At 59.3% G+C, this 57,129-nt stretch carries 54 protein-coding genes (2 of these 54 only partly in view); 30 read left to right on the plus strand and 24 right to left on the minus strand.

All coding sequences use genetic code 11. From position 1 onward, the window contains the following. On the minus strand, positions 1–1,341 hold the beginning of the coding sequence (uvrA, locus tag NB311A_RS05560) for an excinuclease ABC subunit UvrA (RefSeq protein WP_040674073.1). The gene continues 1,758 nt to the left of window position 1, outside the view; only the first 1,341 of its 3,099 coding nucleotides appear in the window; it begins with the start codon at positions 1,339–1,341; its stop codon lies off the left edge, out of view. A 288-nt stretch (positions 1,342–1,629) separates the two neighbouring features. Further along, a complete protein-coding gene (locus NB311A_RS05565) occupies positions 1,630–2,403 on the minus strand; it encodes an outer membrane protein (RefSeq protein ID WP_009797487.1) in 774 nt (257 codons plus the stop codon). A gap of 388 nt (positions 2,404–2,791) precedes the next feature. Here NB311A_RS05565 and NB311A_RS05570 point away from each other — a divergent pair, with 388 nt between their 5' ends. The 3 genes from NB311A_RS05570 (at position 2,792) to NB311A_RS05580 (ending at position 4,122) form a co-directional block, all read left to right on the plus strand. Next, positions 2,792–3,283 carry a single-stranded DNA-binding protein gene (locus NB311A_RS05570; RefSeq protein ID WP_009797488.1) on the plus strand — a complete coding sequence of 164 codons (492 nt, stop codon included), beginning with the start codon at positions 2,792–2,794 and terminating at the stop codon, positions 3,281–3,283. A 182-nt stretch (positions 3,284–3,465) separates the two neighbouring features. Next, positions 3,466–3,669 (plus strand): cold-shock protein, encoded by a 204-nt coding sequence (locus NB311A_RS05575; RefSeq protein ID WP_040674074.1) that lies wholly within the window; start codon positions 3,466–3,468, stop codon positions 3,667–3,669. A 120-nt stretch (positions 3,670–3,789) separates the two neighbouring features. Next, a complete protein-coding gene (locus tag NB311A_RS05580; RefSeq protein ID WP_009797490.1) occupies positions 3,790–4,122 on the plus strand; it encodes an antibiotic biosynthesis monooxygenase in 333 nt (110 codons plus the stop codon). Between the two features lie 300 nt (positions 4,123–4,422). Here the strand turns inward: NB311A_RS05580 and rpmG are convergent, their stop codons facing one another. Further along, positions 4,423–4,590: a 50S ribosomal protein L33 gene (rpmG, locus tag NB311A_RS05585; RefSeq protein ID WP_007603295.1), complete on the minus strand. Its 168-nt coding sequence runs from the start codon at positions 4,588–4,590 to the stop codon at positions 4,423–4,425. 487 nt (positions 4,591–5,077) lie between these two features. Between rpmG and NB311A_RS05590 the strand changes: the two genes are divergently transcribed. From NB311A_RS05590 to NB311A_RS05610, 4 genes are all read left to right on the plus strand, one after another. Then, positions 5,078–6,496 (plus strand): TolC family outer membrane protein, encoded by a 1,419-nt coding sequence (locus NB311A_RS05590; protein ID WP_040674049.1) that lies wholly within the window; start codon positions 5,078–5,080, stop codon positions 6,494–6,496. Between the two features lie 266 nt (positions 6,497–6,762). Beyond that, positions 6,763–7,422: a PopZ family protein gene (locus tag NB311A_RS05595; RefSeq protein ID WP_040674050.1), complete on the plus strand. Its 660-nt coding sequence runs from the start codon at positions 6,763–6,765 to the stop codon at positions 7,420–7,422. Between the two features lie 526 nt (positions 7,423–7,948). Further along, complete coding sequence (locus NB311A_RS05605) at positions 7,949–10,807, plus strand: valine--tRNA ligase (RefSeq protein WP_040674053.1); 2,859 nt, start codon at positions 7,949–7,951, stop codon at positions 10,805–10,807. After that, a complete protein-coding gene (locus NB311A_RS05610; protein WP_040674054.1) occupies positions 10,804–11,970 on the plus strand; it encodes a CynX/NimT family MFS transporter in 1,167 nt (388 codons plus the stop codon). Before NB311A_RS05605 ends, NB311A_RS05610 begins: the two co-directional genes overlap by 4 nt. Here the strand turns inward: NB311A_RS05610 and NB311A_RS05615 are convergent. Next, positions 11,951–12,577, minus strand: a complete 627-nt coding sequence (locus NB311A_RS05615; protein WP_009797495.1) for a DNA-3-methyladenine glycosylase — start codon at positions 12,575–12,577, stop codon at positions 11,951–11,953. The genes NB311A_RS05610 and NB311A_RS05615 overlap by 20 nt on opposite strands. A gap of 123 nt (positions 12,578–12,700) precedes the next feature. Between NB311A_RS05615 and lipA the strand changes: the two genes are divergently transcribed. The 3 genes from lipA (at position 12,701) to NB311A_RS05630 (ending at position 14,666) form a co-directional block, all read left to right on the plus strand. After that, positions 12,701–13,660 carry a lipoyl synthase gene (gene lipA / locus NB311A_RS05620; protein ID WP_009797496.1) on the plus strand — a complete coding sequence of 320 codons (960 nt, stop codon included), beginning with the start codon at positions 12,701–12,703 and terminating at the stop codon, positions 13,658–13,660. Positions 13,661–13,755: 95 nt separating this feature from the next. After that, the gene (locus tag NB311A_RS05625) at positions 13,756–14,199 is read left to right on the plus strand and encodes a DNA topology modulation protein (RefSeq protein ID WP_245256932.1); all 444 of its coding nucleotides are present in this window, start codon (positions 13,756–13,758) and stop codon (positions 14,197–14,199) included. After that, complete coding sequence (locus NB311A_RS05630) at positions 14,199–14,666, plus strand: type II toxin-antitoxin system RatA family toxin (protein ID WP_009797498.1); 468 nt, start codon at positions 14,199–14,201, stop codon at positions 14,664–14,666. The genes NB311A_RS05625 and NB311A_RS05630 overlap by 1 nt, the downstream gene beginning before the upstream one ends. A 113-nt stretch (positions 14,667–14,779) precedes the next feature. Here the strand turns inward: NB311A_RS05630 and NB311A_RS05635 are convergent, their stop codons facing one another. Further along, positions 14,780–15,406, minus strand: coding sequence for a CinA family protein (locus NB311A_RS05635; RefSeq protein ID WP_009797499.1), 627 nt, complete (start codon positions 15,404–15,406; stop codon positions 14,780–14,782). A 1-nt stretch (position 15,407) separates the two neighbouring features. Further along, the gene (locus NB311A_RS05640; protein WP_009797500.1) at positions 15,408–16,604 is read right to left on the minus strand and encodes a bifunctional 2-C-methyl-D-erythritol 4-phosphate cytidylyltransferase/2-C-methyl-D-erythritol 2,4-cyclodiphosphate synthase; all 1,197 of its coding nucleotides are present in this window, start codon (positions 16,602–16,604) and stop codon (positions 15,408–15,410) included. A gap of 218 nt (positions 16,605–16,822) precedes the next feature. Here NB311A_RS05640 and dusB point away from each other — a divergent pair, with 218 nt between their 5' ends. The 9 genes from dusB (at position 16,823) to NB311A_RS05685 (ending at position 28,699) form a co-directional block, all read left to right on the plus strand. Continuing rightward, the gene (gene dusB, locus NB311A_RS05645; RefSeq protein WP_040674056.1) at positions 16,823–17,872 is read left to right on the plus strand and encodes a tRNA dihydrouridine synthase DusB; all 1,050 of its coding nucleotides are present in this window, start codon (positions 16,823–16,825) and stop codon (positions 17,870–17,872) included. Continuing rightward, positions 17,869–19,038, plus strand: a complete 1,170-nt coding sequence (locus NB311A_RS05650; RefSeq protein WP_009797502.1) for a nitrogen regulation protein NR(II) — start codon at positions 17,869–17,871, stop codon at positions 19,036–19,038. Before dusB ends, NB311A_RS05650 begins: the two co-directional genes overlap by 4 nt. Positions 19,039–19,045: 7 nt before the next feature. Further along, positions 19,046–20,485: a nitrogen regulation protein NR(I) gene (ntrC, locus tag NB311A_RS05655; RefSeq protein ID WP_040674078.1), complete on the plus strand. Its 1,440-nt coding sequence runs from the start codon at positions 19,046–19,048 to the stop codon at positions 20,483–20,485. Positions 20,486–20,646: 161 nt separating this feature from the next. Beyond that, on the plus strand, positions 20,647–22,947 hold the full coding sequence (locus tag NB311A_RS05660) for a PAS domain-containing sensor histidine kinase (protein ID WP_040674058.1): 2,301 nt from the start codon (positions 20,647–20,649) through the stop codon (positions 22,945–22,947). A 17-nt stretch (positions 22,948–22,964) separates the two neighbouring features. After that, the gene (locus tag NB311A_RS05665) at positions 22,965–24,335 is read left to right on the plus strand and encodes a sigma-54 dependent transcriptional regulator (RefSeq protein ID WP_009797506.1); all 1,371 of its coding nucleotides are present in this window, start codon (positions 22,965–22,967) and stop codon (positions 24,333–24,335) included. A gap of 22 nt (positions 24,336–24,357) precedes the next feature. Beyond that, the gene (locus NB311A_RS05670) at positions 24,358–25,215 is read left to right on the plus strand and encodes a D-amino-acid transaminase (protein WP_009797507.1); all 858 of its coding nucleotides are present in this window, start codon (positions 24,358–24,360) and stop codon (positions 25,213–25,215) included. Positions 25,216–25,395: 180 nt separating this feature from the next. Continuing rightward, positions 25,396–25,644, plus strand: coding sequence for an RNA chaperone Hfq (gene hfq / locus NB311A_RS05675; protein ID WP_009797508.1), 249 nt, complete (start codon positions 25,396–25,398; stop codon positions 25,642–25,644). Positions 25,645–25,667: 23 nt separating this feature from the next. Then, positions 25,668–27,041, plus strand: a complete 1,374-nt coding sequence (gene hflX / locus NB311A_RS05680) for a GTPase HflX (protein WP_009797509.1) — start codon at positions 25,668–25,670, stop codon at positions 27,039–27,041. Between the two features lie 221 nt (positions 27,042–27,262). Beyond that, entirely contained in the window at positions 27,263–28,699 is a 1,437-nt protein-coding gene (locus NB311A_RS05685) for an NAD-dependent succinate-semialdehyde dehydrogenase (RefSeq protein WP_040674081.1), read from the plus strand. 77 nt (positions 28,700–28,776) lie between these two features. Here the strand turns inward: NB311A_RS05685 and mazG are convergent, their stop codons facing one another. Continuing rightward, a complete protein-coding gene (mazG, locus tag NB311A_RS05690) occupies positions 28,777–29,625 on the minus strand; it encodes a nucleoside triphosphate pyrophosphohydrolase (RefSeq protein ID WP_009797511.1) in 849 nt (282 codons plus the stop codon). Positions 29,626–29,862: 237 nt separating this feature from the next. Between mazG and queC the strand changes: the two genes are divergently transcribed. The 4 genes from queC to NB311A_RS05715 all read left to right on the plus strand — a co-directional run bounded on the left by queC (position 29,863) and on the right by NB311A_RS05715 (position 36,589). Next, complete coding sequence (queC, locus tag NB311A_RS05695; RefSeq protein WP_040674059.1) at positions 29,863–30,579, plus strand: 7-cyano-7-deazaguanine synthase QueC; 717 nt, start codon at positions 29,863–29,865, stop codon at positions 30,577–30,579. Between the two features lie 577 nt (positions 30,580–31,156). Next, positions 31,157–32,428, plus strand: a complete 1,272-nt coding sequence (ihpA, locus tag NB311A_RS05705; RefSeq protein ID WP_009797514.1) for a divalent metal ion exporter subunit IhpA — start codon at positions 31,157–31,159, stop codon at positions 32,426–32,428. Beyond that, positions 32,425–33,417 (plus strand): divalent metal ion exporter adaptor subunit IhpB, encoded by a 993-nt coding sequence (gene ihpB, locus NB311A_RS05710; RefSeq protein ID WP_009797515.1) that lies wholly within the window; start codon positions 32,425–32,427, stop codon positions 33,415–33,417. The genes ihpA and ihpB overlap by 4 nt, the downstream gene beginning before the upstream one ends. Beyond that, entirely contained in the window at positions 33,407–36,589 is a 3,183-nt protein-coding gene (locus NB311A_RS05715) for an efflux RND transporter permease subunit (protein ID WP_009797516.1), read from the plus strand. The genes ihpB and NB311A_RS05715 overlap by 11 nt, the downstream gene beginning before the upstream one ends. Before the next feature lie 131 nt (positions 36,590–36,720). Here NB311A_RS05715 and NB311A_RS05720 read toward each other — a convergent pair whose 3' ends face one another. Beyond that, positions 36,721–37,062 (minus strand): carboxymuconolactone decarboxylase family protein, encoded by a 342-nt coding sequence (locus tag NB311A_RS05720; protein ID WP_040674060.1) that lies wholly within the window; start codon positions 37,060–37,062, stop codon positions 36,721–36,723. A gap of 203 nt (positions 37,063–37,265) precedes the next feature. On the opposite strand from NB311A_RS05720, the gene NB311A_RS05725 reads away from it, so the two are divergent. Beyond that, complete coding sequence (locus NB311A_RS05725; protein ID WP_207382345.1) at positions 37,266–37,946, plus strand: TetR/AcrR family transcriptional regulator; 681 nt, start codon at positions 37,266–37,268, stop codon at positions 37,944–37,946. Positions 37,947–38,367: 421 nt separating this feature from the next. Here the strand turns inward: NB311A_RS05725 and NB311A_RS05730 are convergent, their stop codons facing one another. The 4 genes from NB311A_RS05730 to metG are packed head-to-tail and all read right to left on the minus strand — an operon-like array spanning position 38,368 to position 42,055. Continuing rightward, positions 38,368–38,691 (minus strand): YnfA family protein, encoded by a 324-nt coding sequence (locus NB311A_RS05730; protein WP_009797519.1) that lies wholly within the window; start codon positions 38,689–38,691, stop codon positions 38,368–38,370. Positions 38,692–38,751: 60 nt separating this feature from the next. Further along, a complete protein-coding gene (locus NB311A_RS05735) occupies positions 38,752–39,555 on the minus strand; it encodes an MBL fold metallo-hydrolase (RefSeq protein ID WP_009797520.1) in 804 nt (267 codons plus the stop codon). Further along, entirely contained in the window at positions 39,552–40,343 is a 792-nt protein-coding gene (locus NB311A_RS05740) for a TatD family hydrolase (protein WP_009797521.1), read from the minus strand. The genes NB311A_RS05735 and NB311A_RS05740 overlap by 4 nt, the downstream gene beginning before the upstream one ends. Before the next feature lie 14 nt (positions 40,344–40,357). After that, the gene (gene metG, locus NB311A_RS05745) at positions 40,358–42,055 is read right to left on the minus strand and encodes a methionine--tRNA ligase (protein WP_245256933.1); all 1,698 of its coding nucleotides are present in this window, start codon (positions 42,053–42,055) and stop codon (positions 40,358–40,360) included. Here metG and NB311A_RS22435 point away from each other — a divergent pair. Then, a complete protein-coding gene (locus NB311A_RS22435; RefSeq protein WP_245256934.1) occupies positions 42,015–42,422 on the plus strand; it encodes a hypothetical protein in 408 nt (135 codons plus the stop codon). The two genes, metG and NB311A_RS22435, sit on opposite strands and share 41 nt — an antisense overlap. A gap of 39 nt (positions 42,423–42,461) precedes the next feature. On the opposite strand, the gene NB311A_RS05750 is transcribed toward NB311A_RS22435, so the two are convergent. The 7 genes from NB311A_RS05750 to NB311A_RS05780 form a co-directional block, all read right to left on the minus strand. Continuing rightward, positions 42,462–43,502, minus strand: coding sequence for a DNA polymerase III subunit delta' (locus NB311A_RS05750; RefSeq protein ID WP_009797523.1), 1,041 nt, complete (start codon positions 43,500–43,502; stop codon positions 42,462–42,464). Beyond that, complete coding sequence (gene tmk / locus NB311A_RS05755; protein WP_009797524.1) at positions 43,499–44,191, minus strand: dTMP kinase; 693 nt, start codon at positions 44,189–44,191, stop codon at positions 43,499–43,501. The genes NB311A_RS05750 and tmk overlap by 4 nt, the downstream gene beginning before the upstream one ends. Next, a complete protein-coding gene (locus NB311A_RS05760; protein WP_009797525.1) occupies positions 44,191–45,432 on the minus strand; it encodes a D-alanyl-D-alanine carboxypeptidase family protein in 1,242 nt (413 codons plus the stop codon). Before NB311A_RS05760 ends, tmk begins: the two co-directional genes overlap by 1 nt. A 122-nt stretch (positions 45,433–45,554) precedes the next feature. Further along, positions 45,555–46,487, minus strand: coding sequence for a septal ring lytic transglycosylase RlpA family protein (locus tag NB311A_RS05765; protein ID WP_050752066.1), 933 nt, complete (start codon positions 46,485–46,487; stop codon positions 45,555–45,557). Between the two features lie 152 nt (positions 46,488–46,639). Further along, positions 46,640–46,957 carry a PilZ domain-containing protein gene (locus NB311A_RS05770; protein WP_009797527.1) on the minus strand — a complete coding sequence of 106 codons (318 nt, stop codon included), beginning with the start codon at positions 46,955–46,957 and terminating at the stop codon, positions 46,640–46,642. Between the two features lie 998 nt (positions 46,958–47,955). Next, positions 47,956–48,144 (minus strand): hypothetical protein, encoded by a 189-nt coding sequence (locus NB311A_RS05775; RefSeq protein WP_009797528.1) that lies wholly within the window; start codon positions 48,142–48,144, stop codon positions 47,956–47,958. Further along, a complete protein-coding gene (locus NB311A_RS05780; RefSeq protein ID WP_009797529.1) occupies positions 48,141–48,401 on the minus strand; it encodes a hypothetical protein in 261 nt (86 codons plus the stop codon). The genes NB311A_RS05775 and NB311A_RS05780 overlap by 4 nt, the downstream gene beginning before the upstream one ends. Positions 48,402–48,992: 591 nt before the next feature. Between NB311A_RS05780 and NB311A_RS21515 the strand changes: the two genes are divergently transcribed. The 3 genes from NB311A_RS21515 to NB311A_RS21790 all read left to right on the plus strand — a co-directional run bounded on the left by NB311A_RS21515 (position 48,993) and on the right by NB311A_RS21790 (position 50,807). Then, the gene (locus NB311A_RS21515; protein WP_131522880.1) at positions 48,993–49,781 is read left to right on the plus strand and encodes a WYL domain-containing protein; all 789 of its coding nucleotides are present in this window, start codon (positions 48,993–48,995) and stop codon (positions 49,779–49,781) included. An 88-nt stretch (positions 49,782–49,869) separates the two neighbouring features. Beyond that, entirely contained in the window at positions 49,870–50,274 is a 405-nt protein-coding gene (locus tag NB311A_RS22215) for a hypothetical protein (protein WP_009797533.1), read from the plus strand. Continuing rightward, positions 50,238–50,807, plus strand: a complete 570-nt coding sequence (locus NB311A_RS21790) for a hypothetical protein (protein ID WP_207382346.1) — start codon at positions 50,238–50,240, stop codon at positions 50,805–50,807. The genes NB311A_RS22215 and NB311A_RS21790 overlap by 37 nt, the downstream gene beginning before the upstream one ends. Positions 50,808–51,298: 491 nt before the next feature. On the opposite strand, the gene NB311A_RS05810 is transcribed toward NB311A_RS21790, so the two are convergent. From NB311A_RS05810 to NB311A_RS05835, 5 genes are all read right to left on the minus strand, one after another. Then, the gene (locus NB311A_RS05810) at positions 51,299–52,471 is read right to left on the minus strand and encodes a phage major capsid protein (RefSeq protein ID WP_009797535.1); all 1,173 of its coding nucleotides are present in this window, start codon (positions 52,469–52,471) and stop codon (positions 51,299–51,301) included. Between the two features lie 347 nt (positions 52,472–52,818). After that, the gene (locus NB311A_RS05820) at positions 52,819–53,064 is read right to left on the minus strand and encodes a hypothetical protein (protein ID WP_009797537.1); all 246 of its coding nucleotides are present in this window, start codon (positions 53,062–53,064) and stop codon (positions 52,819–52,821) included. A 239-nt stretch (positions 53,065–53,303) separates the two neighbouring features. Further along, positions 53,304–54,692 (minus strand): phage/plasmid primase, P4 family, encoded by a 1,389-nt coding sequence (locus NB311A_RS05825; RefSeq protein WP_009797538.1) that lies wholly within the window; start codon positions 54,690–54,692, stop codon positions 53,304–53,306. Then, entirely contained in the window at positions 54,689–55,576 is an 888-nt protein-coding gene (locus tag NB311A_RS05830; RefSeq protein ID WP_009797539.1) for a toprim domain-containing protein, read from the minus strand. Before NB311A_RS05830 ends, NB311A_RS05825 begins: the two co-directional genes overlap by 4 nt. Continuing rightward, positions 55,576–55,794, minus strand: coding sequence for a helix-turn-helix domain-containing protein (locus NB311A_RS05835; RefSeq protein WP_207382347.1), 219 nt, complete (start codon positions 55,792–55,794; stop codon positions 55,576–55,578). Before NB311A_RS05835 ends, NB311A_RS05830 begins: the two co-directional genes overlap by 1 nt. Before the next feature lie 153 nt (positions 55,795–55,947). Between NB311A_RS05835 and NB311A_RS05840 the strand changes: the two genes are divergently transcribed. Continuing rightward, positions 55,948–56,355: an Arc family DNA-binding protein gene (locus NB311A_RS05840; RefSeq protein ID WP_165475225.1), complete on the plus strand. Its 408-nt coding sequence runs from the start codon at positions 55,948–55,950 to the stop codon at positions 56,353–56,355. Positions 56,356–56,563: 208 nt separating this feature from the next. After that, on the plus strand, positions 56,564–57,129 hold the 5' portion of the coding sequence (locus NB311A_RS22220) for a site-specific integrase (protein WP_245256935.1). Its footprint extends 382 nt past the window's final position; only the first 566 of its 948 coding nucleotides appear in the window; its start codon is at positions 56,564–56,566; its stop codon lies beyond the right edge, outside the window.

Raw genomic sequence — 57,129 nt, forward strand, 5'->3', positions numbered from 1 at the left:
CCTGGTTTCGTAGCAACGTACGCCGTCTTCATAGGAAAACTTGATCTCGTTGTCGCCCGAACCATGCAAAAGCGCGGCCTGCGTCTTCTTCGGCAGGTCTTTCCATTTGGTATCCAGCGTGAACTTGTAGAATTTTCCGAGCGCGGTCAGGGTCTGCAGGTAATAGGGCGACGACGATTTCGTCCAGGGTGCGATCGCGCCTTTGCGCAGTGTCAATTCCCTGTTCGGTATGACGAGATCTTCATCGACATGCTGCTCGATACCGAGGCCACCGCATTTTGGGCAGGCGCCGTAGGGATTATTAAATGAAAACAGCCGAGGCTCGATCTCCGGGAGCGTAAAGCCGGACACGGGACACGCGAACTTTTCCGAGAAAAGGATGCGTTCGGGGCCGGCGAGTTGAGAGTGAATCTTTGCGGCCTTCTTTATCCCGGATTCTGCCTGCTCCTTCCCCCCTTGAGGAGAAGGGTTGGGGCGGGAGGCGTCCTCAGGCGCCGGCGCCCGTAGCTTACTCCCCTCCCGGCGCTTGGCGCCGACCTTCTCCTCAAGAGGGGAGGTGACAGAAAGAGAAGCGGCGGGAGCATCCGCATATTCGATCACCGCCAAGCCTTCTGCGAGTTTCAAGGCAGTCTCGAACGACTCAGCCAGCCGCTGGCCCAGGTCCGGCCGCACGACGATACGGTCGACCACCACGTCGATGTCGTGCGGAGTCTTCTTATCCAGCGCAGGAACATCGGCGAGTTCATAGAATGCACCGTCGATCTTGACGCGCTGAAAACCCTTCTTGAGATACTCCGCCAGCTCTTTTCGATATTCGCCCTTTCGGCCGCGAATGACCGGCGCCAGCAGATAGAGTCGCGTGCCATCGGGCAGCGCCAATACCCGGTCGACCATCTGCGATACTGTCTGGCTTTCGATCGGCAGGCCGGTCGCGGGCGAATAAGGCACGCCAACGCGCGCCCACAGCAGCCGCATGTAGTCGTAGATCTCGGTGACGGTCCCCACTGTCGAGCGCGGATTCTTCGAAGTGGTTTTCTGTTCAATGGAAATCGCCGGCGACAGCCCGTCGATCTGATCGACATCGGGCTTCTGCATCATCTCCAGAAACTGACGCGCGTAAGCCGACAGGGATTCGACATAGCGGCGTTGACCCTCGGCATAGATGGTGTCGAACGCCAGCGAGGATTTGCCGGAGCCGGAGAGGCCGGTGAACACCACAAGCTTATCACGCGGGATCTCGAGATCGACGTTCTTCAGGTTGTGCTCGCGAGCCCCACGAATCGTGATGGCGCGACTCGCGGGACTCAATTGTTGCCGCTTCGCCTTGATGACTTCGTCCATGACAGGGCTTTTCCGGGGCGCAAAAGCCGCGCCGCGTTTGAACGCGCCACACGGACGAAATCCCGGAGTGACGTCGTTTGTGGCAGTCTGTGGGAACGTAGATAGAACGGCGCACGATTTCCAGAGGGCGTCAGCGATCATCCCCGGTTTCATCAGGAGAGACAGCCCGGCCAGGATCGGCATGTTGCCTGCTGGCGCGTTTTTCTGCTTGCGACACCGGCGCTCAAACAAAAAGGCCGGCAAAAGCCGGCCTTTCAAAGTTTTTCAGGAAAGTCGGATCAGATGCGATCAATACCGCGCAATGGCCGGGCCACCCCAGCGGTAGTTGATGCGCGCGGTGACGAGGTCCACGTCCTGGCTGATATTGTCGGTTCCAAATAGCGTACCGGCTGCTCCGGCTACGCCATTGTTGATGAAGGTCGTTCTGCTGTTGCCCATGAAGATGTGATCGTACTCGAATGCAAGCGACCAGTTTGGCGCGAAACCATACTCCAGGCCGACACCGACCGTAGCACCCCAGCGGGAATTATTGACGTCGTTGGTCACCTGAGCACCGGTCAGGGTAGCAAGGCTCCGGTATCGGTTGGACGTCACGGCGGCGCCGCCCTTCACGTAAAGCAATGTGGCATCCCAGGCGTAACCGATCTGGCCGGTGAATAGGCCGAAGGCGCCGAGATGGCTGTCGTTGGTGAAGGCTGGGAAGGCGAGGCTGGCACGGCGACCGCTCAGATCGGCCCAGTTGCCCTGCGCTTCAAGGCCGAACACCCAGTTGGTGGACTGCCAGCGATAGCCGATCTGGCCACCAGCCGTGCCTCCGGTCGCATCATGGCAACCCTCATTCGCTACGAAGGCACCCGCGGGCGTGGTGAAGTTCCAGCAATTCCTGCTCGATCCCCAACCACCGTTCGCACCGATATAGAAACCGCTCCAGTCGTAAATCGCGGCCATCATCGGAGGAGGAGCCTTCGTATAAGTACGCGGGGCAAGGTCGGCCGCGGTGGCGGGCGCCGCGCCAAGGCCAATAGCAAGAGCACCGACGGCCCCGATCAGTAACTTGTTCATTTCAAATCCCCGGATTTGGCTTTATTTTCAACAACTAAGGCGCGAACGCTGGTCGTTACCCCGAATTCATGAATCACTATACGCTTTGGTGTGGCAAAATGCCGTCTCTCAAATGCAACACTCCAAATCAAATCAGTCTGTTCCGCACGCGGTGCGCCTCTTTAGAGATGCGTCCCGATTTTGCTCTTGTTTCCCGTTGAGAACAAATAACGAACACTGTACTGATACGCCGTCGGTGGATAACCTGGCGAATAGCCTCTCGGCGCAACGACGGGAGTGTAGGTTGTTCGGATGCCGTCACGGCTTGACTTGAGGGGATTTGAGCGGCAACGGGGCTAGCGTCGGCTTTGGGCTAGCAATATCGGGACGGGGACATTGGAGAGCGGCGATGGCGGGTAGCGTGAACAAGGTTATTCTGATCGGCAATCTTGGCGCCGACCCGGAAATCAAGCGGACCCAGGATGGACGGCCGATCGCCAATCTGCGGATCGCCACCTCTGAAACCTGGCGCGACAGGACCAGCGGCGAGCGCAAGGAGAAGACTGAGTGGCACCGCGTCGTGATTTTCAACGAAGGCCTCTGCAAGGTTGTTGAGCAGTATCTGAAAAAGGGCTCGAAGGTCTACATCGAGGGGCAGTTGCAGACCCGTAAATGGACCGACCAGAACGGCGTCGAAAAATACTCGACCGAAGTTGTGCTACAGAATTTCAATTCGACTCTGACAATGCTCGATGGCCGCAACAGCGGTGGTGGCGGCAATTTCGGATCTGACGATTCCGGCGGCGACTTTGGGTCCGGGCGTCCGTCCGGCGGTGCGCCGCGCCGCGCCGTGGCCACGGGCAGTCACAACGCCGACATGGACGACGATATTCCGTTTTGAGGGAAGTCCCCCGCCTACGAAAATATTGAAAATGTCGCTGGCGCATTCGATGCTGGCCCGCCCACCCGAAACGAACACGTTGAAAGCACTGCCCCGCCGGTGATGAGCCGGCGGGTTTCTCTTGCATTCAGTCATTGGTTGGCATGTGATCAACGTCCTTAAATGTTTTGGAGATGACCAACGTGGCGACTGGTACTGTGAAGTGGTTCAACGGGCAAAAAGGCTATGGTTTCATTCAGCCCGACAGCGGCGGCAAGGACGTCTTTGTCCATATTTCGGCGGTGGAGAGGGCCGGCCTTAACTCGCTCAATGAAGGCGACAAGATATCCTACGAGGTCGTCGCCAACCGTGGCAAGGAGTCGGCTGAAAACCTTAGGGTAGGTTGACCTTTCTACCCGCCGGTCACGACCGGCGGGTTTTACGTCGGACGCAAATGCGTTCCGCGCTCCCGCTTTCTTCAAGGGCGCTTATGTTAGAGCGGATACACACCAGGAGATTTTTGTCGGATGTTCATCGCCATGAATCGGTTCCGCGTCATCAAGGGAAATGAAGCGGCTTTTGAACAGGTCTGGCTCTCGCGTGACAGTTATCTAGCGGACGTACCTGGATTCGTTGAGTTTCATCTGTTGCGTGGACCTGAAGCGGAAGATCACACGCTATATGCCTCTCACACGATCTGGCAGAACCGCGGCTCCTTCGAGGCATGGACGAAATCAGAGGCGTTTCGAGCCGCTCACGCCAGCGCGGGAGGCAATAAGCCTCTCTATCTAGGTCACCCTCAATTGGAAAAATTCGAGACGCTTCAGACTGTGACCAGTTCTGCAACCCAGCGCGGGTAACCGCAGAACAACGACATGTCGCGCTCGTGCTGACGCAGCCCAGCCACTTTTAAGCGGCCGATTCCGCCAGTGAGGACTGGCGGATTTTGCGTGAAGAAAACCCGTCAGATCAAAATCATAGAGAGCCCCGCTTCTGATTCGATCAAAGCGGGAAGGCTTCAGAGCATGATCCCGAGATGTGGGAACTGGTTTTCGGAAAAGATCATGCTCAAACAAATAGATAAACGACGAGTCTAATCCAACGCAGTTGAATTCAGACTCCAGAGCCCGGAAGCTGCGCTCCGATCCCGGGAATCGATCCTACTTGATCTTAGCTTCGCGAAATTCGACGTGTTTGCGCGCGACCGGATCGTATTTTTTCTTGACCAGCTTGTCGGTCATGGTGCGCGAATTCTTTTTAGCTACGTAGTAAAAGCCTGTGTCAGCACTGGAAACGAGCTTGACCTTGATGGTGACCGCCTTGGCCATGTGCAAACCCTTGATGTCGGGAAAATGGAAAGCTGGCCCGCATCAGGCCTGCATTTAGCGGGCAAACTAGCCCCGAAACATCGAAAGTCAAGGATTTCGAAGTTCACGACGCTAAAATCGGTCCCACCCGGCGTTGGCTCGCCGGCGCCCGGTGTTTCGGGCGCACTCCACATCTGATTCTTGAATCGATTGTCATCGTATTGTCCGCTTTTGTATATTTTTCGGATCTTGTTCGTTTAATTTGTATGGAAGGCGACAGGATTGAAAGAGATGTGCTTCGACTGGGGCTGGTTGGCCATTTAAGTATGAGCGGAGCGCCAAGTGTGGCTCCAACGCCCCAGCCACAGAGTTTCCGCTGAGTCTGCCCCAAAGGGGTTTCCTTATTACCCCGACGATGAATATGTTTCGCGCGGGGGACTCGAGGGGGATCCGGCGTAGAGTTCCGCCTCGTGTGCATCTGGTTAAGATGAAGAATGGAACTTCGCGGATGGGTGGTGTGAGACTGGTGGCCGGGGCCGCCGTGTTGGCTCTTGCGACGGCGTCACCGGGGGCGGCGACACGGGGCGTTGCCGACACCATCGAGTCGGCACTTGTGCGATCGTACCAGAGCAACCCTCAACTCAACGCGCAGCGCGCCGCGGTTCGTGTCACCGATGAAAGTGTGCCCCAAGCCCTGTCGGGCTATCGGCCCAGAGTCGCCATAACCGCGAGTGGCGGCTATCAGCATAGCGACCTCACTGTTAGCCAGGGTCTGCCGAACCAGGGTTTGGTGGGCAACTTGCAGGCGAGGCTCAAGGGTGATCGGCTACCTGTGTCTGTCGGCGCCACGGTTTCACAGACGCTCTTTGACGGTTTCCAGGCTGCTAACAGGACCCGTGCGGCGGAAGGACAGGTTTCGGCCGCGCGCGAGGGATTAAGAGTTCTCGAGCAGACCGTTCTCCTCTCTGCGGCAACCATCTACATGGATTATCTGCGGGATTCCGCCATTGTGGAAGTTCAGCGCAGCAATGTCCGCGTGCTCGAGGAGACGCTGAAGCAGACGCGTGATCGTTTCAATGTCGGCGAGGTGACCCGAACCGACGTGGCGCAATCGGAGGCGCAACTCGCCGCCGGCCGTACGCAGCTTATGGCTGCTGAATCCACCCTCACGACCACGCGCGCGAATTTTCGGCGCATAGTTGGCAACGAACCCGGGCAATTGGCGCCGGGGTCGCCGGTCGATCGCTACCTGCCGGCAACGCTCGCAGGCGCCGTGGATCTTGCCCTTACCCAAAATCCCAACGTAACCGCGGCGATGTATGGCATCGACATCAGTCACTTGCAGATCAAGGTTGCAGAGGGTGCGCTGTTCCCGAGTCTGACGCTCCAGGCCAGCGTGCAACAAGGCTATGATCAGCAGCTCACGATACCGAAACAGCTTTTCGCATCTGCGATCGCACAGGTGACGGTGCCGATCTATCAGGGCGGCGCTGAATATTCGCTGATCCGCCAGTCCAAGGAAACGCTGGCCCAACAACGTCTCACTCTCGAACAGGTTCGCAATCAGGCGCGCGCCAGCGTGGTGCAGGCGTGGGGCCAGCTCGTCGCGACCAAGTTGCAGGTGAAGTCGGCCCAGGCTCAGGTTGAGGCGTCCGAGATTGCGGTCAACGGCATCCGCGAAGAAGCCAAGGCCGGGCAACGGACCACGTTCGACGTGTTGGTCGCGCAACAGACGCTCGTCAGCGCCCGCGTAGCGCTGGTGACAGCTCAACATGATCGCGTGGTCGCTTCCTATGCGGTTTTGAATGCCGTTGGTCGACTGTCGCCGCAGGTGCTGAAGCTAAACACCACGGTGTACGATCCGAGTGTCCACTACCATCAGGTTCGCGACAGTTGGGCTGGTATGCGTACGCCGGACGGACAGTGATCGCGTCGACTGTGGCCGCGTCCACAGTCCCGTTGCTTGCAATCAATTGTTGCCATGCCGTACCCTTCCACAGGATCGGGAAGCGATTCGGACCACAGTCGGCGTTTATCGGATCTTGCTGCGGAAGTTCGGGCGAAGAATTGGGGTCGCCACCGGTTCGCAACGCTTTCTTGGGGAATAAATCCGGTTGCGATCGAAATCGACGCCGCACCTCGGAAAGTCCTTCATCGCTTGAGGCCAGGGCCGCGACAGATGTGGAGTTGGACATGACGCAACCTGCAAAGGTCCCGGAGCCCTCTATGGAGGAGATTCTGGCGTCGATCCGTCGCATCATCGCGGATGATGAAAAGCCCGCGGCGGCTGGAGGCTTAGCCGTCGCTGAGACAGCTGTAGCAAAACCTCAATCCACCCCTTCCGTCGCTAAGCCGGCCACTCCCGCGAATGCTGACGGCGCCAATAGCCAGGACGATATTGACGCGATGCTTGCGAACCTCGACGCCGCAACCACCGAGGAGGAAGTCCGGCCTGCCCAGGCTGACGAGGTTTTCGAACTAACGGATGAAATGGCCGTGCCGAATGCTCCGCAGGCGGCTTTTCAGAAAATCGAGCCTCAGGACGATTTGGAATTCGCCGAGGCTGCACAGGCCGCGACTGCCCCGCCGGATCCTCCTGCTGTCGCTCGTCCGCCCAATCCAGATGCCGCACCGGCAGCGCAAATTCTGTCGCATTCGACAGTGTCTGCGGTCGAAACCGCTTTCAACTCACTTGCCAGCACCGTGTTGACCAACAACGCTCGCACACTAGAGGATCTGGTCAAGGAGATGCTGCGTCCGATGCTGAAGTCCTGGCTCGATGACAACCTGCCGGGGTTGGTGGAGCGCATCGTCAAGGCTGAAATCGAGCGGGTCTCGCGCGGGCGCCCGTAATCTCCGTCTACGGAGCCGGAACAGCCCGGCAGCCCTCGAAGCGGAAGGTCGAACCGGCCCCTGATGCCTGGAACCTACCTCTGCGTTCCGGAGCATTTTCCGGCGAGAGCATGATCCCGAAAAGTGAAAACCGGTTTTCGGAAAAGATCGCGCTCAAACAAAAAGATAAGCGACGATTCTGATTCAACGTGGTTGAAACAGACTCTAACGTGGTTGAAACAGACTCTAAAGCATTTTCCGACGAAGTGGATAGCGGTTTGCGTGAAGAAACCGCGTCAAATCAAAATCATAGAGCCTCGCTTCCGATTCAATGAGAAGCAGAAAGCTTTAAGTGAAGTCTCGTAAGAAAATGCTCTCGATCAAATAACTGGCGCGTATTTTGATCGCAAAGCCGGTATCAACTTTCGCGGAATACGCCAAGGCCGGTTTATTCGGTGGTCTTGTTGACTTGATGCGCCCTGAAAGGCTTTTAGAGTCAATGGATTTATTCCCTGCATCGACCTGAACCGCCCTGACTGTGATTGCCATGATCGAAAAAACTTACCAGCCATCTGAAATTGAATGTCGAATGTCCCGCGCTTGGGAAGAGGCCGGCGCGTTCGAAGCTGGCCGGCCCGAACGCCGCGAGGCTGAGCCGTTCACGATCGTCATTCCACCGCCGAATGTCACAGGCTCGTTGCACATGGGGCACGCGCTGAACAACACCTTACAGGACGTGCTGTGTCGCTTCGAGCGGATGCGCGGCCGCGACGTTCTATGGCAGCCAGGCACCGATCACGCCGGCATCGCGACCCAGATGGTGGTGGAGCGGCAGTTGGCGGAACGGCAGGAGCCCGGCCGCCGCGACATGGGCCGGGCCAGGTTTCTCGAGCGAGTTTGGCAGTGGAAGGCCGAGAGCGGCGGCGTAATTGTCAACCAGTTGAAACGGTTAGGAGCGTCCTGCGATTGGTCGCGCGAACGTTTCACCATGGACGAAGGGCTGTCACGCGCGGTCGCCAAGGTTTTTGTCGAGCTGCATCGCGCCGGCTTGATCTACAAGGACAAGCGGCTGGTCAATTGGGACCCGAAACTGCTCACCGCGATCTCCGATCTCGAGGTGAAACAGGTCGAGGTCAAGGGCAGCCTGTGGCATCTGCGCTATCCGATCGAAGGCAAGGCTTTCGATCCGAGCGATTCGTCGACCTTTATCGTCGTCGCCACTACACGGCCGGAGACGATGCTGGGCGATACTGCCGTCGCCGTGCACCCTGACAACGAGAAGCTCGAACACTTGATCGGCAGCAATGTCGTGCTGCCCCTGGTCGGCCGCATCATTCCGATAGTTGGCGACGACTATGCCGATCCGGAGAAGGGCACAGGCGCAGTCAAAATTACTCCGGCTCACGATTTTAACGACTTCGAGGTCGGAAAGCGCCACCACCTGGCGCAGATCAGTGTGCTCGATCGTGAAGGCCGGCTCATGCTGTCCGGCAACGAGGACTTTCTGCGCGACCTGCCCGAAGGGGCGTTGATGCTGGCTGACGCGTTCGACGGCATGGATCGCTTCGCCGCGCGCAAGGCGATCGTGGCGCGCCTTGAAGAGTCAGGTTTTCTCGACAAGATCGAGCCTTATGCGCACATGGTGCCACACGGCGACCGCTCCAACGCCGTCATCGAACCATACCTGACTGACCAATGGTACGTTGACGCCAAGGAACTGGCTCGGCCAGCGATGGCCGCGGTGCGTTCGGGCGAAACAACCTTCGTGCCGAAAAACTGGGAGAAGACCTACTTCGAGTGGATGGAGAACATCCAGCCCTGGTGTATCTCGCGGCAGCTCTGGTGGGGTCATCAGATTCCGGCCTGGTATGGTCCGGACGGCAAGGTGTTCGTCGCGGAGACGGAGGCCGAGGCGATCGGTCATGCGCTTGGCTATTACGTCGAGCAGGGTGTGATTACAGCGGAGCAGGGCGCCGAGATGGCGCGCGATCCAGCGAAGCGTGATGGCTTCATCACGCGAGACGAAGACGTGCTCGACACCTGGTTTTCTTCGGCGCTGTGGCCGTTCTCGACGCTCGGCTGGCCGGATAAGACGCCGGAGCTGAACCGTTATTATCCGACCAACGTGCTCGTCACCGGTTTCGACATCATCTTCTTCTGGGTTGCCCGAATGATGATGATGGGCATCCACTTCATGCAGCAAGCCCCGTTCTCGACGGTCTATATCCACGCGCTCGTTCGCGACGAGAAGGGCGCCAAGATGTCGAAGTCGAAGGGTAACGTCATTGATCCCCTGCATCTGGTCGACAAATACGGTGCGGATGCCCTGCGCTTCACGCTCGCCGCGATGGCGGTGCAGGGCCGCGATATCAAGCTGTCTCCGCAAAGGGTCGAAGGCTATCGCAACTTCGCGACCAAGCTGTGGAACGCTTGCCGCTTCGCCGAGATGAACGAGTGCGTACTGCCGCCGGACTTCGATGCGACGGCTGCAAAGGAAACGCTCAATCGGTGGATCGTCCACGAGACCGCGCGCGCGACGTGCGAGGTCACCGAGGCCATCGAATCCTCTCGTTTCAATGACGCCGCCGGCGCACTCTACCGCTTTGTCTGGAATGTCTACTGCGACTGGTATCTTGAACTCGCAAAGCCTGTCATTTCGGGCGAGGACGGCCCCGCCAAGTCCGAGACTCGCGCGATGGTCGCCTGGGCGCGCGATGAAATTCTGAAGCTTTTACATCCGTTCATGCCGTTCATCACAGAGGAGCTATGGGCGGTGACGTCGGCGCGGACTCAACTGCTGACCCTGACAGAGTGGCCAAACAAGGCTGATCTCACCCGCAAGCGGCGGACGTTGATCGCGGCTGCCGATCCCTTCAGCGGGTCAGAACCAGTAACCGATCTGCTGGAACCCTACTTCCGTGACGACGCCGCCGAAGCCGAGATCGGCTGGGTGGTCGATCTTGTCACAGCCATTCGCTCCGTCCGCGCCGAGATGAATATTCCACCTGCAACTCTGGCGCCGCTGGTGCTCGCAGGCGCATCCGACGAGAGCAGGGCGCGGGCACAGCGCTGGAGCGACGTCATCAAGCGGATGGCCCGGCTTGCGGATATTTCATTCGCAGACAAGGCACCGGCAGGCGCCGTGCAACTGCTGATCCGCGGTGAAATTATCGCGCTCCCGTTGAAAGGTATCGTCGACGTCGGCGCTCAGCGCACGCGTTTGGGGAAAGAAATCGCCAAGGCTGACGCCGATATCAATCGCGTCGATTTCAAGCTTGCAGATCAGAATTTCGTTGCCAACGCGCCCGAAGACATCGTCGAGGACGAGAAGGAAAAGCGGGAAGCCGCAGCCGCGCGCAAGGCGAAGTTCGTCGAGGCGCTGGAGCGATTGAAGGCCGCTGAGTGAGTGTTGCGCGGTCGTCATCACTGCGCCCCTTGACTCTTTTATGGCTTGGGGGCGTAGGGCTGCGGCTGACGATCCTTGCGGTGCCGCCGGTACTGGCGCTTATCATTTCCGATCTCGCGTTGTCGGGAACCGAGGTCGGGATTCTCAATGCGATTCCGGTCAGCCTGTTCGCGCTTGTCGCGGTGCCAGGATCGCTGCTGATCGCGCGCGTCGGCGCTGTCAGGGCGCTCGTAGTCGGCCTCCTGATCGCAGCAGTCGGCTCGGCGCTACGCGGTTTCGCCATCGACGCAATGACGCTGTTCGCTGCGACCGCGCTGATGGCGGCGGGCGTCGCCCTGATGCAGCCGGCGTTTCCGCCGCTGGTGCGGCAGTGGGTTCCTCGCCGGATTGGTTTCGCCACGGCCGTCTACACCAACGGATTGCTGTGCGGCGAGATCTTTCCGGTCGTGCTCGCCGCGGGGACCGTGCTCCTGCTGGGAGGCGGGTGGCGCGGAAGTCTCGAACTTTGGTCGATCGCGGCGGCAGCGATCGCACTGATCATCTTTGTCGCGCGGCCGGACGGGAGCCATGCATCCGCTCAGCTGAGCCGCTGGATGCCGGACTGGCGCGATCCGCTGCTCTGGAAAGTCGGCCTCGTCGCCAGCGCGAACAACCAGCTTTACTTCTGCACGAATGCGTTTCTGCCGGGCCTGTTGCTGCAAAACGGCCAGACGGAGCTGATCGGGCCTTCGCTATCGGCACTCAATCTGGGGCAGTTACCGGGTTCGGCCCTCCTTATGCTGATGGCGAGTCGTCTGGAGCGGAGGAGGTGGCCGCTCGTTCTTTGCGGCGTGCTCGGCCTGCTTGCTGTCGTTGGCGTCATGACGACGACAAATCTCTGGATAATCATCGGCTCAGCGGCGTTGGTGGGCTTCACCTGCGCCGTGGGCCTGACTCTTGTGCTGACGTTACCGGCCCTGCTGGTCGCTCCCGATGACGTTCCTCACAACTCAGCCGGAATGTTCACCATCGGTTACGGGATCGCCATGCTGATTTCCATCATTGGCGGGGTGGTCTGGGATTTTACCGGCAATGCTGTCTTTGCGTTCGTGCCGATCGGTCTTGCCGTCGTACCGATGGTCGTACTGCCGCTGGGGATCGATTTCAGGACCCAGCGCTCTTGAAGGGCCTGCTGAGGAATTTCGATCCCTTCAATCCGTATCGCCAGGGCAAGTCTGCCGCCTTGGTAATGCCGATGCGCACGCCGGCGACGACTTCAACCTCGTTTGTGCGTTGGAAGAGCGCGATGGGGGACGCATCGAGCGGCAGCGCATTATGCGCGATCGATATGCCGAGCGCCTGGCATAATCTGCCTGGCCCCGAACACAGGAAACGCTCCTCATGCAGTCCGCGCCGTCGCCGCATCGCCGCAATGCCGTGGGTCGGCTGCACCGCGCGGATCAGAACCGCGGCAGCGGAGCCATCCATTTCGCAGACAAAGTTTACACACCAGTGGATGCCATAAGAGCGATAGACATAGGCGAATCCGGGCGGGCCGAACATCACCATGTTCCGAGGGGTCGGTCCTCGATAAGAATGCGCCGCCGGCTCGGTGTGATGATAGGCCTCCACCTCGACGATGATGCCGCCGATGCCTTCGACCAGCAGCGTCGCGCCGATCAGGTCGGGAGCCACGTCATGCACGCTGCGACTGAAGAACGCACGCTTGAGCGGTTTGCCGAGAACAGGCGGATTTGGGCTGTCGGATGTCAGGTTTGGCGTCAGTTTCATGCGGCAATCGGAGCGGACGGGTGGCTTCGGGATATGTTACATAATCTGGCTGATCTGGCGAAGCGGGTTGCGGCCCTGCGCCGCGCGGATTACGTAAGACCTTCCGTATAACCGGATCATTCAATGGTTGTCATCCTCGATACGGTTTCCGCCAATCCGGTTCGGCCGAGGCATCCGGAAAAGATCAACCGGCCCGACGCGCTTTCGCCGCCGAAGCCGGACTGGATTCGCGTGCGCGCACCGAACACGCGCGGCTATGCGGATACGCGCCGGATCGTCAAGGAGAACGGACTGGTCACCGTATGCGAGGAGGCGGGCTGCCCGAACATCGGCGAGTGCTGGGACAAGAAACACGCCACCTTCATGATCATGGGCGACACCTGCACCCGCGCCTGCGCCTTCTGCAACGTCAAGACGGGAATGCCCGGCGCGCTCGAGACGTCCGAGCCCGAATATGTGGCCGAGGCGACGCGCAAGCTGGGGCTGGCGCACGTCGTCGTCACATCCGTTGATCGCGACGACCTCGACGACGGAGGCGCGGAACATTTCGCGCAGACCATTCGCGCGATCCGCGAGTGCTGCCCGACAACCACCATCGAAATCCTGACGCCGGACTTCCTCCGCAAGAAAGGGGCACTGGAAAGGGTCGTGGCGGCGAAGCCCGACGTCTTCAACCACAACCTCGAAACCGTGCCGTCGCGATACCTGACGGTGCGCCCCGGTGCGCGCTATTTTCATTCCATCCGCCTGTTGCAGCGAGTGAAGGAAATCGATCCGACGCTCTTCACCAAGTCCGGTATCATGGTTGGGCTCGGCGAGGAGCGTCACGAAGTCTTGCAGGTGATGGACGACTTGAGATCCGCGGATGTCGATTTTCTTACCATCGGGCAGTACCTGCAACCGACCCGCAAGCATCACGCCGTGATGCGCTACGTCACACCGGAGGAGTTTTCAGGCTACGAGACCGTCGCTTACACCAAGGGCTTTCTGATGGTGTCGGCGAGTCCGCTGACGCGCTCGTCGCATCACGCCGGCGAGGATTTTGCAAAGCTGCGGGCCGCGCGCGCCGCGCTGGAGCGCTAGTCGCGCGTCTTATGCAGCGCATCCTCGTCTTGGGATCGTCAGGGTCCGGAAAATCCACATTCGCGCGAAAACTTTCGGCGATCACGGGTATCCCCGTGATCTCTCTGGACGCCCTGTACTGGAAGCCCGGATGGATGCCGTCGGAGGACGCCGAATTCGATGAGCGCGTGACCGATGCGGCGAGTGCACAGCGCTGGATTATGGACGGCAACTATCTTTCGCATGCGGGTGGGTTGAGGCGGGCCCTCGCTGACACAGCGATCTGGTTCGATCTGCCTCGCAGAACCTGTATGATCGGCGTTATGATAAGAATTCTGACGAGCTACGGGCGGGTGCGGCCGGAGATGGCGCCGGAATGTCCGGAGCGGTTCGATGCCGAATTTCTCCATTATGTCTGGACCTTCCGTCAGATGCAGCGACCGCGGCTGGCGGGTTTTCTTCAAGGATTGCGCTCCGATCAAACTCTCATGCGCTTCACGCGCCGGTCTGACGCGGATCGCTATCTGCACAATCTTTCCGCATCAGGGAGCGTTCACTGATGCCGACGTTTTCCAGCAAGCGCCGCGTTCGTCACAGTGCGAACGAGATGTTCGATCTCGTGGCGGACGTCGAGCGTTATCCGGAATTCGTTCCGTTATGCCAATCGCTGAAGGTACGTCAGCGCACCACCGCAGCCGACGGCAAGGAAGTCGTAGTTGCCGATATGACCGTGTCGTTCAAGCTGGTGCGGGAGACCTTTACGAGCAAAGTGACCCTGGATCGGCCGAACCTCAAGATCTTCGTCGAATATCTGCGCGGGCCGTTCAGCCATATGGAAAATCGCTGGACCTTTGCACCGAAACCGGATCAAGGCTGCGATGTCGGATTCTTCATCGCCTATGAGTTCAAGAGCCGGATGCTGGCGATGCTGATGGGCGCGATGTTCGACACCGCGTTCCAGCGCTTCGCCGCAGCATTCGAGAAACGCGCCGACGCTGTTTACGGTTCGCCGAAGGTGGTGAGCTGACGCGATGAGGTCTTATAGCGTTTTCGAGCGAAGTGGATACCGGTTCGCGTGAAGAAAACGCGTCAAATCAAAATCTGAGGGCTCTGCTTCTGATGCCGTCAGAAGCCAAAACTCTACGTTTTCTTTGGAGAAGGTTTGACCGGTCCTGTGGTGCGCCGACGCTCGGAAGTACGGCGCGCGGGTGTACGCGCTGCTCGCAGCCGCAATCGGCTGACGCTTTCGCGGCGAACTTTCGCAGGCGGCTTCGGGCCGCGCGCCAATTCCATCAGCATCCGCAGGGCTTCGACAACCGAACGTTGCCGTACTGAACTTCGACCGATGGCGCCGAAGCGGCATTCACGATGGATCAGGCGGCCATCACGCGCTGCGGCAGCGAAATGAACCAGTCCCACGGGTTTGCCGGGCGTCGCACCGCCGGGACCCGCGATTCCGGTGATGGCGACGGCAAAATCCGTGCCCGCGCGCTCCAACGCGCCAACTGCCATCGCGGTTGCGGTTTCCTTGCTGACCGCGCCGAAACTGTCGAGCGTCGTGGCCTTGACGCCAAGCATCGCGCGCTTGGCGTCATTGGAATAGGTGACGAAGCCACGATCGACGACGTCCGAGGAGCCGGGAATCTCGGTCAACGCCCCGGCGACCAATCCGCCGGTGCAGGATTCGGCCGTTGCGACGGTGAGCTTGCGCATCCGGCAAAGGTCCAGCAGCGAACGCGACAGGGCGCGTACGTCGCTGCCGCTCATGTCAGGTGTCCCGGCCTTGGTCGTTCCAGGGCAGACGGACAGTGGCGCTGGCGGTCGCCGCGATTCCTTCCTCACGTCCGGTGAAGCCGAGCCACTCGCTGGTCGTCGCCTTCACGGCGATACGCGAGACCGCGACGCCGGTGATGTCCGCGATGCGCGCGCGCATCTGATCGCGTAGGGGCCCGATCTTAGGCCGCTGGCATATCAGGGTGACCTCGAGATTGGCGATGCGGCCACCGCGCGCCGTAACCCGATCGATAGCATGCTTCAGAAATTTTTCGGAAGCCGCGCCCTTCCACTGCGGGTCGCTGGGAGGGAAATGCGAGCCGATGTCGCCGTCCGCGAGCGCTCCGAGAATAGCGTCGACCAGCGCGTGCAGACCGACGTCGCCATCGGAATGCGCCAGGAAGCCGCGATTGTGCGGCACCTTCACGCCGCACAGCATGAGATGATCGCCCTCGCCGAACGCATGCACGTCGTAGCCGGTGCCGGTTCTGATGTCACCGAGGGAGGCTGCAAGGCGCGCTTCCTCACGCACGAAATCTTCGGGAGTTGTTAGCTTCATGTTTGCAGCATCGCCTTCGAATGTCGCAACCGTCAATCCTACCCACTCGGCGAGCGCGGCATCGTCGGTAAAATCGTCGCGGCCCTCGTGCGCCGCACGACGGTGCGCATCGAGAATCATATCGAAATGGAATGCCTGCGGCGTCTGCGCGATCCGCAGCTTCGCACGGTCGGGAGTCGCGTTGACCGCGCCGGATGCATCGACCTGTTTGATGGTGTCGGTAACGGGAACAGCGGGCACCGCCGCGCCGGCTTTGTCCGCCGCGTCAATTGCGCGGCTGATGAGCGCCGGTGTTACGAAGGGGCGGGCGGCATCGTGGATCAGCACAATATCCGGCGCGTCGGACGCCAACGCCTCGAGGCCTGCGCGAACAGAGGCCTGGCGCGTGGCCCCGCCATTCGCCGGCGAGCGGTAGCGGAACCCGCTGGCGGCCTGATTGAACATCGAAAGGTCGTCGGGATTGAGCACCGGCTGAACGGCAAAGACGTCGGGGTGTTGGCAGAACGCCTCCATCGCCCGCGAAATCACGGTTCGTCCGCCAATCGTCCGGTACTGTTTGGGGCCTCCGGCACCGGCGCGGAGGCCGCGGCCTGCGGCAACAATGATGGCAGCAGTTCGTTTTGAGATAGGCATTGCAATCGCTATGAAGGAATCAGGTATTCGAGCAGGCCCTTACCATGACGGTAGCAAAAACTGCAGGAGTCCCGATGGATGGGATGGCGAATTTATTCGTTGCAGCGCAGTTGCAAGATACCGGAAACTGGCTATTGTATAGGCACAAATCTATTTTGCCTAATAAATAAGCTGATCCTTGAGTGAGTTGTTAGAGCTGCGACGGAGTAGTTTGGACCATGAGTGCCAGTCCCACAGGTCCAGCGCCACCATCATGTTCCAGATCATTCGCGGTGGGACATATTTCGATCGCCAGTCCGGTTCTTCTGGCGCCGATGTCGGGAATTACCGATCGACCGTTTCGGCGTCTTGCCGAATCGCTGGGGGCAGGGCTCGTCGTTTCCGAAATGACCGCCAGCGACGATCTCGTCCGTGGGCGGCCCATGTCCGTACTCCGCTGTGAGGCTACCGGTTACGGACCGCACGTCGTTCAGCTTGCCGGCTGCGAGGCCCGCTGGATGGCGGAAGGCGCCCGGATCGCCGAGGCGGCTGGCGCCGACATCATCGACATCAACATGGGTTGTCCCGCCCGTCACGTGACAGGCGGCCAGTCGGGTTCGGCTCTCATGCGCGATCTCGACCATGCCCTACCGTTGATTGAGGCGACGGTCGGCGCGGTGAAAGTGCCGGTCACGCTCAAGATGCGGCTCGGATGGGACGATCGCTCGCTCAATGCGCCAGCGCTCGCGCAGCGCGCCGAATCCGTCGGTGTGCAGATGATTACCGTTCACGCTCGTACGCGGTGCCAATTCTACAAGGGCTGCGCCGACTGGCAGGCGGTGCGAGCGGTGAAAGAGGCGGTCCGCATTCCTGTCGTGGTCAACGGCGATATTACGTCGTTTGAAGCAGCCGTCGCCGCGTTAAAGGCGTCAGGGGCCGATGCCGTCATGGTGGGACGTGGCGCGCAGGGCCGGCCCTGGATGCCCGGCCAGATCGGGCGGCGGCTCGAAACCGGCGTCGAAGAACCGAATCCTTCGCTCGCGGATCAACTGGCATATATCCGCGCGCTCTATGACGACCTGCTCCTGCACTATGGCCTGCGCATCGGACTTCGTCATGCGCGAAAACATCTCGGCTGGGCACTCGATACGGCGGCAGCGCTTCGTGCTGTACCAACACCGGTCTTGAAGACGTGGCGGGGTAAAATTCTAAAGGCCGAGGATCCGGCCGGCGTCCAGCGGTCCCTGGTGGATGCGTTCGAGGAATTCGCTTGGAGTGCTGCGGCATGACGTCGACCGCGCAGCACCCGCGCATCGCGTCCGGCGAGGCCATTCTCAACGCCCTGCCAAACCCGGTGCTGCTCGTCGCGCCTGACGGTCGAATTGTCGACGCCAACATGGCGGCAGAGTCCTTTTTCGAGATGTCGAAGCAGTTCCTGCAACGCGAAGCGCTGAAGCAGCTTATTCCCTTCGGCAGTCCGCTCCTGACGCTGATCGATCAGGTTCGCGACAGCGGTGCTCCCGTCAACGAGTTCAGGGTTGATCTCGGCACGCCGAGGATCGGCCGGGATCGTCAGGTCGACCTGCATGTCGCGCCCCTGGCGGAATGGCCGGCTCACGTTGTGGTGATGATCCAGAAGCGCACCATCGCCGACAAGATGGACCGGCAGTTGACGCACCGCAGCGCGGCGCGCTCGGTGATTGCGCTTGCGGCCATGCTCGCACACGAGATCAAGAATCCGCTCTCGGGCATTCGCGGCGCGGCGCAGCTTCTCGAACAGGGGTCAACTCCGGACGACCGGATGTTGACCCGGCTGATCTGCGATGAAGCGGACCGCATCGTCACACTGGTCGATCGCATGGAGGTGTTCGGCGACGAACGTCCGGTGACGCGTGGGCCGGTCAACATTCACTCGGTGCTCGATCATGTCAAACGGCTTGCGCAGTCGGGCTTCGCGCGAAAGGTGAGGTTCACCGAGGATTACGACCCCTCGCTTCCTCCGGTTCTCGCCGACCGGGATCAATTGATTCAGGTCTTTCTGAACCTCGTCAAAAATGCCGCCGAAGCCGTCTCCGATCTCGGAGAGGAAGGAGAAATTCAGTTCACGACCGCATTCCGTCCAGGCTTGAGCCTTTCCCTTCCGGGAAAAAGAGCGCGGGTTTCGCTGCCGCTGGAATTTTGCGTCAAGGACAACGGTCCCGGCGTAGCAGAGGATCTGCTTCCGAACCTTTTCGATCCATTCGTCACCACCAAGCAGACCGGGAGCGGGCTCGGTCTTGCGCTGGTTGCAAAAATCGTTGGGGATCACGGCGGCATCGTTGAATGCGAGTCGCAACCGCGCAGGACCATCTTCCGTATCCTGCTGCCGATGTTCAATTCCGGTCCAATACACCAACTCGGCAATGACGCCGCCGCGTCCGGAACGCCGCCACGCGTCGCACGCCATCCAGCATGAGGACACAATGCCTCCAGCCAACATCCTTGTCGCCGACGACGATGGAGCCATCCGAACGGTGCTCAATCAGGCTTTGTCGCGTGCTGGATATGACGTGCGCCTGACCGGTAACGCCGCAACGCTGTGGCGATGGGTCAGCCAAGGCGAAGGAGATATCGTCATCACGGACGTGGTGATGCCGGACGAGACCGCTTTCGACCTGTTGCCTCGTATCAAGAAGATCAGGCCGAATCTGCCGGTCATTGTGATGAGTGCGCAGAACACTTTCATGACGGCGGTCCGTGCTTCCGAGCGCGGCGCGTATGAATATCTCCCCAAACCGTTCGATCTCAAGGAGTTGATCGCAATTGTGGGCCGCGCGCTCGCTGAGCCAAAGGAGCGCGCGGCCAGCCGCAACGACGAGGACGAATGCGATTCCCTTCCGTTGATCGGTCGATCTCCCGCCATGCAGGAAATTTACCGTGTGCTGGCGCGGCTGATGCAGACTGACCTGACCGTGATGATTTCCGGCGAGTCCGGCACCGGCAAGGAACTGGTCGCGCGCGCGCTTCACGATTACGGCAAGCGACGTAGCGGTCCCTTCGTGGCCGTCAATATGGCGGCCATTCCCCGCGACCTTATCGAATCGGAGTTGTTCGGTCACGAACGTGGTGCGTTCACGGGGGCAAACGCCCGCGCATCGGGCCGTTTCGAGCAGGCGGAAGGAGGGACCCTCTTTCTCGATGAAATCGGCGATATGCCGATGGAGGCGCAGACACGTCTGCTCCGCGTGCTTCAGCAGGGTGAATATTGCACCGTCGGGGGAAGGACCGCCATCAAGACGGATGTCCGCATCGTTGCCGCCACCAACAAGGATCTTCGTATTCTGATCCAGCAGGGGCTATTTCGCGAGGATCTCTTTTTCCGCCTTAACGTGGTACCGCTGCGTCTGCCGCCGCTCCGCGAGCGCATCGAGGATCTGCCGGATCTGATCAGGCATTTCTTTGTACTCGCCGAAAGGGATGGGCTGCCGTCCAAGAAGCTGGACGCGCTTGCGCTCGAGCGCCTGAAGCGGCACCGCTGGCCCGGCAACGTCCGCGAACTGGAAAACCTGGCGCGCAGGCTCGCTGCGCTCTACCCGCAAGATATCATTACCGGTTCGGTGATCGACTGCGAACTTGCATCGCCTGCGGTGGGTTCCGGATTCGGTGGAAATAGTATCAACGGTCTCGGTGGTTCCGTGGAGATGTATCTGTCATCGCTTTTCTCCAGCTTTCCAAATGGGCTCCCGCCGCCGGGCTTATATCACCGCGTTCTCAGGGAGATCGAGGTTCCGCTCCTCACCGCCGCGCTGGCCGCAACCCATGGCAACCAGATTCGGGCAGCCGACCTTCTAGGTTTGAACCGCAACACGCTCCGCAAAAAAATTCGCGATCTGGATATCCAGGTCTACCGGTCCGGTGGGTAGGCACGGTTCCCATTGCTCACCGGCGAAGTGACGACCCGGCGATCATTTGCTGTTCGCGCCTGATACTCGCGCCGCGGAAATGTCCCAATCGTGCAACATTGTTGTAAGATTGCATCAGTTCGCTGGTTTGACCGACGCCAGCCAAGCTCATTTTTTCGCGGATGACCACAGCAGACACGCCGGTTCCATCACACGATCCGACACTCGCCCAGTCGCGCGGCTGGACCATGCGCCGGCTATTGGCTCCGGTCGCGATCGGCCTGGCATTGCTGTCGGCATTCCTGACGTTTGTGGTCTTGGTTCGTCTCACGCCGATCGAGCCGACCCATCGAGTTGTCATCACGTTTCTGCTGATAGACGCGGGCATCATCCTTCTGCTCGTCGGCATTATCGCCCGCGAGGTCTGGCGCGTCGTGCAGGCACGCCGCCGGGGTCGCGCCGCGGCGAAGCTGCATGTGCAGGTCGTCAGTCTGTTCTCGATCATTGCCGTGCTGCCGGCGGTCGTGGTTTCGGTCGTCGCCAGCGTTACGATCGATCGCGGACTCGACCGTCTGTTTTCAGGTCCGATCAAGGAGGTCATTGAAAACTCACGGATCGTTGCGCATGCCTATCTGCATGAGCACGCTCAGCTCATACGCGGCGACATCCTGGGCATGGCCAACGACGTTTCCAACGCGCGACCATTGTACGACCAGGACCGCGTGACATTTCTTCAACTCCTGACCTCGAGCGCGAAGGCCCGCAACCTTCCGGGCGCGATGCTGATCGATAAGGAAGGTCATCTGCTGGTATCGGCGCAAACCGGCATCAAGCGAGCCTACGACACACCGAACCCCGACATTCTCAAAAATGTGAACGAGGACGATCCGCAGATCGCGGTGATTCCGGAGGCGAACTATGTCGCTGCCGTCATTCGCCTGCGCGCGTTTGAGGACACCTTTCTTTACGTCGCAAGACTGCTCGACCCTTACGTCGTCGCGCAACTGAAGCAGACCGAGTCGAGTGTTGCCGATTACGCCACGATCGAGGCGCGGCGCCTCGGCATACAGGTGGCGCTCGCACTGATGTTCGCCGTGATCGCGCTGACCATTCTGATGGCATCGGTATTGCTTGGCCTGAACTTCGCGGACCGGTTCGTCGCCCCCGTCCGCCGCCTGATGAGCGCCGCCAACCTGGTGTCCACCGGCGACCTGAACGTTCAGGTGCCCGTCCTGAAATCCGAAGGGGACTTGGCGCAACTCGGCGAGACATTCAACAAAATGACCGCCGAGTTGCGTACCCAGCGCGACGAACTTATTAACGCGAGCGGCCTGATCGACAGCCGGCGCCGGTTCATCGAGGCGGTATTGTCGTCGGCCAGCGCCGGCATCATCGGAGTCGACGGCGCCAACACCATCCGCATTCTGAACCGCTCGGCGGAGAAGCTGATCGGCCATTCAGAATCGGAAACTTTGGGCCATCCGTTATCCGAGGTGATTCCCGAGCTGAGCGATCTCTTGCAGACGGCGAGGGAAGGGGCGCAACGGCTGGTGCAGAGCCAGATCATCCTCAATCGCGACGGCAATGAGCGCAACATCTCGGTGCGTGTCAGTGCCGAGCAAACCAGTCATTCTAGGGATAGCTACATTATCACGCTGGATGATATCACGGAGCTTGTAACCGCGCAGCGCACTTCGGCCTGGGGCGACGTGGCGCGACGAATCGCCCATGAAATCAAGAATCCGTTGACACCGATCCAACTCTCTGCCGAGCGTATTCGCCGCAAGTTCGGAAAGGCGATCACCCAGGACAAATCGATCTTCGAGCAGTGCACCGATACCATCGTGCGTCAGGTCGAGGATATCAGGCGGATGGTCGATGAATTTTCGCGTTTCGCGCGAATGCCGAAGCCCGTCATGGAAGGAGAGGATGTCGCCGATACGGTTCGCCAGACAGTTTTCCTGATGCGTGTCGGACATTCCGAAATCGATATCGAGGCCGACATCAAGCAAGAACCGCTACGCGCGCAGTTTGATCGGCGGCTGATCTCGCAGGCACTGACGAATATCATCAAGAACGCGGCCGAAGCCATCGAGGCCGTGCCGCCGGAGGAGCTCGGAAAGGGCCGGATCGATGTCATCGCCGCGCGGGAAGAAGACGACATCGTCATTGACGTGATCGACAACGGCGTCGGCTTGCCGAAAGTTGCGCGCGCTCGGCTGCTGGAGCCTTACGTCACGACGCGTGAGAAGGGCACCGGTCTTGGCCTTGCGATCGTGGGGCGCGTCCTGGAAGACCATGGTGGAAAGCTCGAGCTCAACGACGCCTCCGCAATACGGCCGGACGCGCGGGGAGCCTGGATGCGGTTGCGGTTTGCCGTAACGGGACGAGCGAATGCTGGAACCATTAGCAAGGATGAAGCGACTAACAGCGATACCTTGACCGGAAAAGAAACAAAAACTGCGGTTGCTACCGGCGACTGACGAGGCGGATCCAATTCATGGCACACGACATTCTGATTGTGGACGACGAGGCAGACATTCGCGAGCTCGTTGCAGGCATCCTGGAAGATGAGGGTTTTACAACCCGAACTGCGCGTAACAGCGATGAAGCGCTGGCGGAGGTTTCGAGCCGTCGTCCGCACATGGTATTTCTGGACATCTGGCTGCAAGGCAGCAAACTTGACGGGCTGCAACTGCTCGAAATGATCAAGCAGGACAGCCCCGATATGCCGGTCGTCATGATCTCCGGTCATGGCAACATCGAAACGGCAGTCGCGGCCATCAAACGCGGCGCCTACGACTTCATTGAAAAGCCGTTCAAGTCCGATCGCCTGATTCTGGTGGCGACCCGTGCGCTGGAAACGTCACGTCTGAAGCGCGAGGTGCGCGAATTGAAGCAACTCGCGCCGGCGGCGGGCTCGCTGGTTGGACGCTCGCCATGCATGAACCAGCTTCGGCAAACCATCGAGCGTGCGGCGAAAGCCAACAGCCGCATCATGATCGTCGGCCCGTCCGGATCCGGCAAGGAACTGGCTGCGCGAACGCTTCACAATCAGTCGAACCGCGCCGATGGTCCGTTTGTTGTCATCAACGCCGCTGCGATTACGCCAGAGCGAATGGAATTCGAACTGTTCGGCGTCGAGCAGACCGACGGTCAGCAACCCCGCAAGGCCGGCGCTCTGGAAGAGGCGCATGGCGGGACCTTGTTCATCGACGAGATCGGCGATATGCCGCGCGAGACGCAGAACAAGATCATGCGGGTCCTGGTCGACCAGACCTTTCAACGCTCAGGCGGTGCGACCAAGATCAAGGTGGATGTGCGCATCATCTCATCGACAGCGCGAAACCTGGAAGAGGAGATTGCCGCAGGCAGGTTCCGCGAAGACCTTTACCATCGGCTATCGGTGGTGCCGATCCGTGTTCCGCCCTTGTCCGAGCGCCGCGAGGACATTCCCGAACTGATTGAATGTTTCATGGACCATATCTCCGCCGCGAGTGGGCTGCCCAAGCGCAAGATCGGCGATGACGCGATGGCGGTGCTGCAATCGCATGTCTGGCCGGGAAACGTCCGGCAACTGCGAAACAACGTCGAACGCGTGATGATTCTGGCTGGCGGGGGTCCCGAAGTCATCATTACCGCGGATATGTTGCCGCAGGATGTCGGCTCCATGGTCCCGGCAATGCCGTCAGGTGTCAATGGTGAGCACATCATGGGCTTGCCGCTGCGCGAAGCTCGCGAGGTTTTCGAGCGAGACTATCTGATCGCCCAGATCAGCCGTTTCTCTAACAATATCTCTCGAACCGCGGAGTTTGTCGGCATGGAACGCTCGGCATTGCATCGCAAACTCAAGGCGCTCGGCGTCAACTAGAACTCTGGGGCGAACTCGCCACATGCCGCGAATTGCTTATGTCAACGGCCTATATCGCGATCTGCGCGATGCCTGCGTCAACGTCGAGGATCGCGGCTATCAGTTCGCCGACGGCGTTTACGAGGTTTGCGAAGTGCGCGGCGCGAGGCTGGTTGATTTTTCGCGGCACATGACTCGATTGCAGCGTTCGCTGCGCGAGTTGCGGATCGCCGAACCGATGCCGGTCGCGGCGCTCGCCATCATCATGCGAGAGGTGGTGCGCCGGAATCGCGTGACGTACGGAATGGTGTATCTGCAGGTGACTCGGGGGGTGGCACGGCGTGATCATGCATTTCCGCCAAACCCTGTGAAGCCAAGCGTCGTGATTACAGCTCATGCGCTCAACTACGAGAAGAAGCAGCAAATCGCCGCGACCGGAATCAAGGTGATCACGCTGCCGGAAAATCGTTGGCCGCGGGTGGATATCAAGTCGGTTTCGCTGCTGCCCAACGTGCTGGCAAAGCAGCAAGCGCGGGAAGAAGGAGCCTATGAGGCGTGGTACGTCGACCGCGACGGATTCATTACCGAGGGTGCGTCGAGCAACGCCTGGATCGTGACGGCGGACGGCCGCGCCGTCACCCGGTCGGTAGACGTCGGCATTCTCGCGGGCATCACGCGGGCTGTCCTCATGGACGTCATGAAGGCTCTTCAGATCAGCCTGGAGGAACGCCCGTTCACGCCTGAGGAAGCGCGCGAGGCAGCGGAGGCTTTCGTAACTTCGGCTACTCAGGTCGTCATGCCCGTCGTCGCGATCGACGGTCAGGTGGTGGGAAATGGTCAGCCGGGCGGTATTACAAGGCGGCTTCGGGAAGAATTCCACCGCTTTTCAGCATTTTCCTGATGGTTTTTGTATATCCGAGCGAACCCATGGCCTGAACCGGCTTGCGTAACAGCATACTCTGCCTTCTAATCCAGCATTGCCGGGGCCATGAGGAGGACTCAGGGGGAGCCGGCGGCCATGAGACGCCCGGAGGGTCGTTTCCGGCTCAAAAAAGCAAAGTTAAACTGCGGGATAACAAAAATGGCGATAGACCGCGCACAAAACCTACAGGACACTTTCCTCAACCACGTTCGCAAGACAAAAACGCCCCTGACGATCTTTCTCGTAAACGGAGTCAAACTACAGGGAATCGTTACTTGGTTCGATAATTTCTGCCTTCTGCTGAGACGCGATGGCCATTCGCAACTGGTCTACAAACACGCGATTTCGACGATCATGCCAGGTGCTCCGATCCAGTTATTTGAAGGTGGCGAGGACGCTCCGCTTTGAGCAAGTATGTGAAAGTTTCCTGATTGGAACCCCGCCAATTAGAGGGGAGCATCGACCCATCGGGGTCGATTCAGGGTCAACCAACCGGACGAGCGATCGTTATCGGTCCCTATCTGCGAGCGCGGGGCGATGCCGAGACGCGGGCAGGACGCTCCCTGCGCAATACCAATGCCCGGCTGGATGAAGCCAGCGGTCTGGCGAGGGCAATCGATCTTCATGTGGTTCAGGCGATAGTTGCTCCCGTCAGCCAGATCAGGCCCGCAACCTATCTCGGCAAGGGCAAGGTCGAAGAGTTGAAGGGCTTGATCGCGGCCGATGGAGCCAGTCTCGTGGTGATGGATTGTACGCTGTCACCCGTTCAACAGCGCAATCTGGAAAAAGCTTGGGGCACAAAAGTGCTGGACCGGACGGGCTTGATCCTCGAAATCTTCGGGCGCCGCGCAAAGACGAAAGAGGGCGCGCTTCAGGTCGAACTCGCTCATCTTAACTATCAGCGTAGCCGTCTCGTGCGCTCCTGGACTCATCTTGAACGGCAGCGCGGCGGCTTCGGCTTCATGGGTGGCCCCGGCGAAACCCAGATCGAGGCCGACCGCCGCCTGATCGGCGATCGCATCGCGCGACTGGAAAACGAACTCAAAAAGGTACAGGCGACGCGGCGGCTGCATCGCGCCGGGCGACAACGCGTGCCATATCGCGTGGTCGCCCTCGTCGGCTATACAAATGCTGGCAAGTCGACGCTGTTCAATCGATTGACTCGCGCCGACGTTCAGGCGGCGGACATGCTGTTCGCGACGCTCGATCCCACGTTACGCTCGCTTGCGCTACCCCACGGCGGGAAAGCGATGTTGTCTGACACCGTCGGATTCATATCCAACTTGCCGACCCAGCTCGTCGCTGCGTTTCGCGCGACGCTGGAGGAGGTGATGGAGGCGGACATTATCCTCCATGTTCGTGACATTTCGCATGAAGATACGGAGCCGCAGCAGCACGACGTCGAAGCGGTTCTGCATCAACTCGGCATCGAGCGCGGAGGAGCGGCGCGCATTCTCGAGGTCTGGAACAAGATCGATCGTTTCGATGTGGACCAGCGCAAGGAATTAGAGAACATTGTCGCGCGCCGCTCGACTGATGTGCCGTGTTTTCTCGTCTCCGCCGAAACAGGCGAAGGCGTCGAGACGTTGCTCGCGGCGATCGAGGATCGGCTTGCGGCAACACGAACCACGCTGGATTTGTCGGTCGATGCCTCGAATGGTGCGGCGATCAGTTGGCTGCATCGCAACTCCGAAGTGCTCGCCAAGGAACTGCGCGACGGCCGTTACGACATGACCGTCCGGGCCGATGAGACCAAACGAGACATACTCGTCAACCGATACGGCGCAGTACCACGTCCGCTTTAGAGCATAATCCCGAAAAGTGGAAACCGGTTTTCGGATAAGATCATGCTCAGTTGAAAGGCAGTAAACCAGAGTTTGATTCAAGGCCCCGTTGAATAGGACTCTCATGAGCTGCTTCACCTGTTTCCTCTTCGCAAAGCAGGGACGCGCAGAACGGTCTTGACCGGCAAAGCCGCAAACTGTTCCATGCTCCACCAATCTCTCGAATGCCGCAGGAGATCTTCTTGAGTTATCAGAATACATCTCTGCTGATCGACGGGAGGTGGCGCCCCGGCGTCTCCGGCAAGAAGATCGCCGTCTTCAACCCTGCTACCGAAGAGCAGATCGGAACGGTCGCTCATGCCGATCGTGCCGATCTCGACGAGGCGCTCGCGGCCGCTGATAAAGGATTCAAGATCTGGCGAGCGGTCGCGCCTTTCGAGCGCTCCAAGATCATGCGTAAAGCGGCAGCCCTGATGCGGGAGCGGGTCGACAGCATCGCAACGCTGATGACCATGGAGCAGGGTAAGATTTTCGCTGAAGCCAGAATGGAGACGCTGGTTGCGGCCGACATCATCGAATGGTTTGCGGAAGAGTCCCGACGGGCGTACGGCCGCGTGATTCCGGCGCGCGGGCCGGGTATCTACCAGATTGCGATCAAGGAACCGGTCGGTCCTGCGGCGGCATTTACGCCGTGGAATTTCCCCATCAATCAGGTCTGCCGCAAATTGTCGGCCGCGCTCGCCGCCGGCTGCTCGATCATCGTCAAGGCGCCCGAGGAAACGCCGGCGTCTCCCGCCGAACTGCTCCGCACATTCGTTGATGCGGGCGTGCCAGCTGGCGTCATCAATCTTGTATTCGGCGTACCTGCCGAAATCTCCGAGTATCTGATCCCACATCCGATCATCAGGAAAATATCGTTCACAGGCTCGACGGCGGTAGGGAAGCAGCTCGCAGCGCTCGCCGGACTGCACATGAAGCGCGCGACCATGGAACTCGGCGGTCATGCGCCGGCCATCGTGTTCGACGATGCCGACATCGCAAGCGCGGTCAAGATCATCTCGGGCGCCAAATTCCGTAACGCCGGCCAAGTTTGCATCGCGCCGACGCGCCTTCTCGTGCAGGACACGGTATACAAGGATTTTGTCGGCAGGTTTACGGAAGCCGCCAGGGCGATCAAGGTCGGCAACGGACTTGATCCTGAATCGAACATGGGGCCTCTCGCCAATTCGCGCCGCGTGTCCGCCGTGGAAAGCTTTGTTCAAGATGCGGTCGGGAAGGGCGCCAAGCTCGCGGCGGGCGGTCATCGTGTCAGCAACAATGGCTACTTTTTTGAGCCGACGGTCGTGACTGACGTGCCGAAGGATGCCCGCGCTATGAACGAGGAGCCGTTCGGCCCGCTGGCGCTGATCTCGCCGTTCTCGAATTTCGATGAGGCCATTGAAGAAGCGAACCGTTTGCCATATGGCCTCGCGTCCTACGCGTTCACCAGTTCGACCAGAACAGCGACCGCCATAGGCGCCGCGATTGAAAGCGGCATGGTTGCAATCAACAATGTCGGTCTCGCTCTGCCGGAGAACCCCTTCGGGGGCGTGAAGGATTCCGGCTACGGCTCAGAGGGTGGAATCGAGGCGATGGAGGCCTACCTCATCACCAAGTTCATCAGTCAGAACGGGGTGTGAGAGCAGCCTCGTGATCGATACTCTTGCGGCGATTTCCCTCTGCCTTGTGGGAGAGGGAAGTGGGCATGGCGAGCGCCTCAAGATGGTGTGAGCGTCGGTTGAGAACCCTCTTTCTCCCGTTCCTTCGCCTCGTTCCACAACGCATCCATCTCCGCAAGAGAGGCGCTCTCCAGCGAGCGGCCCTTGGCCGCGAGCGTCTGTTCGATGTAGGTAAAACGCCGCTCGAATTTCGCATTGGCTCCACGCAGCGCCATTTCAGGATCGGCATCGACATGACGTGCAAGGTTGACCAGTGCGAACATGAGGTCGCCCGTTTCCGACGCGATCTCGGACTTGTCGCCACGGTCTAGCGCCGCTTCGATCTCGTCGCATTCCTCGCGAATCTTGTCGAGTACGGCACGGGGATCGTTCCAGTCGAAGCCCACTGTCGAAGCCTTCCATTGCAAGGCCATCGCGCGCGCCAATGCGGGCTGTCCGGCCTTGATGCCGGTGAGCAGACCCGAGGCCGGCGTTTCCTTCACTGGCTTGCGCGCGGCGCGCTCCGCCTTTTCTTCCGCCTTGATGCGCTCCCACGTTCCTTTCACATCTGATGGCGCGATGTATCCTGAGTCATCGGGAAATACATGCGGATGCCGTCGGATCATTTTGCGCGTAATCGCTTCGACCACATCCCCGAACGAAAAGGCGTCCTGCTCTTCGGCCATGCGTGAGTGAAAGACAACTTGCAACAGCAGGTCGCCAAGCTCATCGCAGAGATCGATCAAATCGTTGCGCGCGATCGCGTCCGCCACCTCGTAAGCTTCTTCGATGGTGTAGGGCGCAATGGTGGCAAATGTCTGCTCGAGATCCCACGGGCAGCCGGTGCCGGGCGTTCTCAATTGCTCCATGATATCGATCAGACGTGAAATATCGCGGGAAGGAATCATCGGTTCACCGGTATCGAGATGGACAAGAGCCCTTCCGCTCCTGGTAGAATCCGGAGCGAGGCTCTGTGATTTAACTTGACGCGTTTTCTTTACGCGAGCCGGTATCCACTTCGCTCGAAAACGCCATAGCTTTTTCTCTATGCCGGAAATCGCGCCGCCATCCCAGCAGAAAGAGGCAGTCGGCCACGCAATCCCCACTGATTGGCGCGGCTGCCGCGGGATGCTATTGGCATCGCCATGATTGATGAAGCCACTTCACGTACCGCACTCGTGCTGTTTTCCGGAGGTCAGGACTCCGCGACGTGCCTTGCGTGGGCGCTGCAACGCTTCGCACGGGTCGAAACGCTGGGTTTCGACTACGGTCAGCGCCACGCCATCGAACTTAACTGCCGCGACAAGCTGCTCGCAGGCATGGCATCCCTGCGTCCGGATTGGGCGAAAAAGCTCGGCGAAACCCACACGCTCGCCGTTCCCACGCTGGCGGAGATTTCCGATACGGCGCTGACCCGCAACGTCGCGATCGAAATGGGCGAGGGCGGATTACCCAACACGTTCGTGCCGGGACGCAATCTGGTGTTTCTGACTTTCGCGGCGGCGCTGGCCTACAGGCGCGGCGTGACGGATATCGTCGGCGGCATGTGCGAGACCGATTACTCCGGCTATCCCGACTGCCGCGATGAAACCATCAGGGCTTTGCGCACCGCTCTCAATCTTGGGATGGCCACGCGGTTTGAACTGCATACGCCGCTGATGCGGCTTGACAAGGGCGCGACCTGGTCGCTTGCGCATGAACTTGGCGGAGCTGGATTGGTCGATCTAATTCGCGAGCATTCACACACCTGTTATCTTGGCGAGCGGGGCGCGCGACACGCGTGGGGTTATGGCTGCGCCACGTGCCCGGCCTGTGAGTTACGTGCAAAAGGCTGGCGCAAGTACGTAACCCAAACGGTTTAATTACAGTCTGTAACCGCGATGCCGAACTCAACAGGCCGACAGAAATCCGGTTACCCTGACCCGTCCTCCGCTTGGTGCCCGCCGGGCATGTTATAGTGTTGCAGTCGACTTGATGCCCGCGAGCGTGTTAGACAACGAACGTTGCTTGAGACGAGTACGCCCTTGATTCTTACCGTCACAAATCAAACTCATAGCCTCTGCGCATCGCGTAACAGGTTTGCGGCAGTTTTTTTGATTGTGACCTACCTATTGTCGGGCATGTTGCATCAGTCTTTCGACGTGGATGTGACTTCTCCGGCAGGCCAGATCGTCCTTTCAACAGCCTCGGTCCCTACGGACCCCAACGCTCCGCCGGGAATACACGCTGATCATCACTGTCATGGATGCTTTCCGGTCTCGCTGCAAGATCCGCCGTCGCTCGCTGTTATGATCGAACATCACGCCGCCACGGTGCCGCAAGGTCTTACGCAGGCCTCCGATCTTGTCCCGGGCATCGATACCCCACCACCGAAGTCCTGAGCTGAACGTATTCACGGGCGCATCGGCGCTCTGATTCCGTTATTCGCCAGGATCTTCCATGCTATTAAAGTCCGCCGCGCATCTTGCGTGGGCGATGGCGCTGCTGATCAGCCCCCGGCTGATGGCGCCGTCGTATGCGCAAACGCTTACGTTGAAGGCCGCACTTCAGCGCGCGCTCGCTGCCAATCCGCGTTTGACCGCCGCCGGGCGTGACGTCGGAATCGCAACCGGGCAGGGTATTCAGGCCGGTGTGCTGATAAACCCCCAAGTATCCTATCAACAGGACAACTCGCTCGGTTCCGGAAATTATCGTGGAACAAAGTCGGCGGAAACCACGCTGCAGATCAGCCAGTTGTTCGAGCTTTTCAGCAAGCGCAACGCACGAATTGCCGTGGGCCGGGCCAGCGTGGAAGCTGCGGTAATCCAGCGCAAGGCTGTTCGTCTCGAGGTCCTGTCCGAGACGGCTGTCGCCTTTTTGAATGCCCTCGGGGCGCAACGAAGGATCCAGATTCTCGACGAGCAGATTGCTGCAATCGACGCGCTGACGCCATTGCTGCAGCGGCGGGTAGAGGCTGGCGCGTCGTCATCCGCTGAAATCGGCCGAGCAGACGTCGCATCCGCATTGATGAAAGCAGACCGCGAGCGGGTTCGGGCGAGGCTTGCCAGCGCCCGGCGCGAACTGGCAGCACTGATGGGAGACACCTCGGCCAAATTCCGGTCCGTTGCGGGACAGTTGGATCGTTTAGGCCGGCCTCCGTCCTTCCAAGCGGTTGTCGCAGCGATCGACGCAAATCCACAGCTGACTCGTTGGACCGCGATCTACGCCCGGCGTAATGCCGAGCTTCTGGCAGCGCGACTGAAGCCTTATCCCGACGTTCGTGTCAGCGCGGGCTGGCGTCATTTCAACACGACCAATGACGACGCCGTCATACTCTCGCTTTCGGTTCCCATCCCAATATACGATCAGAACCAGGGCAACATCCTGTCAGCGCAGGAAAACCTTGCGAAAACCAGGGTCGAACGTGAATCCAATCGCAACACGCTGATTGTGCTTGCAGGACGCGCCTATGACTCGCTGCAAGGTTCGTTACGCGAATTGAAAGTGCTGCGCGAGGTCGCGATTCCGAAATCCCGCAAGGCTGCCGATGCGATCTTCGAAGGATACGGGCAAGGACGCTTTTCTCTGCTCGAAGTGCTCGACGCCTTGGCAAATGTCGTCCAGGCGCGCCTGCGTGAACAGGAAGCACAGCAGAACTTTCACGTCGGCGTCGCCACCATTGAAGGTCTCGTCGGCAATCCGTTCGCATTGACGCGAGGGACCGCTCGATGAAGACATTTGCGATAATCGTATCGGCTGTCGCGGTGCTCGCTGTCGCGGGCGTCGGCTACCGAGAGATGCAACTGACAGAGCAAAGTTCTCCGGCATTGCATACAAGACACAATCAGACGGAGACGCGGGAATTCGAACGAGGATACGTCGAAGAGGATGAACATGGTGCCAAGCGTATCCTGATCAGCGATGTCAAACTCGCGGCCGCTGGGGCGGTCCTTGCCGAGGCCGGCGAGGCGACGCTCAGGGATACATTGTCTTTCAACGGCGTATTGAGGGCCAACCAGGAAACCGTTGTTCAGGTAACGCCGCGGTTTCCAGGCATCGTGCGATCGATCAGGAAACGGATCGGAGACGCCGTCGCAAGTAACGACCTGCTTGCGTCGATCGAAAGCAACCAGAGTCTTACTGTCTACGACCTGAAGGCGCCGATCAGTGGCACCGTGATTGATCGTCAGATATCGCTCGGGGAGTATGCCTCGGAACAGAAGCCTGCTTTCGTCGTCGCCGACCTGTCAACGATCTGGGTCGACCTTTCGATCTACCGCCAGGATCTGAAACGGGTCCGAACCGGAGACGAAGTGCTGATCGATGCTGATGACGGCGGAGCGGACATCAAGGGGTACATCTCTTATGTTGCGCCGGTTGGATCGATCGACACGCAGACCGCAATCGCCCGGATCGTTCTGGATAATACCGATGGACGCCTGCGTCCGGGACTGTTCGCCACGGCCCGGCTTGTCCTGACAAAGCGCAGTGTGCCGGTCGCCGTTCGCGCCGGCGCGATTCAAACGCTCGAAAACAGGACAGTCGTCTTCGTTCGCGAGGACAAGGATAAGATCGAGGCTCGTCCGGTCGAGGTTGGAGAGTCCGATGCAAGGTTCGTGGAGATTCGAGCCGGCATGGCGGCGGGGGAAGCCTATGTGGCTGAAAACAGCTTCGTTGTGAAAGCCGAGATGGGAAAAGGCAAGAGCGATCATGAGCATTGACGCGGTCCTTACCTTTTCCATTCGCCAGCGCTGGCGGGTGATATTGTTCGCGCTTGCAATCGGCGTTTATGGGGCGTGGAATTTCACCAAGCTCCCGATCGATGCCGTGCCTGACATCACCAACGTACAGGTTCAGATAAATACCCGCGCTCTGGGTTACTCCCCGCTGGAAATCGAACAGCGGATTACGTTTCCTGTCGAGACCGCGATGGGTGGTCTTCCGAAACTCGAATACACGCGATCGAGTTCGCGTTACGGTCTAAGTCAGGTCACGGTGATTTTTCTCGACGGAACCGACATATACTTTGCGCGCCAGCTCGTTAATGAGCGCATTCAGCGGGTACGAGACCAGTTGCCGCCTGGCGTCGAGGTCGCGATGGGGCCGGTGTCGACGGGTCTCGGTGAGATCTTCATGTACACCGTGGGAGCCAAACAAGACGCGCGGACGCCAGGAGGCGACGAATTCACTCCCAGCGACCTGCGTACGATTCAGGACTGGATCATCAAGCCACAACTTCGTACCGTTCCGGGCGTTGTTGAGGTCAACACCATCGGCGGACACGAACGCCAGTTTCATGTATTGCCGGATCCTGGACGCCTGATAGCCTACAATCTCGGATTCCGAGATGTGATGACGGCGCTCGCCGCCAACAACGCCAACGTCGGCGCGGGCTATATTGAACGCAACGGCGAACAGTATCTCGTACGCGCGCCGGGGCAAGTCGCTAACATCGCCGAGATTCAGGATATCGTTATTGGATCGCGTGGCGGCATTCCCGTTCGTATCCGCGATGTTGCCGAAGTGAAGGAAGGTAAGGATCTACGGACAGGAGCCGCCACGCTTGACGGTAAGGAGACCGTGCTCGGAACAGCGATGCTACTGATCGGCGAGAATAGCCGCGCCGTTGCGAAGCAGGTCTCAACCAAGCTCCGTGAGATCGGTCGATCGCTTCCTGACGGCGTGGTCGCGCTCACTGTCTACGACCGGACGAATCTCGTCGATGCGACTATCAGAACCGTTCAGAGAAACCTGATCGAGGGCGCACTGCTCGTCATCGCCGTGTTGTTTTTCATTCTTGGCGACATTCGCGCTGCTCTCGTGACGGGATGCGTGATTCCCTTGGCCATGCTTTTTACCATCACCGGTATGGTGGAGACGAAAGTCAGCGCAAATCTGATGAGCCTCGGCGCCATTGATTTTGGCATCATCGTCGACGGGGCCGTGATCATTGTCGAGAATTGCCTTCGGCTTCTTGCAGAAGAACAGCGCAAGGCAGGCCGACTTCTTCGGCTCACAGAACGCCTCCGAACGGTCTTTAATGGTGCGCGGGAGGTAATCAAACCCAGCCTGTTCGGTACCATGATTATCGCCGTCGTGTACCTGCCTGTGCTGACGCTGACTGGCATCGAAGGAAAGATGTTCACGCCAATGGCGTTGACGGTACTGATGGCGTTGCTAGGCGCCGCGACCTTTTCGGTGACGTTCGTTCCTGCCGCGGTTGCGATCGTCGTTACCGGCAAGGTTTCCGAACAGGAGAGCATCTTCATGCGAGAGGCGAAGCGGCTCTATCTGCCGCTGCTCGATAGGGCAATCCGCTATCGGAATCTGATGGCGTCTGGTGCCGTGGTCACTGTCCTTGCAAGCGGTCTCGCGGCGACCCGAATGGGTGTCGAGTTCATTCCGTCGCTCGATGAAGGAGACGTCGCAATCGCCGCGATCCGCATACCGGGGACAAGCCTGACCCAGTCGCTGGATCTCCAGACGGCGCTGGAGAGCAGGATCGGAAAGATTCCCGAGGTGAAGAATTTTTTCGCGCGTACCGGTACTGCGGAAGTTGCCACCGATGCGATGCCACCATCGATCTCGGATGGCTATGTCATGCTCAGGCCACGTCGGGAGTGGCCGGACCCTTCGAAACCGAAATCCAAACTTGTGGAGGAGATTGAAAGCGCCGCGAACGAGATTCCTGGTAGCAACTACGAAATCTCACAGCCGATTCAGTTGCGGGTCAACGAACTGGTATCAGGTATACGTAGCGACATCGGCATCAAGATCTTCGGTGACGATCTGGACATCCTCCAGGGCGCTGCGAAACAGGTACAGGCTGCGATCAAAGACATTCCCGGTGCGACCGACGTTAAAACCGAGCAGGTGTCCGGTCTTCCAATTCTTACGGTCAAGCTCGACCGCCAGGCGTTGTCGCGCCATGGCCTCAGCATCGCCGAGGTTCAGAACGTCGTGGAGATTGCCATCGGTGGCAAGAGTGCCGGGAAACTGTTCGAGGGTGACCGGCGGTTCGACATCGTGGTTCGCCTTCCTGAAAACCTTCGGGGAAGTTTGGAATCGATCCGTGCCATTTCCATTCCGCTGCCTCCCGCAGAGAATGAAGTAGCGGGAGCGACGAAAGCCTTATGGTCGACGTCATCTGTGCCGATGCGATATGTGCCTCTGTCGTCTGTGGCAACAGTCGATGTCGCGCCAGGTCCTAACCAGATAAGTCGCGAAAATGGCAAGCGTCGTATCGTTGTCACCGCTAACGTTCGTGAACGGGACCTTGGGTCATTTGTGGCTGACGCGCAGCAAGCAGTCATGGAAAAGGTCAAACTGCCGCCGGGATATTGGATCGGTTGGGGAGGGCAGTTCGAGCAACTCGTTTCTGCTACCAAGCGATTGATGATTGTGGTGCCGCTGGCGCTGACGCTGGTGTTGCTGCTGTTGTTCATGAGCTTCGGATCGGTCGCCGATGCGCTGCTGGTATTCAGCGGCGTGCCCCTAGCCTTGACCGGGGGTGTTCTGGCGCTGCTGCTACGCGGTCTTCCGCTGTCGATTAGTGCTGGCGTCGGCTTTATTGCACTGTCTGGCGTTGCAGTTCTGAACGGCGTAGTCATCGTCGCGTTCATTGAACGACTACGGCGCGAGGGAAAGCCAGTGGTGGATGCCGTGTATCAGGGCGCGTCGACCCGGTTGCGGCCGGTTCTGATGACGGCGCTGGTCGCCTCCCTGGGGTTCGTCCCAATGGCGATTGCGACCGGGGCGGGCGCGGAAGTACAGCGGCCATTGGCGACGGTCGTGATCGGCGGCATCATCTCGTCGACGATTCTGACGCTGCTGGTGTTGCCGGCGCTGTATATCCTGTTCCGGAAAGACTCCGAGCCAGCCGCCGACACATGATCCGCCGTACGTTAGCGGCTTGCCGTCAGGAAAGACGGCGCAGCTGTCAAAACAAATCCGGCTCAAGGCTAACCCCGAGCCGGAAGAGTTTCATTCGCTCACGGCGCAAAGAAAACCGAGAACGTGACTTATCACGCGCCGTCAACCGCATCTACTGCGTCGAGAACTCTTGCAGAAAAGATAACCGCGGCCCCGGCGTTCATTGCAACAGCAACTCCGAGCGCCTCGGCGATCTCATCGCGCGTCGCGCCCTCTTTTACCGCCTTTGCCGAGTGAAAGGCGATACAGCCGTCGCAGCGCGTCGTTACCGCGACAGCGAGCGAGATAAGCTCGCGTGTTTTCTCATCAAGATGTCCCGTCTTGGCGCCTGCGCCGCCGGCCATCCGATAGGCATCCACAGTATCAGGTGAAAGTTTGCGAAGTTCACCGATACGTGACGACAACTTGTTCCTGACATTAACCCAATCAAGCATTACATAATCTCCAGTTCGATGCGTGCTTAGACAGACAGGTCTGTTCAAGCTAATGCATCAGTGGCCACTGTCAACAGCGTTTCTGCGCGCGTCCAGCGGCAACAAGGTTCTGCGCGTCTCGCATGACAGAAAGAAGAGTGTGGGCGGAACGCAGCAATGACTTGCAATATACGTGCTACCGTTGAATCTGACGGGTACAAATCATGGGCGCTTCTTTACGGAGCGAAAATAAGCGGATGGGAATAAGACATAATAAGAAAGCAGAACCCTTGCCCGGCGCGGTTCGCGGCAGATCGCTAATTGACAGATCAAAGCGTCGAACCCTTGGTGTTCGAGAGCGCGTTCTCGCAACGGCTGATGATCTTTTCTTTAGAGAAGGAATTCACGAAACGGGGATCAATAAGCTCATTGATCAGGCTGGTGTTGCAAAAGCCTCATTCTATTCGGCCTTTCCGAGCAAAGACGATCTCGTGGAGGCCTGTCTCGAGTCGCGTCATAAGGCCTCTCTCGAACGGCTAAGGAAAATAGAAATCCGGACTGCCCCGTTAGAAACAAAAATCAGCGACGTATTTGATTTGCTGTTGGACGTCGCGTCGAAATCGACCTTCCGGGGTTGCCTATTTGTCGTTGCCGCAATTGAGCAGCATGGTCGGAACTCCTCCGCGCCTCGCTGGGTTCGAATTCACAAATTGGCGGTGCGCGATACGTTCGTACGGATGCTTACCGCTGCTGGAATCAAGCCAGCGAGGGAAATCGCTGAACAACTTTCCATCCTATATGATGGCAGTCTGGTCACTGCGGCGGTTAGGCCTAGGTCGGGTGCGATTCAACGTGCGCGCCTGATGGCGGTCTCGCTGATTCGTAACGCGCCTCGGACTCACTAAGCGCAACCAGATGCGCAATTGAAGCGAGTTTGATGGCGTTGGGAAGTTGTCGTCACGTTTGTCCCAACGGATGGGGACCGCACGATTATGCTTGCTCTCATTGAAATCGCCGGCACTCGGCGGACAGCCGCGCGATCCTGAGCTGCGGGAAATGCGGCGGCTTCTCGGGGACGCGGAATGAGCGCGCCTACGTACGCGCGTATGCGGTGGTACGTCATAGTTTCGGGCAGGGGTTCTATCACGCAGCAACGCAGACGCGGCTAGTGACAAGCCAAAGCCTCAGCAACAATCAAACGCGGCTCACAATCCGCTCCCTGTATAATTCGCATAAGGTATATTATGGAATATTTACGGGACGATATTTTGTTCTCATTCTTGCTAAAAACATCAGACACTTAGCTCCGGAAGATGCTCGCTCAGATTATTGGCGCGGTCCAAGCAGTATTATGGCGGCTCCTATAAGGCAGACCATAGCGCCGATGAGATCCCACCTGTCTGGCCGAAGACCTTCCACAGACCAGAGCCAGCCAAGCGACGCGGCGATGTAAATGCCGCCATAAGCCGCGTATGTGCGCCCAGCGGCTTCGCTATCCACCAATGTCAGCAAATACGCGAACAGCGCCAAAGAGACCATTCCCGGCGCAATCCACCAAACCGACTTTCCAAGGCGCAACCAGGCCCAGAATGCGAAGCAACCGGCGATTTCCGCAATGGCGGCGCCAACGTATGCAGCGGGTGTTATCACTTCGCTCCGTACCTCCGATCGGCGCGTCTTTCTGGAAAAGGCGATCTCAGCCCTGATCCGTCAAGCCGGATCGATCGTCAGCCGCATCCCGTCGTAGGCCGGCATGACATTCTCTGGAAGCTCGTGCCGCAGGATCTCGTAATCCAGATCGGAATGCATATTCGTGATTACGGCGCGCGCTGGCTTGAAGCGATCGATCCACGACAACGCGTCAGCGACGCTGAAATGAGTGGGGTGTTGTTCATAGCGTAACCCGTCGATGATCCAGAGATCGAGGTTCTCCAGAGCAGGCCAGCTCTCCGGCGGTATGTCGCAGAGATCCGGCGTATAAGCAGCGTCGCCGATCCGATAGCCCAGCGCCGTAATTTGACCGTGCTGCACCAGAAAGGCCGACAACGTGAGCGCGCCGCCGCTGCCATCGATGGTTCGGCTTTCGCCGGCCTCGATCGAGCGTTGCTCGAGGATCGGCGGATAGTAGCTGCCTTCGGGCGTGACAAAGCAATACGAAAAGCGCTGCATGACATCCACGGCGGTGGACTTATTGAGATACACCGGAATCCGCCGCCGCTGATGCAGTACCACGGAGCGAAGGTCATCGATCCCGTGAGTCTGATCGGCATGTTCGTGGCTTAAGAACACAGCATCGATATGATCGACGTTGGCGTCGATTAACTGCTCGCGCAGGTCAGGCGAGGTGTCGATCACGACACGCGTCATGCCCTCCTTTGAGGCGCGTTCGGCCATAAGCGAGCAGCGGCGGCGGCGGTTCTTCGGATTCTTGGGATCGCAGGCGCCCCAACCCATTGCCGGACGTGGCACGCCAGCGGACGAGCCGCAGCCGAGAATGGTCAGCGTCAGCGTCATGCGGTTGCGTCCGGGCGTGGCACCTTCGAGAATAGCCGAAAGAAGTTCTCGGTGGTTTGTCGCGAAACTTCGTCGAACGAAACGCCGCGTACGTCCGCCAGCACCTTCGCGGTCTCCACGACATAGGAGGGTTCGTTGCGCTTGCCGCGAAACTTGCCGGGGGCAAGGTATGGCGCGTCGGTCTCGACCAGAACGCGATCCTCCGGTAATTCCGTAGAGAGCGTACGCAACGCATCGGATTTCTTGAATGTCAAGATTCCGGTGAAGCCGATATACAATCCAAGCGCGACCGCCTTCAACGCAAGTTCGCGGCCACCTGTGTAGCAATGCAGCACCGCGCGGAACGCGCCCTTTGTCATTTCCTCTTCAAGAATGTGGCCGCAATCCTCGTCCGCCTCGCGGGTATGGATCACAAGCGGCAAACCGGTCTCTCGCGCGGCGGCGATATGAGCGCGAAACCCCCGTGCCTGAGCATCACGCGATCCATGTTCGTAAAAATAATCCAGCCCCGCCTCCCCCAGCGCGACGACTTTTGGATGCTGTGTGAGCGCGATGAGTTCGCCGACGGAAATGCCGTCTTCCTCGTCGGCATGATGCGGATGGGTGCCGACTGAGCAATAGACAGTCGGAAAACGCTCCGCGATTGCGAGCAATTTCGCCTGCTCCCTGACCCGGGTCGAAATCGTCACCATGCGCCCTACTCCCGCCGCTTCAGCGCGCGCGACCACGGCGTCGAGTTCATCGGAGAAATCGGGATAATCCAGATGGCAATGACTGTCGACAAGCATCAGTGTTTAACAGTTCAGGCCGCAGTCGGTTCGACATAACGCGGGAATACCGGGACGGGCGGCGGCAGCATCGTGCCTGGCTTGATCCGGACATGACCGCCGAGCATCGCAAAATTCCGTTCGTCGGTGGGTATCCCCAGTATATCGAGCATCTTCGCGCAGGCTTCTGGCATCGCAGGCTGGGCCAGGATCGCGATCTGGCGCACCACCTCAGCGGTAACATACAGCACCGTCCTCTGCCGCGCCGGATCGGTCTTGGCCAGAACCCAGGGCGCCTCGCCGGCGAAATAGCGGTTGGCTTCGGCAACGACGGCCCAGATTGCATTGAGCGCCTGATGGATCTGCTGCGTCTTCATCGCCTCGCGCGCGACCGCGATCATGCCGTCCGCCTGTGCAAGGATCGCCTTATCGGAATCGCTGAAATCGCCGGGCTCGGGCAGAACGCCGCCATGCTGCTTGGCGATCATCGACAGCGAGCGCTGCGCGAGGTTGCCGAAGTCGTTGGCGAGGTCGGCATTGATGCGCGCCACGATCGCCTCGTGATTGTAGCTGCCGTCATGTCCGAAGGGCACCTCCCGCAGGAAGAAGTAGCGCATTTGATCGACGCCGTACTGCGCGGCAAGGCTGAAGGGATCGACGACATTGCCGACCGACTTCGACATCTTCTCACCACGGTTGAATAAGAAGCCGTGCGCATACACCCGCTTCGGCAACGCAATTCCCGCCGACATCAGGAAAGCCGGCCAGTAGACCGCATGAAAGCGGATGATGTCCTTGCCGATGATGTGGACGCCGGCCGGCCAGAAGCGCCAGTTGCTCTCGTCCTCGTTCGGAAAGCCAACGCCGGTGATATAGTTGGTCAGCGCATCGACCCAGACGTACATGACGTGCTCGGGATCGTCGGGAACCTTGATGCCCCAGTCGAAATTGGTGCGTGAGATCGACAGATCCTTCAGGCCGCCCTTCACGAAGCTGACAACTTCGTTGCGGCGGGAGTCCGGACCTATGAAGTCCGGCTCGCTTTCGTACAGGGCAAGAAGCCTGTCCTGATAGGATGCAAGCTTGAAAAAATAGCTCTTCTCTTCCACCCACTCGACTGGCGTCCCTTGCGGTCCGCGCCGCACATTGTCCTCGCCGACGATCGTCTCGTCCTCTGCGTAATAAGCTTCGTCGCGCACCGAGTACCAGCCGGAGTAGTTTGACAGGTAGATGTCGCCGTTCTCGGCCATGCGCTTCCAGATCTCCTGGACCGAGCGATGGTGTGCGGATTCCGAGGTGCGAATGAACCGATCAAACGAGATGTGCAGCGTCTCGTCGAGTTTCCGCAGCAACTCCGCGTTTCGCGTGGCGAGCTCAAGCGCGGATATGTTTTCCCGCTGCGCCGTCTGCACCATCTTCTGGCCGTGCTCGTCGGTGCCGGTCAGGAAGAACACATCCTTGCCGTCGAGCCTTTGAAAACGCGCGAGCGCGTCGGTGGCGATGGCCTCATATGCGTGGCCGATGTGCGGCGCGCCGTTCGGATAAACGATGGCCGTGGTGATGTAGAACGTATTGGTTCGGGATGAGGCCGGGCGCGGAGGGAGCGATGCTGCCGTCGTCGCATTGACCTTGGTGTCGGCCTTGGCCTCGACCTTGCGTGGGGCACGCGGCTTTGCCTTCTTTAACGGAGGCGTGGCGACGGATCGCTTCGGCGCAGCCTTTTTTTGTGTCACTTTCTTCGCCGCGGTTTTCTTTGGCGCGACCTTCTTAGCCGCTGTCTTCTTCGCCGCGACCTTCTTCGGGGTTCTCGTCGCCGGCTGCTTTTTAACCACTTTCTTTGCAGCTTTCCTGACCGTTCTCTTGGCCGTTTTCTTGACGGTCCTCTTCTTTGCCGCCTTTTTAGCCGTCTTCGGCGCGCGCGCTTTCGTCGTCGCCTTCGCGCGGGTCTTTTTGCGTTTGGTGGTCTTTCTGGCCGACGCCTTGCTGCGCGCCTTCGCTGGCGGGTTACGGCCGGTGGCGGCGGAACGCGACTTGCGGGTTTTCACGCGAGGTTTTTTGGCCGGTTTCTTCTTAGCGGGAGCCACCACAAATTCCTTATGAAGCAGGCTGGAGGTCGAGAACAATCATGGGCGGAATGTTTTACCGCGTTGCTTCTGCGAGAAGCCCGAACGCCGAAAAAACCAGCGGTTTTCGCTCGAGATTATAGGTCTCCGTTTCGCGCGCGGCGGTGTTTATCTTTTCCCATACCTCCGCGAGCCGTGCAAGGCGAGGAAGATCGGCGTTCACGTCGCCGGTACGGAGTCGCTCGCCGATCCAACGGTCCACGCTATCGATGAAGGCGCTAAGCGCGGCGCGATCGCTGCCGCTGATGGCGTCCCCCAACGCGTGGAGTTCGCCCGGGTCGACTTGCGGCAGGCGGTTCAACAGCGCCATCGTCCGTTGATGAAGCTTCAGCGCGCCGCCTCCCAGGAGCGCCAGCGCCCGCGCGACGCTTCCTTCGGCCGCGCCGGCGACTTCCTGCAAGGACGCATCGTCAGGCGCGATCCCTACCGCTGCCGCGGCCGCGCGGATCACATCGCTCGCCGCCAGCGGGCGTAGCATCAGCTTGCGACAGCGTGATTGCATCGTCGCCAATACCCGCACCGGAGCATGGCTGACCAGAAAGAACAGCGACCGGTGCGGCGGCTCCTCAAGCACCTTGAGCAGAGCATTGGCGGCGTTGGGGTTGAGTTCGTCGACCGTATCGACGATGCACACCCTCCACCCGTTCCCGGTAGCAGTCGAGCCGAAGAAGGAGATGGTCTCGCGAATTTGCTCGACGCTGATGACCGTGCGCATAATGCCCTTTTCGTTGGGCGTCCGCTCCAGCGTCAGGAGCCCACCATGCGTGCCGGCCGCGACGCCGCGCGCAACCGGATGCGCCAGGTCCAGCTTGAGCGTTTCGGCCGATTGCACGTCGGACATGGCCGGATCGCCGTGAGCTAGCACAAACCGCGCCATCCGATAGGCCAGCGTCGCCTTGCCGATCCCCGGCGCGCCGCCGATCAGCCACGCGTGAGGAATGCGACCGCCACGATAGGCGTCGAGCAAAGTCCGTTCCGCCTCGCCGTGACCGAAGAGCACGGCGGTTTCGCGCGGGTGTGGGAACGGCATTTCCACCGTGGCCGGGCGAGCGATCATGCGCGTGTGACTTGCGTGGCAGTGTCCGCTATCAGCATGCGTTCGCGCAGCGCCGCCCATATTCTCGCGGCCACTGTATCGAGATCGGTGTCGGCATCGATCACCACGCAGCGTTGCGGGTCATTGGCCGCGATTTCGCGATAGGCGTCACGGAGCTTCCGATGAAAAGCAAGGTCCTCCGCCTCAAAGCGGTCCGGCGCGCCGCTGCCACGGCGAGCGGCTGCGCGCTGCAAGCCTACTTCAACGGGGACGTCGAGGATCACCGTCAGGTCAGGCTTGAGATCGCCGATGGTTACCCGCTCCATCGCGTTCAGCACGCCGGGTAGCACGTTCCCCAACTGCCCCTGATAGACGCGGGTCGAATCGGCAAACCGATCGCAAAGCACCCAGACGCCCTGCTCCAGCGCGGGCCTGATTACGGTGCGAACATGATCATCGCGCGCCGCCGCAAATAGCAGAGTCTCAGCGTCAACACCGAGCAGTTTGCCCACTCCCGACAGGACGAGGTGTCGAATAATTTCGGCGCCGGGCGATCCTCCGGGCTCTCGCGTGACGATGGCATGTTGCTTGGCCGCCAGAAGACGTTCGGCGAGAATCTTAATCTGCGTGGATTTGCCGGACCCCTCGCCGCCTTCGAAGGTAATGAAACGTCCGCGCTGCGGGTCGGCTTTGGGCGTGGCCTCGGCCATCAGAGTCTCGCGACACCCGAGCGCACGATTCCGACGACAAGCTCGATCGCTCCATCCAACGCGCGACGCATGGTCGAGCCGACGCCAACGGCTTTCGTGGCATGGACCGGCATCTCTACCGCCACTTCCTTGCCTCGCCAAACCTTGATCACGCCGATCGGTTGCTCAGGCGCAACCGGAGCACGGACCGGCCCGGTATAGACGATGCGCGCGAGTAGTTTGTCGTTGCCGTTCTTCTGAACCATGACCTGGACCGGATCCGATGCGGCGATCTGAACGGAGCCGCTATCACCGCCAAATACCTTGGCATAGCCGACCGGCTGTTCGGCAGCAAACAGGGTCCGGATTTCGAAATTTCGAAAACCCCATTCCAGCAGTTTCTTGGCGGCGGTTGCGCGGTCGTCGGCGCTTTCGAGACCGTTCACCACAACGATCAGCCTCGTGCCGTTTTGAACCACCGAGCCGACCATGCCGTATCCACCCTCCTTGGTGTAGCCGGTCTTGAGCCCGTCAGCTCCGTCCATCGCAGTGAGAAGCGCGTTGCGGTTCAACTGACGAATTTTGTTCCAGGTGAACTCGCGTTCGCCGAACAGCTTGTAAAAATCCGGGTACGTCAAAATGATGTGGCGCGCCAGTACTGCGAGCTCTCGAACGGTCATCTTATTGTCAGGATGTGGGAGACCGTTGGAATTAGCGAAGGTGGAGCGAGTCAGACCCAATTCTCGTGCTCGCGCCGTCATCTTTTCCGCGAAGGCGCTTTCGTTGCCGGCGATACCCTCCGCGAGCGCCATGCAGGAGTCATTGCCGCTCTGGATGATCGCTCCATGCAGGAGATCCTGGACCGAAACGCGGCTGTTGATCGCGGCGAACATGGTCGATCCGCCAGAAGGCGCCCCACCCTTGCGCCAAGTGTTTTCGCTGATGACGTACTCGTCCGTGAGCTTGATCTCGCCTTTCCTGATGGCGTTGAATACGACTTCCGCCGTCATCAGCTTCATCATGCTGGAAGGCGCACGTAGTTCGTCTGCGTTTTTCTCGAAGAGTACGCTGCCGCTTTTGGCTTCGACCAGAATTGCGGTCGGGGCGCTGGTTTCGTAGATTTCTTCTTTCTTCGCGCCCTGGATGCTGTTGTTGGCGGCCAGCACGATTCCGTCCAGGCCGATCGTGAGGACGGCGACAGCCACCAGACCGCGCCAGGCGAACCCCCCGCGTCTGTCGGGCGTGGAAGAACTGGTTGTCATGGTGCGGTTCCGGCTAGGTCCCTTTATCAATTGGAGTGATCGCGAACAACATCGGGCCGCGCCTCTGGCAGCCGGATAAAATCAAAGCAGATTTTTAGCGTTCTCGATAGGTGAGCGACCGCTTAATAGAGCCCTCGGGCGGAGAGTAGCTCGCTCGGTCCACGCTGGTCTACCGGCGCATAAGCGGCGACCGGGCGGATATGGCCTGTAACGTTGCCCTCGCCGTATGAAACCTCTCGCGCGCCTTCCAGAGCCTGCGGATGCGCCGCGGTGCGTCCGGGCGCAGACATTTCGGAATCCGCGCTGATCGATGCGACGTCCATCGTGGTATGGTCGGGCGTATAGGGCCGGCCTCGTGGAGTCGGGATATCGCCGCTGATCGAGCGTTCGGACGGGGCAAGTTCGGGAACAAACGGCCGCGCTGAGGCGATCCTGACGGTGGACGGTGATGGTGCAGGCACGCCTGTTCGCAGGGTTGCCATCAATTGCCGATCATCAGAACCTTCAAGCGGCGCGCGTCCGACATATTCGACACGCACCGCAGCGACGCCATTTCGCTTGAACTCCAGCAGCTCGGCCGCCTTGTTCGAGACATCGATCAGCCGGTTACCGTGATATGGACCGCGATCGTTGACGCGGACCACCAGGGATTTTTTGTTGCCCAGGTTTGTCACTCGGACATAACACGGTAAGGGAAGGGTCGGATGCGCGGCGGACAGCGAGGCCATATCAAAAACCTCGCCGTTGGCCGTCAGACGGCCATGGAAGGCGTCGCCATACCAGGAAGCTAGCCCCTCGGCACGGTATTTGGTGTTTTCCTCGGGAACGTAAACACGTCCGGCGACTGTATAAGGCTTGCCGACCCGATATGTCCCACCCCCCTTTGGCACCGGCTCGCCGGAGGCCACCACACGAGGGCTGCTCGAAACTCCATACTTCGGATCGATCCGGCTGAACTTGCCTGATGAGCTGCAATTGGCCAGCATCAGGCACGCGCCCGCGACGGCTACGGCGCATGCAGCATGCCCGATTCGATCTGAACTTGATTTCCCCATTCGTCCCCAAGACCCGGTCTCTGGCGAACTGCCTTACTCCACCGCGCCGGTCAACATGATACGGTCCATAACCATACCAAGGCGTGAATATATCGCAGAGTAAACAAGGCGGAAATGGGGTGAGCCCGGCGGGGGCGAAACGGGATGGTAAATCAAAGGTCGCGACTCGAAACGCCGGAGACGGCCTCGGCAATTGGCGAATCGAAAGAAATTCCGATCCGGTTCTGCTTGATCCAGATGACCCGGCAAGGCCGAATCACCCGGTCCTTTTCGGTCATGAGCTGGAAACGCGACGGGACAACGGCCGGATTTGGAACTTCGAGGGCGGCTCCCTGTGGAGATGCGTTCAACAGCCGGCACCGCATGCTCAATCCGCCGGTAGAAATGTAAGCCGGCTCGTCGATTTCGACGCGCGGATGTTTGCGGCGGTCTTCCGTTGGTGAGTTCATTGTCTGTACGTCCGCGCGCATATTCGTTTTTACAACGTCACTATGATCTTATCCGAACGCCTCGCCCTTGCGGTGACGGATGGTTGTATCGTGGTCAGCCTAATGAAACACCGATCGCAAGAAATTCCGACATGTTCAGGCCGTATCTTCACCATGTGCGGGAATTACGCCACGTGTTTCGTCGCGGCGATGGTATTGACGCGGGGTCGCGATACTCCAAAAGCATCCAGCGGCGACTTAGGGTCGTACAGGAGGAACGTGGGGAGCTGTTTAAAACCGAGATTGGCAATTTAGTTATATTTCGTAAAGCTTCTATTATGCAGCTGACCGCCTGTCGAAGGGATCGGCGGCGTCCTTACAATCTTCCTTCGTTCCGATATCAAGCATGAAACGGACACCTCTCTGCATTGCGCTCGTGCGAGGGGTACGCTAAGCGGTCGAAATTCCTGTTGGAAGGGTGGCCGAGTGGTTTAAGGCACCGGTCTTGAAATTCGCTAACGGTCGTCCGTTCTCGTATCGTTCGATTGCGAAATGTCCTTATTTGTTGGGCTTTTCTGCAAGTGCGGCCCCGCTTGCTGCCTTCCCGCCCTTCCCCGTGATGGGGAGTTGGGTAGCAAAATGGTAGCAGGATGTTCGCTACCTGTTCGAGCGGCACGGCATTAAGGGCGATGCCGAGCCGAGTTGAGCACCGCCGCAAATCGCTAAGGATCACCCTCCGCGCTTTCCTTGCCGCGGTTCGCGACGACCTCGTAAGAGACTTTGGCGCCGGTCTCGAACGAAGCATTTTTCGCGTGTCACGAAATTAAATTGAAACGCTTTGTTGCTATATCTTCCCGAAAAATTCTAAGGGAAGCGTCAGATGGTAGTCTTGATCACGGGACTGGCGTTGTTCAGCGCAGCCGTATTCGTTGCTCATGCATATGATGCCCTCCGAGTGCAGTGAGTACCGGGGGGATATAGAACAAAAGAACCCCCGCCTGCTCATCACAGGCGGGTATCGTCGAACCGCTTTCAAGCGGTCAGTGCTGTGTCGGCGGACCAGCGTAGATGATTGCCAGCGACGTCTTGAGTGCGTCTATAATCTGCCCGATCTCCTGCTCCGACAGCGTGTCCAAGATATCGAGGATGCGCTGCTCGCGAGCCGTCAGAACACGCGGCGGCTGGTTCGGTTCGGCGGCTGTCGCCTGGATGCGCTTGCTCCTGCTCATAGCGTCGCCTCGTCGATCTCCCGGTCGAGCGTGTCGCCGTGCGCGCCGCTTCGGGTCCAGCCCAAACTCGGCTCGTCGTCAACGCCCGGCTCAGAGCCGTCATGCTCGTCCTCGAAGTCGCCTTGAAGGCCATCGGTGTGGCCGGTCGTGGTCCAGCCAAGCGAATATTCTTCGTCCGCTTCCTGGCCATTGCCGTAGTCGGCCTCCAACTCGTCGTCGTATTCGCTGCGGGGCGTTGTACACTCGTCCGCCGTCACGCCGCAGAACGAAAACTCCAGTTCGCGGTCGTCGCACGGAACGTGTAGCCGTCTGTCGCGTCCGTGAAGGCGATCAGCCTCTCAATTTCCTCGGATGCCATTTCCCGCAACTTGCGGACTCGCTGGTGCGTTTTCTCTGCTCGCCGCTGTTGGGTAGCCGGTTGGGGCGAGATCGAATTCACGGCCAAATCTGGCCGAATGACGTGCATGTTCATGGTGGCTCTCTGGATTGCCGGCTTGTCACGGCCGGGTACCAGCGGACAGCGCTGGCGCCGGGAGGGTGACAACACCGCCAGAGACGATGCGCAACGGCCTTTCCCTTGCGGGTCTTATATAGCCGCCGCTCTCCCGACATAATGCGCCGGTCGCGCCGGCGGCTATCGGCACGTTTCTATCGATGGCGATGGAAGATCCCGGCAAGGATCGCCTTGCCATCGCTCTGGTGCCAAACAGGCCCGGCAAGGCCTTTGGCGGGAGTTGTCACGCTCCGTCCGCATCCTACCCTGATTTGCTAACGAAATCACCCCCTCCAAGGGCAGCTTTGCTGCGCCTGCAACTTGCGGTAGCCTTCTAAAAAAAGGGGGTGGCTCAATGGGGGTAGAAGATATCGTCGTTTCGATCACGACGCTGGTCGAGGCTCGGCCATTACAGCAGCCAGTGGGGCCTATCGTCATTCCTCCGCAGGATGATGAAGTTGACCCAGACACGGACCCACTCGGCTATGCCGAAGGCCAATCGTTTATGATCGAGTACACCGACGCCAAAGGGCAGCAGTCGCGGCGGCGGATAACCGTTTACGACATCGTTGCGGGCCGCAACGGCATCCCGTGTCTTCGAGCGCGATGTCATGAACGGAAGGCAACCCGGCAGTTTCGCGTTGACCGGATCCAATGCTGCATCGATTTTGATGGAGAAGTGCACGACGACGTTCCAGAATTTATGGCCGAAACATTCGGCATGCCCATCCGGGTCGCCCGCACCCGGGAGACCAGCGAAAGCGAGAATCGATGGCCTTCAATTGTCGCGTTGCTGAGGAACGACGCTGTCCTCCTGTCCTCGCTTTCGCGAGTTGATGGCACGCTGAAGTCGTCTGAAGTAGATGAAGCTCTTAACCATCTGGCCAACATCGTCGAGCGAAACAACATCTTCCTGACAGATACCGAGGTTGCGTCGATAAGAACCTACATCAAGCGACTCCGCCCAAACTCTGAAGCTATCAGCCGCTCGCTGGTCGGCATAAGAGCGTCCGGCCCCGACCATGTGCGAAGTTTTCTCATCGCTGCGAAAAAGGTGATCGAGGCTGACGCCATTCTCCACACCTCTGAAATCGCTTTAATCAACGACATCGCGCGAGAATTTATTGGAGTCGAATTGACATGACGAGCATTACAGTCAGCTCCCCTTTGCGTTTCCGCGCGTCTGCAGCCCGCGGTAGGCTTCTCCGAAACGGCGGGGCTGCGGGGAGCTTATGGCTATCGAAGACTTGGTTGATGATTTCTGGCGCGAAGCGCTGACGGCCAATCTTACCACCGGACCGCAGGCTCAAGCAAAGTGGGTGTCATTTGTCTACGATTTGCAGGCCTTGGACAAGGGGGGTCCGCCTTATTTCGCTTATTCCGCTGACGCGCCGGGATTTCGATGGGTGAAGCTCAAGCGAAAACAAAAGCCCTTCTGGCCAAGCATCCATTTTGCTGCTTTTGCGGTGGAGCGGAACGGTCAACAACAATCGACCATCAGCCCGCCCGCTCCTTATTCGATCGAAAGCAATGGCCGGAGGGCTATGCATTCCCGGCCTGCTATTCCTGCAACCAGGAAAGCCGCAAACATGAAAACGTTTTGGCCCTTCTCGTACGAATCAACGCCAGCAGCGTAGGCTACACCGAGGCCAGACGACATGAGTTCCAAAAGTATATCCGGGCCATGAACAATAATTTTCCGGATCTGCTTCGAATACTGACGTCTAACGAAAAGCGCCAATATTTCCGGAATGAGAGGCTGCCACGCCCCAGAGGTATAGGTCTGTCCAATCTTCCGATGGTCGGCATCGGGTCAGACCTGGCCAATGAGTCCGTCAACAGTGTGATGAAGAAGCTGCTCAAAGCACTGCACTACAGACACACTGGACACATCTTGCCACGAGGCGGATCGATAGAGCTCAAGTGGATTACCAATGCGTACCTTCACACGCTCAAGGAAGATCAGGAGTTTATTGGTTCTCTGACTGGCGTCCCGACGCTCACACGAAATGGAACGGACCTTTCCAGCCAGTTTTCTTATCGGTATGGGATCGACCTTGAAAAACTGGTGTCGGCATTCGTTATTGTCTTTCGCAACTCATTGATCGGAATTGGTATTGTTGCTCATGATGAGCGAATCTTTCAATGCGAGGCGGACCAAGCCAGCTGAAAAGCGTCACCGCTTCCTATCCGTGAGCGGGATCGTCGTGTGCCCCATGCCGTGGTAGCAAAAGCCTCGAGACGGAGAATAGTCTGATCGCCTTTGTGCCCGTCGCCTGGCCCGATGCGTCCTTGCCGTCGGATTGAAATCGACGCGATGACGGCGCCCAGGAAGGAAAGCGCCGCGTCCGAATGTGATAACTCAACTCGACTACTTCCCGTTTTGTGCATTGCCTTTCATGCTCTTAATCACCCTATCGAGCCGATCTTTTTGAATTGACCTGAGAATGAACGGCAGCGTCAACGACGCGAGAAATGCAAGTACCCAGTCTCACAAAGATTAGACTGAAGAAGCACGTTTGAGTCCAGTTATTCCATCCGTAGCCTCGTAAGGCGCTATCAGCATTAAAAACTCGCCAATATCTTCGGTGAATGCGCGTCGGAATCGTAGAACCACCATTCCGACGCCCTTTCCCGCTAACCCACCGCCTGCCGAACCTGTTACGACGCAGCGACCTTGAGGAGCTTGATCGCTTCGAAGTTGTTTACGTCACCGCCGACGCGCCGATACATGTAGAATCGGACGTTGGGCTTGTCCGTGTATGGATCGCGCAGCAGCCGATCGCCGCGACGGTCGACGATGGTGTAGCCTTCGCCAAAATCGCCAAAGGCAATCGGATACGTGCCGGCCTCGACGTCTGGCATGTCCTCGGCCAGGACAACGGCATGACCGAGCAGCATGGGCGGCTGGCCTACTGCGATCGCGTTCTGCCAGACATATGCCCCATCGACATCCTTGAACTTGCGCACCATGCCGGCAGTACGCTTGTTCATCATCCACACCGCCTTGTCGCGATACTCGCCCTTCAGTTCGCTCTGCAGATCGATCAGGCAATCGGCTGGCGAAACGGTTGCGGTCGCTACCTTAAAGCCGGCGGCGTCGGCCGTCGGCACATACTGGAGTGTCCCCCACGCGCGAGTGTCGTCGTCGGTGGATGCGGTCGGATAGGTGAGGAAACCACGCGGCCGCAGCACGCCGTCGCCATTGAAGAACGCGGACGTTTCCATGCGGGTGAACTTCTTGCCGCACTTGTCGACGAGCCATGCGCCGATGTCGATCGATGAATCATCGAGCAGCTTCTGTGTCACCTTGGGCATCGCATAAATTTCCCGAACCGGGATTCTCAGCTTTCCAAGGTCAGGCGTGTTGGTATCGGGGCGGGCTTGCTTTTCACCGACCCAGCCGGCATCCGGCTCGTTGATGTCAACCAGCTCTTCGAACGAGTCGCTACCGATGGTGACGACGCGAGCGAAGCGCCGTAATGGCGACGATTCGAAAACGCGCGTTGTGATCGAGCTGGAAAGTGTCGGATAGACTGCATAGCCGCCTTCAGGGTCGGATCCGACCGACATGCCCTTGGTCTGAATCGCTTCCTGAATGCCCGCATGGTCGCCGGACTTGATGTAGGTGCGGAACGCCTCGCCGATTTCCTTCAACTCATGATCGTCATTCTCGCCACCGCGAGCACCGCCAAGAGCTAACCGATTCAGCCGAGCCTCAAGCCCCTCTCGTTCCTTTTTCTCGCTGTCGAGTCTGTTGTCGATGTTCTTACGAAACTGCGCTATCGCATCGCCCTGCTCGTTGAGCAACGTGCCAAGTTCGGTCAAATCCATCTCAGTATCCCCGTAGGTGTTTCGGGGAAATATAAATCTCCGACGCCTACACTTCCTCGGATTTATCTAGTTTCCGCCGAAGTTTCCTTCTAAGGCGGTCCCTCATGGTATCGACCTGATGGGCCGGTGCATATAGCTGCGCTGCCCGCTCGCAAGCCCTGTGGACGCTTTGCGAGACACCGGCTTTGAAAAGCCCTTCGGCATACTCGAGCGCTTTTGTGTCATCTATAGCCTTGCGACCGGAATGTTTGCCGGTCAGAATTGCCGACGCTGTGCGCAGCCGGCCGTCGCCTGTCCGTTCGGCAACGGCATGGCACAATCTGGCTATGCGCTCAGAGATATCTACTTCAGGCATTACCCTGACATTCCAAGTGAGGCGCTGCTTCCAGTTCGTCGGCGACGCCTCGAAGCCAGGCCGCTACAGAGGCCGCGCCACCATCTGCAAGCGCCGCCTGAACGCCGACGCCGATCAAAGCTGTTGCTATTCCGTGCTCGCAAAGATGGCCTCGAAGTCGTCCAGCCAAGTCGGTGAGCCGCGCGGCAAACTCCCGCGTCAATTCCTGCTGCCTTTCGTCGTATCGATCGGTCATCATGGTTCCTTTCAGGGCAGATCATTCCCTCGCGCGCGCGTGAGAGAAAACTGTATTTGCAATAGCGTTGTGGGGGGCCGCCGGTGTGCGGCCTGGAACCTGCAGAGATTTCATACCCCCGCCCCTAGCCGGTAAAGCCGTGACGCGTAATGACACATTATGACACATTTTTCGGATAACCCTCGTGACGCGCGCGTGTACACGGGTAAACAGACTTATAAGGGGAAACGCGTCATTATGCGTCACGCGTCACTCCCCTTGACCATCGTCCTGAGCCGAACAAAGCGGAAAGCGCGAGTGCCGACATTCGGAATGCGGTAGGGCTCAAAGCCGCGCCGCTGCATCGATTGACCGAACGACTTCTTGCTGCCCGGCTCATCACCGGCCTTGTGAGCGTATTCCGCCCATGACTCGAATAGATCGGACGAGCGGTCCCATATTCCGTTCGGGCCGCGATCTTTCTTCACCTCGCAGCAGTCCTCCAGCCACTGCCCCATCAAGTCTTGATCGGAGAAGTAAGCCGCGGTCGCCGCGTTCACGCTCTCGGGCCGGCAAAGGCCGTTGCGCTGCCAGTCTAGGCAACCCTCGATCATCCATTGCAGGATCGCCGGTGCCTCGATCATTAGCTTGCGCTCCAGATCGCGATCCGGCGTCTCGGGGCTGTGAATGACGGGAATGATGTTGAACCGCCGGCGCGCGGCGTCATCGACGCTATGCAGCACCGGCTGGTGATTGCCGATGATGGTAAGCTTGAACTGCGGTTTGAACGTGAAGAAGTCCTGCCGCATGAATCGAGCGGTGATCGGATCGCCGCCGGTCATCTGCTTGATGCGAGCCTCGGCCCAGGCTCGGCCTTCCTCGGTCTCCGAGGCTGTGACGATCCGAGCGCCACGAAGCATCGCGAGGTCAGTTGGATGCTGCGCATACTTCCCGGCCGAGAAGGTTTCCATCGCGGCCGTGGTTGCGTAGTCGTTCATGATCGACGTGACGATGTTGATGAAGACGGATTTGCCGTTGCCGCCGCTACCATGCACAAAGGCAAGCGCGTGCTCGCGGGTAATCCCCGTGAGACAGTATCCGCACCATTGCCGCAGAAAGCGGATCAGATCGACGTCGCCGCGGGTCGCCTCGTTGAGAAACCGCTTCCATAGCGGACAATCCTGATCGAGCGGCGCAACGGATGTTGCCTTGGTGATCCCCTCATCCTGACGGGGCTCGTGCAGTATCCCGGTTTGGAGATCGACGGTGCCGCCCGGCGTACCGAGTTTCCATGGGTCGCGGTCCCAATAGCTGGCGGTGACCGCGACCTTGGGATCGACCTGGGCAAATCGCTCGACCGCGTTCGCAAAAGAAACCTTGCTGGTGAGATATCGGCCCCGCTTGTCCTGATCCTCTGCCAGCTTGCGCGCCAGTTCGCGAGCCCACTGAAATGCGCACCCGGTATCATCCCGCTTCCAAAACACGCCGTTCCACCGAAACCACGCGCCGGTCGTGTGGCAGTAGCGGAGATCGCCGCAATGCTCGTCGACGAACTCCATTGCAGCCGAATCCTCGGTCACGATGTCATTCGCCAGCGGTTCAATTCGTCGCGTTTTGATGTCTTCGTGGTGCGGGGGAACGGCGGTGGTCATCTACGCATGGCCCTCCATGCATCGTTGATGTCGTTGCCAATACGAGACGAAACGATGTTCACCGGCTTCCTGGCCGCGAGGTAGCGCTTGGCGCAGGTCTTCACGGCGCGCCTGCTCGTCGGGTCGTTCTCTTCAAGGATCGTGATTTCTGCCGGCCGTTTCAGAACCGGGAATGTCTTCACCGCGACGCTGGACCCGAGCGCCCAAGCCGGTCGATAGCCAGCCTCGCGCGCTGACATGACCGTCTCGACGCCCTCGCCTATCGTGATTGTGTCGCCGGACTCCGGGTCCAGCTTGATCGCTGAACCTTTGGCAATTCCGAACATCTTCCGATCGATCTTCTCGGCCGTGTCGCTGTTCAGATAGGTCCGGTGGATTCCTGTCGGCTCATCCGTCTCGATATTGCGTAGCAGGCAGACCATGCCGGGATAGCGGGTCTGCGGGCCGTAATAGAGCGCGGCATGAAAGCGGATGACGCGGCTGGCAATTTCGGCCGGTAAAGAAAGCCCGCGCTGCTCGCGAAGATATCGCTCAACAAGCGTCCCGCGCGGATCAATCGATTCCTCCCATATGCGCAGCGCGAATGCCTTGTTGCGCTCTTTTTTAGGATCCGGCCCGGAGTCGGTGACCGCGAAAGGCGTGGCCCGCTCTCGTCTCTGGCCCGGTCCCCACGGCTCGAGCCCGAGACGCTCACGAACGTAGTCGCGGCATTCCTTCCAGTCGTCACCGGCATGGCCGTAGACCATAAAACCGGCAGGCGCCGGTCGGTTTAGGGTAATGCTAAGCGAGCGATCCGCCTTGCTGTGTCCTGGTCCGGGCACGTTCACGCTGGCGCGACTGATAACGTCGCCGCCCATGATCCGGGCGATGGTGCGGATATCCATCAATCACCCGAATTTATGTCGCATCGTCCGGTCGGGTACCGAGCATCTGCCGGAGCGGTGAATAAGCGCTCGAACGCAGCGGTTGGCACCAAGAGGCGCTTGCCGATCCGGATAGTTGGAATGTCACCGCGCCGCGCAGCTTCGTAGGCAAGGTTGCGGCTAACGCCGAGCCGCTCCGCGGCCTCCGGCACGGTAATTGTCAACTTGGCTGGCGTCATTCCCTGCATCTCCAATTTCAGGCCAGTGAGCACCTGACGTGCTCACGTAGTGTCATGTATGACACTATATTCGGAATGATGTCAAGGAAGTCGTTTCACTTGTGAAACTATAAGTCTCGTGCCATGCTGTCCCATCAAGCAGCGGAGATATCGATGGCACGAAAGCCTACAGAGTTGGCGCCGATCATGACGCGCATCCCGGAGCACCTACGGCGGCGTCTGGAGCAAGATGCTGCCCGCAACGGTCGATCGATGAACTCGGAAATCATCCACAGGCTGGATGGATCATTCCACTCCGAGATCCAGAACCTTCTTGAAGTGATCGTGAACGCGACGTTGGGGGGCCGCGAGCCGAAATGGATCACTCCCGAGCACGGCCGCGAGATTAAATTTAGCCCCTCAATCAAAGCGCTGATGAAACAGCGCATCGGTGGCTTTATCGACTCGCTGCCGGAATGTGCCGAGTCCACTCTGTCCAAGGAGGAGTCCGAAGAGCTCTGGCAGATGGTGCAAGCCGAACAAGAGAAAATTGACGAGCAAAAGAAGCGGCGCAGCAAATGAAGGGGTCAATCCGCGAGCGCTCCCCCGGCCATTGGGCCATCATCCTCGAGCAACGTGACGCCGCCACCGGTAAGCGCAAACGCAAGTGGCACAGCTTCAACGGCACCAAGCGGCAAGCGCAGGTCGAATGTGCGAGGCTCATATCCGCTATGAAGGGCGGCACCTACATCGAGCCCGATAAAACCACGCTGGCAACCTTCCTCGATAAGTGGGTCGATCACATCAAGGCACACGTTTCGCCGCGATCGCACGAGCGCTATGCCGATATCGCACGAACATTATTCCGCTGCTCGGTGGCGTCACGCTCAACAAACTGCGGCCGGCACAGATAGCGGAAGCCTACGCCACCGCACTGGCCAGCGGCCGGCGCGACGGCAAGGGTGGCCTATCACCTCGCACCGTCCACCACATGCACCGCATCCTTAAACAGGCCCTTGGGCAGGCCGTGAAATGGGAACTGCTCAACCGAAATCCCTGCGATGCCGTTGACCCGCCCAAGGTCGAGCGCACCGCGATGCACACCTTTGACTTGCCGCAGACGGCCGCACTTATCGACGCCTTGCGCGGCACGCGGATGCTGATTCCCGCGTTGCTGGCGGTGCTATGCGGTTTACGGCGTGGCGAACTGGCGGCCCTCCGGTGGCGTAACGTCGATCTCGGTGCTGGTCAGATTGCCGTTGTCGAGAGTGCGGAAGAAACCAAGGATGGCGTCCGCTACAAAGAGCCCAAGAGCGGCCGGGCGCGCACCGTGGCGCTATCGTCAACAATGATCGA

The sequence above is a fragment of the Nitrobacter sp. Nb-311A genome (assembly GCF_000152905.1).
Taxonomy (GTDB): domain Bacteria; phylum Pseudomonadota; class Alphaproteobacteria; order Rhizobiales; family Xanthobacteraceae; genus Nitrobacter.

Bases quoted from the DNA above. Each gene is read 5' to 3' on its own strand.
- NB311A_RS05565 (WP_009797487.1), bottom strand. From the start codon at position 2,403: ATGAACAAGTTACTGATCGGGGCCGTCGGTGCTCTTGCTATTGGCCTT.
- NB311A_RS05570 (WP_009797488.1), top strand. From the start codon at position 2,792: ATGGCGGGTAGCGTGAACAAGGTTATTCTGATCGGCAATCTTGGCGCC.
- NB311A_RS05580 (WP_009797490.1), top strand. From the start codon at position 3,790: ATGTTCATCGCCATGAATCGGTTCCGCGTCATCAAGGGAAATGAAGCG.
- rpmG (WP_007603295.1), bottom strand. From the start codon at position 4,590: ATGGCCAAGGCGGTCACCATCAAGGTCAAGCTCGTTTCCAGTGCTGAC.
- NB311A_RS05590 (WP_040674049.1), top strand. From the start codon at position 5,078: ATGGGTGGTGTGAGACTGGTGGCCGGGGCCGCCGTGTTGGCTCTTGCG.
- NB311A_RS05595 (WP_040674050.1), top strand. From the start codon at position 6,763: ATGACGCAACCTGCAAAGGTCCCGGAGCCCTCTATGGAGGAGATTCTG.
- NB311A_RS05605 (WP_040674053.1), top strand. From the start codon at position 7,949: ATGATCGAAAAAACTTACCAGCCATCTGAAATTGAATGTCGAATGTCC.
- NB311A_RS05615 (WP_009797495.1), bottom strand. From the start codon at position 12,577: ATGAAACTGACGCCAAACCTGACATCCGACAGCCCAAATCCGCCTGTT.
- lipA (WP_009797496.1), top strand. From the start codon at position 12,701: ATGGTTGTCATCCTCGATACGGTTTCCGCCAATCCGGTTCGGCCGAGG.
- NB311A_RS05630 (WP_009797498.1), top strand. From the start codon at position 14,199: ATGCCGACGTTTTCCAGCAAGCGCCGCGTTCGTCACAGTGCGAACGAG.
- NB311A_RS05635 (WP_009797499.1), bottom strand. From the start codon at position 15,406: ATGAGCGGCAGCGACGTACGCGCCCTGTCGCGTTCGCTGCTGGACCTT.
- NB311A_RS05640 (WP_009797500.1), bottom strand. From the start codon at position 16,604: ATGCCTATCTCAAAACGAACTGCTGCCATCATTGTTGCCGCAGGCCGC.
- dusB (WP_040674056.1), top strand. From the start codon at position 16,823: ATGAGTGCCAGTCCCACAGGTCCAGCGCCACCATCATGTTCCAGATCA.
- NB311A_RS05650 (WP_009797502.1), top strand. From the start codon at position 17,869: ATGACGTCGACCGCGCAGCACCCGCGCATCGCGTCCGGCGAGGCCATT.
- ntrC (WP_040674078.1), top strand. From the start codon at position 19,046: ATGCCTCCAGCCAACATCCTTGTCGCCGACGACGATGGAGCCATCCGA.
- NB311A_RS05660 (WP_040674058.1), top strand. From the start codon at position 20,647: ATGACCACAGCAGACACGCCGGTTCCATCACACGATCCGACACTCGCC.
- NB311A_RS05665 (WP_009797506.1), top strand. From the start codon at position 22,965: ATGGCACACGACATTCTGATTGTGGACGACGAGGCAGACATTCGCGAG.
- NB311A_RS05670 (WP_009797507.1), top strand. From the start codon at position 24,358: ATGCCGCGAATTGCTTATGTCAACGGCCTATATCGCGATCTGCGCGAT.
- hfq (WP_009797508.1), top strand. From the start codon at position 25,396: ATGGCGATAGACCGCGCACAAAACCTACAGGACACTTTCCTCAACCAC.
- mazG (WP_009797511.1), bottom strand. From the start codon at position 29,625: ATGATTCCTTCCCGCGATATTTCACGTCTGATCGATATCATGGAGCAA.
- queC (WP_040674059.1), top strand. From the start codon at position 29,863: ATGATTGATGAAGCCACTTCACGTACCGCACTCGTGCTGTTTTCCGGA.
- ihpA (WP_009797514.1), top strand. From the start codon at position 31,157: ATGCTATTAAAGTCCGCCGCGCATCTTGCGTGGGCGATGGCGCTGCTG.
- ihpB (WP_009797515.1), top strand. From the start codon at position 32,425: ATGAAGACATTTGCGATAATCGTATCGGCTGTCGCGGTGCTCGCTGTC.
- NB311A_RS05715 (WP_009797516.1), top strand. From the start codon at position 33,407: ATGAGCATTGACGCGGTCCTTACCTTTTCCATTCGCCAGCGCTGGCGG.
- NB311A_RS05720 (WP_040674060.1), bottom strand. From the start codon at position 37,062: ATGCTTGATTGGGTTAATGTCAGGAACAAGTTGTCGTCACGTATCGGT.
- NB311A_RS05725 (WP_207382345.1), top strand. From the start codon at position 37,266: ATGGGCGCTTCTTTACGGAGCGAAAATAAGCGGATGGGAATAAGACAT.
- NB311A_RS05735 (WP_009797520.1), bottom strand. From the start codon at position 39,555: ATGACGCTGACGCTGACCATTCTCGGCTGCGGCTCGTCCGCTGGCGTG.
- NB311A_RS05740 (WP_009797521.1), bottom strand. From the start codon at position 40,343: ATGCTTGTCGACAGTCATTGCCATCTGGATTATCCCGATTTCTCCGAT.
- NB311A_RS05750 (WP_009797523.1), bottom strand. From the start codon at position 43,502: ATGATCGCTCGCCCGGCCACGGTGGAAATGCCGTTCCCACACCCGCGC.
- tmk (WP_009797524.1), bottom strand. From the start codon at position 44,191: ATGGCCGAGGCCACGCCCAAAGCCGACCCGCAGCGCGGACGTTTCATT.
- NB311A_RS05760 (WP_009797525.1), bottom strand. From the start codon at position 45,432: ATGACAACCAGTTCTTCCACGCCCGACAGACGCGGGGGGTTCGCCTGG.
- NB311A_RS05765 (WP_050752066.1), bottom strand. From the start codon at position 46,487: ATGGGGAAATCAAGTTCAGATCGAATCGGGCATGCTGCATGCGCCGTA.
- NB311A_RS05770 (WP_009797527.1), bottom strand. From the start codon at position 46,957: ATGCGCGCGGACGTACAGACAATGAACTCACCAACGGAAGACCGCCGC.
- NB311A_RS05775 (WP_009797528.1), bottom strand. From the start codon at position 48,144: ATGAGCAGGAGCAAGCGCATCCAGGCGACAGCCGCCGAACCGAACCAG.
- NB311A_RS21515 (WP_131522880.1), top strand. From the start codon at position 48,993: ATGGGGGTAGAAGATATCGTCGTTTCGATCACGACGCTGGTCGAGGCT.
- NB311A_RS22215 (WP_009797533.1), top strand. From the start codon at position 49,870: ATGGCTATCGAAGACTTGGTTGATGATTTCTGGCGCGAAGCGCTGACG.
- NB311A_RS05810 (WP_009797535.1), bottom strand. From the start codon at position 52,471: ATGGATTTGACCGAACTTGGCACGTTGCTCAACGAGCAGGGCGATGCG.
- NB311A_RS05820 (WP_009797537.1), bottom strand. From the start codon at position 53,064: ATGATGACCGATCGATACGACGAAAGGCAGCAGGAATTGACGCGGGAG.
- NB311A_RS05825 (WP_009797538.1), bottom strand. From the start codon at position 54,692: ATGACCACCGCCGTTCCCCCGCACCACGAAGACATCAAAACGCGACGA.
- NB311A_RS05830 (WP_009797539.1), bottom strand. From the start codon at position 55,576: ATGGATATCCGCACCATCGCCCGGATCATGGGCGGCGACGTTATCAGT.
- NB311A_RS05835 (WP_207382347.1), bottom strand. From the start codon at position 55,794: ATGACGCCAGCCAAGTTGACAATTACCGTGCCGGAGGCCGCGGAGCGG.
- NB311A_RS05840 (WP_165475225.1), top strand. From the start codon at position 55,948: ATGGCACGAAAGCCTACAGAGTTGGCGCCGATCATGACGCGCATCCCG.